Below are 49558 nucleotides of genomic sequence, written 5' to 3'. Positions count from 1 at the left end.
GCTGTTGTTATCCGTGATGGTCACGGTCACACTGTTGCCCGCTTCGGCACCGGAACCGGCGATCAGCACATCGTTGTCTTCCGCCGCATTGACCAGACCGTCGGTCTCAATCGGCGTGGTGATGGTCACCGCAGACGGCGCGGCATTGTCCAGCGTAATGGTTTGCGTGGCTGCGGTGGAGGTATTGCCCGCCGTATCCGCCTGGGTCGCCGACACGGTGAGCGTGCCATTGTTCAGGCCGCTGACATCCAGCTCACTGCCGCTCAGCGTCCAGTTACCGGAGTTATCGGCGGTTACGGTGCGGCTCACGGGGGTGTTATTTGTGTCGGTGATTGTCACAGTCACACTATTGCCCGCTTCAGCGCCTGAACCGGCAATGAGTACATCATTGTCTTCGGCCGCGTTGACGAGCCCATCAACTTCGATAGGCGTTGTAATGCTGACCGCTGCCACGCTGGTGTCCACTGTGACAGAAAGGCCTGAGCCATCGGCAGTATTGCCTGCGGTATCAGTCGTTCGAGCTGTCATCGTGTGTGTGCCTGCTGATAAAGCAGACGTTGTGATAGTCCAGGTGCCTAAGGTTGCAGTGCCGGTGCCCACAGTACCATCAATGCTTGAAATCAACGTAATGGCACCGCCATTAGGGCCTGAGCCAGTAAACGTCGCGGTAGTATCGTTAGTGATATTGTCCGTATTAGATGTACCAGTATCGCTGCTTGCATCCAGATCAGGTGTGCCTGGCGCTGAAGGCGCGGTTGTATCTATCGTGACACTTAAGCTACTGGATGCCGCACTCTCGTTACTGCTGGCATCTGTTGCTTTTGCTGTGATGGCATGTGTTACACCAGCAGTCAGAGCACTGGTGGTAATCTGCCAGTTGCCTCCAGTTGCAGTACCGGTGCCTATAACGGTTGTGCCGCCACCTTCTTGATCACTATAAAGCCTTACAGTTGAACCACTTTCTGCTGTACCACTGAAGGTTGGGGTCGTGTCGTTGGTGTTGTTATCACTATTCGATGAACCGGTATCAGACCCAGCATCAAGGTCTGGTGTCGATGGTGCATTTGGTGCCACATCGTCATTTACGGTGATCGTAAATGCTTTTTGGAATGTCGTTGTAGAATCGCTTGTTTGTATACAAACAACATAACTTCCAGCAGACAATGCCGCTTGAGTTTCAAGGTTCGAACCATTGATCTGGAAACTACCGTTGTTGGTGTCTGCACTACACGTGCCATTAGCACTGGCACCACTGCTAACGATAGTATAGGTATGGCTATCGCTGGTATCAGGATCTGTGGTACTCAAAGTACCTATATTTGCACCTGCGCCAGTCGCTGACTGATTGATTGATGTCGTATCCAGGCTAATATCGGTTGGATCATCATTCTGCGCAGTAATGGTAACAGATGCCTGATTAGTGCCCGTACTATTTGCAGTGCCGTCATTAAAAGTATAATCGAGCGTTACAGATGCCGGTGGTGCTTCTGAGCTGTTCTGATAAGTGATATTTTGCAATACAGAATCTACGATTGCAGAGGTTGCGCTGGTGTTAAACGTCAACACTAACGTGCCGGATGAATTAGTGGTAACTGTACCGACCGTCGTCGAGTTGTAAGTAAAGGTGCTGCTCTCAGTCAAGGTGCCAAGCAGGCCATTGTTACCAAACACATCCTGTGCATTGGCACCGCCGTTGCGAGCAATAGTCAAGGTTGCGTTATTGTAGTTACCCGCGCCGCTGTCGAGCGCGTCCAGTTCAGTATCGGCAATCAAAACATCTGAATCAATCACCACAGCCGAGCCGTTTTCAACAAACGTTTGTCCACCATTGAGGTTACTAAATACAGGTACATCATTCGGCGTAATGAAGGTGATATCGGTATTTGCGCCGTTGTCCGCTACCGTAAAATCAAGTGAGTTTGCTGGCGCATTTGACAAGCTAATTGCCACTTCAATGGAGCTAAAGTCAGTCCCATTGGTATCTATCTGAAGTGTGCTGGTACCGCTAAAACGCACGTTGCTGGTTGTCAGGCCAGTGACACTGTTGATAGTAATAATGTCACCCACACTCAAATCGGTAATGGTGTCGCCATTAAGATCAGACGCGTCGCCAACGAAATTATCGTTGCCTGCGTTACCTGTCATCGAGTCTGTACCACCGCCCGGACGAATGGTATCGGTGCCGCTACCACCTGTAATGGTGTCGTTACCGTCAAAGTCAGTGGCGGTCATATTAATGGTATCACCGCTAAGCGCACTGGCATTCAGCGTAATTCCACCAGCAAGCGCAAAGCCCGCAGCATTAGAGATAGTGACCGAATTACCATTGGAATCAAAGTTATCCGTCAGCGTAATGGTAAAGATGTTATTGGTACCAATTGCCAGGTTTTCGATTTCGGAAACGCTGGTATTAGTAAAATTAAACGTGCCCCCGTCCATCAGTTTGAGCGTTTCAGAGCCCGCTGCACCGGTAATCGCCGTAGTGAAGTTATTTGCTACATTGGCCGCGTCAATCGCCACCGTTGCGCCACTGGCCAGTGACAGAGTGCCGATATTGGTGAACCCACCACTACTCACATCCGCACCGTCTGATGCACTCACAGTATCACCGGTAGTTGGGTCGCCGACCAATGATCCATTAAATGCACTGCCAGCAATATCAAACGTAATAGCATCGTTAGACACGGTTGCGTCTATCGTGGCAGACGCATTGGTTACTGTGATGGTCCGAGTGTTGGTACTATCGTCATTTACTGAGTAGGTCTCAATGCCTGTCAGCGTTGTAAAGTCGCCATCACCACTGATTGTAATGGTCTCAGAGCCTGCTGCTGTCACTGTACCAGTAAACGCCGCATTTTGAGCTGGAGTCATGGTGACAGATGCACCACTGGCCAAGGTCAAATTAACTATGTTGGCAAGCGTACCGCCAGAGATATTCGCCCCTGAAGACATAGACACAGTGTCTGCTGTCGTGCCGTCGCCCGTAAGAGTGCCAGTGTAACTGAGTGTACCTACGTTGAATGTCACGGCATCAGTAGAAGACGATGCGGTCACAGAAGTGCCTGCAGCAGCAACGGTCACTGTACGGCTATTAGTCGAAGAGTCACCGACCGAGAAGTTTTCAATGTTAGCAAGCGTGGTAAAATCACCGTCGCCGGAGATATTAATCGTTTCAGTGCCTGCCGCTGTGATAGTACCACCAAATAGAGCAGGCTGAGAGGCCGTCATTGACACAGTTGCACCACTGGCCAATGTCAGGTTCTCAAAATTTGATACTGTTGCACCAGCAATGCTAGCCCCTGAACTCATTGAAAGCGTATCGGTGCCACCCGCAGCGTTAAGCGTGCCCGTTGCGGTTAATGTACCTATATTTATAGTGTCGTTACCGCTGCTACCTGTTACACTCTGACCCGCAGCACTCAGTGTGATGCTGTTCGCTGCACCTAAAACATAGGTCTCAATCGCGCTTGCTGCTGTTAAACCGTCGGTTGCAGCAGAGATAGTAATGCTTTCTGTCGCACTGCCGTTAACTGTGCTGAAGGCATCGTGTTGTGCCTCTGTCATGGTTACCGCAGCGTTCGCATCTAGTGTCAGGGTCTCAAAACCACTCACTGTGGCACCAGAAATACTGGCACCATTACTCAGTTGCAATACATCTGTTCCGCCGCTACCAGCTAAAGTACCTGTGGCAGTTACAGCCCCCGTTACAACAGTATCCGCCGAACTACTGCCCGTTACATTCTGAGCAGCTCCGCCCAGCGTAAAGGTAAACCCTGCGCCCAATACATAAGTTTCAATATCCGCATCACCGGTAATAGCTGCATTACCATCGGCACTGCTGAGCGTAAACTGGTTAGTCCCGGCGCCATTAATGGTCGTAAATGATTCATGCTGAGACTCGGTCAGTGTGATAGATGCGCCGCTATCTGGCGTAAGCGTCTCAAAGCCACTTAAAGACGTTAAGTTGGCCAGGTTGGTACTGGTAGGTACCGAGAGAACATCGGTGCCCGTTCCACCACTTGCTGTGGAGCCTGTCGCATGGCTGGCATTGGCAATGGTCAGGGTTTCATCACCGCCTGCAAAGGTAATGGCTGGCGAGAGGTTTGTGCCATTAGTTGTATCGAAACCTGCAGCACTGGAGCTGGCAGCAGTGACATCTGTCACACTGATAGTGGCAGTGCGCGTTGTACTGTTGGTCGACCCATCGTTAATCACAACGGTTACCGAACGCGCAGTTTCATTTGGCGTACTGGATGTGTTGTTGTATGTGACGGCCTGCAAGAAGGTAGCAACTTCAGCGGCCGTGGCGGTTGCCCCGGTGATAGTGATCGTGTCTTGAAGTGTAATGTCCGACGCTCCAGACACACCCGTAAGTGCGTTTTGCGCAGCTGCACTCACATTAAGGCCTTCTGATGCCCCATCCTGATCATTGGTCAGTGTAATTGTTATGGTTTTTAGTGTATCACTGTCCGCTTCGGTCACAGACGCGCTACTGGCGATATTAACCGCACCACTGCCCTCAGAAAAACTGGCAGTGTTATCATTACCACCGGTGCCCGAGTTCAAATCTACTACAGGCGCGGTATTAGGCGTACTAAAATTAAAGGTGGTGTCGTCACTGATCCCCAGGAATGCATTTCCTGCTGAATCCTGCACTGCTGTTGCATCAATGCGGATAGCGTAAGTGCGATTACCTGTCAGGTCACTGGTAGGATTTAAGTAGACTTTGTCGTTGGTAATACTGACGCGGCCTGCGCCTGGTGATGTGGTTGTGCCATCGCTTTCACTGGCAACATTAAATACCTCAAAATCAGTGCTGTCTGTGACATTACGAATGGTGATATTGCCACTATTGAGCGCTATATTTTCGTCAAAAGCGATCTCAATGTTGTTGCTCACAGAAACATTGGTTGCATTGTCAGTGGGGGTTGAGCTCGCACTGACAAAAGTAGGCGCGGTTGAGTCAGCCGCCGCGGCGTCATCAATCTTGATACTTCTGATAAGATATCGAGAGTCAGCTCCCGGACTACGGGTAAACGCCATCGTCACTGTATCAACATCCTGCCATGCAGCATCGGTAAAGTCTGTACCACGGGCCAGGGTAAAGAGGTCCTGTAACCCCGAGTTTGCTTCACCACCTTTTGGCAGAGTGATGGTTTCTGTCACTGTTTGAGTACTATTAGAAAAACCAGTTAGTATCAGTTGATACGTTTTATCTGAGTCTCGGGCCGACCCCTGCATAAAGGTAATTTCGTCGAAACTGAAGTTAGTGCTAGATTTTTCATAAAAACGGAAGCCACGATTGTTGAACTCATTAATCATGGTATTAGAGTAAACAACGCCAGCCACAAACCCGAGATCATTTAGGCCTGTATACGCAGGGCTATCCGAACTAGTGCCCGCATCTAATACCAAAGACACAGCACCGGCATTGGTCAAAGTGACCGAAGGCATGCTGCCTGTAACACCAGTCTCCACCTCACTAAAACTGGAGCCTGAACCATTGGAATAGTTGATCGTTTGCTGCGCGGCCCAAGCCTCACCGGAAAGCAATGCCGCCGACACCCCTGCTGAAGTAACTGCGATAGCAACCTGACTTAATCTCATTATTCTCTCCTGATGATGACTGTCTTTATCTGCAAAGCCTAATTATTGTAATCTTTTAAAACATGTAACCTGTTGGTACAAAAGGATTGGCGAGAAATTCAGCCAACCCTTTCTTGCTTGATTAATTGCGCGGCGGAAAAACACCTTCTGTCGCAATTAACCAGTTAACCGGCAAGACCGGATTCAAAATATTAAGTGGTGCTGAACCGCCTGTGTTAGTCACAGTCACTGTCCCACCTGCCGAGCCACCACCTGATACAGTTAACCCTTTAATATCGGTCAAATTAGGTTGCCCGAAAGTTGGCTTAAAGAAAGCCGCTGATGAACTTTGTGCAATATACGAGTCGCTGTCTGGTACGGGTGTATTTGCCGCATCAGTTGCCACTTGCATAGTGCCACTGACTGGATTTGTACCACCCAGCGGCGTGAAAATCGCGGTGTGAGAGTGTGCAGGCATATGAATGATTTCGATACCCACTAGCTCAGAGCCTTGTCTTTCACCTTGACGATAGTCCATACCACCCGGGCGTACGCCCGCGCCCACAGGGCTACGACCACGCAAGTCTGGCAACGCGTAAGTTGTACGTGCATCACCCCCATAAATAGTCCCTATCAGTGCATACAACGCCTGATTTTGTGAAATTGCCATTGTCTGGCCTAAACACATTGCAAAGTTTCTGATTGTAAAAGCACCGCCGAAGGTACCCATTGAGCCAATATACGGGTCAGTAGACATATGAATTCCTCTCTAATTCGTAAACATACCCTTTAACGATAAACGCTCAGTACCACTAAAATTCACTCAGTGGTTTATCGACTTGTTGCGAAAAGTTCGCACCTACTACTTCTATTACTGCATTGCCTGAACGGCATCTATGTGTTGTAGAGCTATCATTGCTCAGAGTTAGTCAGGATTTCCTTCTGGTAAATGGGGCGTAAAAACAGGTGGGATGAAAAACTCAGGTAACTGCACCCTGCGCGCTTCTCCGCTTAGTACTTTATCAAGACACACTGTACCAATATCATTGATGCTGACGTTCAGTTCTGCCGGATCATCGCTGTCTGAAAAACGCCAGTACAACTCGGTAGTTTTGTAACGTAACAGTGCCATTAATGGATACTCGTCAAACTCGCTAGGGCTGTCGCAAAACCGTTCATGACAGTCTGCTAGTTTGTCGTCACCCAAAAACTGGATCAGCAAACTCCCCATCCCTGGCACTTCCAAAATACTGCACTCCCCTTGTGCTACGGTTATCTCGCCAGTGCCTTCAGTTTTTGCAATACGCTGCCCTTCACCACTGGGCCTGACGCCTCCGTCATAAGGATAGAGTGCTAAATCATAGCCATAGCGGTTCGTCAGATTGATCTTTATGTTCATATCTATCTCGCTTCTGAGTTTAAGTTCAGAGCATAGTTAGAAACGCAGGATAATAAGTACATCGGCCAGGCCACTCACGAGTCCTTCTCAACTAAGCTACCATTGTAAAATTTAGTACAAAGGTATCGGTTTGCAATTGATTTAGCGCATTGAAACCATCACAAATTATGTTTTTACATACGCGTAGAGGAAGTAGGGACAATGGCCAGCCCAGGTTCCAATCCAAATAAAATTGCAAAACGATAGCCATCAAAAATCCCCTGCTCTGTTAACACCGTATCCAGGCGCACGGCGGCATCTTTCGTTTTAACCAATAACCCTTTCACTCTGTCGAGCTCCAAAACGGTCCCGGGTTTGATACCCTTCAACTGGCAATCCATACTGCTAGCCTGCATCAGCTGTAACAAACCTTCGCGGAATTTAAAACGGGCCCCACCGAGCTCAGCATTAGCAGCACGAGCCAGGTTAACTATTTCACTGCTTGTATGGCGCTGCCAGTCAATCAGCAAATCATCAACCTGAACATGCGCGGCATATCGTGGCTCGCACCGTTTACCATCAATTTCAATGTCCTCGCTTTGTGTTTGCCAGGTCAATGTGCCCGCCGCCTGCTGCTGAGTGAACTGCTCAAGCAATGCGGGTACCATTTGGGCAAGCTTCTGATGCAAACACTGAGAGGTATCAAAAGGGTGAACAGGCAAATCAATGTGGGTTGCAATTGCGCCGCTATCAAGCTGCTCAACTACTTTATGGAGTGTCAGTCGAATCGTTTCTACGCCCTCTTTAAGCTGCCAGAACACCGGCATTGGGCCTCGATAATCTGGCAATGCGCTTGGGTGGATATTCAGTAAACGTCCGGCAAAATAGTCGATAAGCTTAGAGCGGATCTTGTGTTTAAACAGGTAAGCCAAGCCACTGTTTACACCCAGCCTGTCGAGATCGGCAATCAACACATCGTCTGATTCGGTTTTATATTGCAGCATTGGGACTTGATGATGATGTAAAAAACGCTGCAGCTGAACTAGGTCCGGGTTTGGCTCGGCTTCAACCAAAACCACACAGCCCAGCTGACCCCGTTGCAACAAATACTGCACCGCAGTCAGGCACAAGCAGCTGCCACTGAATAAGGCATACTTAGATTCCATCATTGCCTCCTATACTTTCACAGGGACAAACCCAGGCATACCGCTGAGTTGGTAATAAAACTGGACCGTGTCACCGCTGTTGGCCACAAAGTGCATATGGTCAAGCTCTTTGGGCTTTGCATCAACATAAAAGCTCATATCTGGCTTGGGGTGCGTAATGCCGGAGTCGTATTGATCCAGCCCTTCTTCGTCAAACGTGGTGATCTGCGCATATACAGCCAGAATACGCTCAGGCATATCCTCTACCCCGGTTGGCAAAGTAATGGTATTAGCCGCAACCACCCGGACATCGTCTTCCAACTCCAACTCCTGCATCTGTAATAATGCAGATTTGTCGATTCGCATCAGCTCACCCAGCTCCACCCGCTCCTGCAAAGCAGTGTCTTGCAAGTGCGCGGAGTGACAATATTCCGCGTCTTTCCATTGCTGATTAAATTCAGTTTCGCCGTGGACCATCATGCCCTTGATGGACACAGAACGCGGGATCATCCAGCCATCTATCGCCAAAAATTTCACTAAATGCTTTGCAATCGCCAGCTGGCCTTCGCGGGTAAATCCATGCTGCATCGCCTCCAGCACAAGCAAGTCAATGCTCTCTTGTGGCTCATAGGTTGTCGCATCTTCTTCTATTATGTCGGCAACAAATTCACCTAACTGTAAATCAGCAATCAGCTGTCTCAGAGTGACAATCGCACCTGGGTGAGTATCAACAAACAACACCTTAATTTGTTCACCGTTAAACACATGCTGGTCTTTGTAATAGCTGAGCAGCGGTAACAGCAAGGGCGCGAACGGGCCGCAGGCAGGGTACAAGATAGTGATAGACTTTTTATGAGACAACATGCCACGAACGGCTTTATCTATACCTTTTACATAACCCTGAATACGATAGATATCTTTAATTGTATTGCGGCTGTTGAGTGGCGACATAATCAATCCAGTGGGAGAGATGTATTGCCGCGTTAGTTGTTCTTCGCTGAGCTGTGCCTGTGTCATTGACTGCACGGCATGTTCGTACATGGCCTCAAATGCAGCGCTCAGTTGAGCGTGAGTGGCCTGAGTGGTGCTAAAAATAAGTGCCATTGCCTCAACAAAACTTCGGGTAAGTGCTTGTTGCCGCTGTGCGGTAGTGAGTTTGGCCTTGAGCAAAGACTCAAGTTGGTTACGGACGGTATGTTTTAATAGTTGGTCGACTTTTGGGTCTGCATAATCTGCGGATGCCACAGTATGCGTCTGATGTTTTTCCATCGGCGCTACCTAAGTATAATAATTCCATAGTTACAAGGCACTAGGAGCAGCAAAACCGCCAGCTCATAGCACCTGTCAGCGTTCATGATTCAGTCTAGTTGAGTGCCGTTAATTTGCGAACTTCTTTTCTAAAAATCCATTTTCTGTCGCCCAGCTGCCCGCCACTGACGACAATATGCTGTGTACCATCGAGTGACTTATATACAGGTTGCTTAGTGAATCGCGTTTGGCCGTAGGAGTACAAGAACGCACCATTATTGTTAAACACTTTAATACTGTAAGTGCCCATTTCCAGAATGTGCAAATGGCCATCCGCATCAAGCGTAATGCTTTTGGGTCCATTTAACTGCTCAACCACATCAATACCGAACTCGCCAATCTGGCCGAGTTTTTCACCGTAAAAGCTCGCGACAGTGATGTGATGATGGCCATGCTCAATAAGATAAACCAACTGCTGTGAAGGTTCGATAGCAAAATCTCCAACCAGGCCAACCCCGTCTGGCAGAGTTATCGCACCTTGCTGGTTTCCATCAATATCAAATACCGCAATCTCTTTACCCATCTCAAAGTAGACATACAATAAATCGCCGTAGCGCCTGCTGACAGACGGCTTAAGTGTTAAGGTAATCTGCTCACCACTGGGCGCCTGTACAGACATTTTGGGTGCTGTAAGGCCCAGTTTATCTAACGTGCTGGCATCAACACGCTGAGTATCTTGTTCAGAAAATGTAAATGTACTGGCGTTAGCTGCGAATGCACTGACGGGCAGTACACCACTGGCACATAAGAGCGAGCCTGATTTAAGAAAAGTACGACGTTCCATCTATAAATACCTTTAGCGACCAAAAAGCTGGTTGATTATTACAAACTGCTGAATAATTGGACATTACACCACATTACACCACAAGCAAACCCTACCAATTAAGTACCAGTGAGCATGATAAATATAATAATTTAGAACTTTTAAACCATTATTTTTGCCAACCCTCAGCCAGAAGCATTTGACCCTCTATTGATAATCGGTAAAGATTACTAGCAGAGAACAACAGCATGCTTCAGACTGTTCAGTAACGCTTGATATTGTTGAATTTTACTCAAGTAATACGATTAGTTGCCGATAATCAATACGACCTTCATCTTTGTGAAATCTGTCTGATGTCAAATAAAGCCATGCTAATGGCAAGAATGTTGAAAAAACATTGTAATAATCGTAATTCTTAACAATAATTTAGAGCTTAGGTTCGAGCCCTGTTAACAAATTAGATAAAAATAAAAGACTATGCCACTAACTCAATTTTCTGATCCTTACATTCAGGATCGCTTTCAGTCGACGCAATACGAGCTCATCCACAAGATAGGCGAAGGCGGTTTTGGTAAGGTTTACAAAGCAAAAAACAAAAACACCGATCAGCTAGTGGCTATCAAGTTTCTGGCACTTGAGCCACATCTGGACGAAGCCAAAAAGCACCGCTACATTGAGCGATTCAAACGTGAAACCTCGCTCAGCAGCCAATTGCAACACCCGCACATTGTGCGACTGCTGGACAAAGGCCAGGTAGACGAAAACCTGCTGTACGGCGTGTTTGAATATGTGGAAGGCCAATCCCTGCGCGAACATCTTATTCAGGAAGGCGCGTTAGATGCAGTCGATGCCACCGACATTATGTTGCAGGTACTGGATGCCCTGATCCATGCACACCAAAAAGGCATAGTCCACCGGGATATTAAACCCGCCAACATCATGCTGACGCAGGCAGGCGCAAAAACCTACGCTAAGATCCTCGACTTTGGTATCGGCACGCTCAGCCAGGAAAGCCGCCATCAGGACTTCGCCACGCTGACACTCACCCAGGAAACCCTGGGTACGCCTTCTTACAGCGCGCCCGAGCAACTGCGTGGAGAACCCGCCTCAGCCAAAACTGATATCTATGTTTGGGGCCTGGTCTTTTTAGAATGTCTGACTGGTTTACCGGCCGTTACCGGCTCCAGTATTGCCTCGATTTATCACAAGCAATTGAGTGATGTACATATTCCACTGCCCAGTGCCTTGCTTGGCCACCCGTTATCGGGATTATTGCGTCGTGTGCTACAAAAGAATGCCACAGAGCGCGTGATCTCAGGGGAAGAGGCATTCAGTGAACTTAACTCTATGAATGTGTCGAACCTGGTGGGCGTATTGGCAGATGTGCAGGCGCAACATGGTTACGACGATGCCACTGTGGTGTTGCGCACCGACGACCCAAGCCATCCTGGCCAGCAGGATTACACCACGCTGACAGAGCGCAAACAAATCACCGTTATGGCACTGCGCCTCAGCGCTAAAATGCTCGATGAAAACACCAAAGATTTGGATGTCATCGACACTCTGTTTAAGTCGCAGCGCAATACCTGCATTGATATTGCCACCCGCTTTGGTGCCTATCATGTGGGCAATCTGGCCGATACTGCGCTGTTCTACTTTGGCTACCCCGTTGCCAGCGACAACGACACCCGACTGAGCGCACGTACCGCACTGGATGTGATCAGTGAACTCGGTAAGCGTAATGCGCTGATGCAAGAAGCCCACGGTGTGCAACTTAACGCCCACATTGGCCTGCACTCGGGTATTTTTGTCACCTACGCCAACGCGGTACCAGAAGGCCATGTAGCCAACACAGCCATGCAACTGGCTCGCCTAGCGGGTGAACGTCAGATTTTGTGTACCGCAGAATCCCGCGCCATCCTTGAGCCTTACAGTGAGTTCGATTATTTCGACAATATGCAGCTGGGTATGGCGTTTGAACAGCAAGCCATTTATAACCTCAAGGGCGAAAAACGTGTAGAAGCCTTTGGCTTTATGCGTGGTACACGCCATCACCACAAGCTGATTGGCCGCCAGAGCGAACTGGACAAAACCCTGTCTATCATTAATAACGAACAACAAACCACTCGGGTTGCCCATATTTACGGTGAAGCCGGCATTGGTAAGTCGCGGTTACTACAAGAAATTCGCGCCAACGCCGGCAAATACCAGCACCTGGTTGCCCAGTGTTTGCCCGAGCACCAGAACAACGCGCTCTACCCAATTCTAACGCTGGTGCGTTACCTGTTTAACACCAGCAATCTCAGCAATACCGAGGTCATAGACCTGTTCGTATCACTGCTTAATGAACAGGACGGCACACTCAACACAGAGACTATTTTGCCCATTCTGTTAGTGTGGCTGAATATTGAGTTGCCCGAAGACATGCAGCCATCGTCACTGGCGCCGGACGCACAAAAAGAGTTGCTGTTCAAAGGCCTGAGTGCCCTGCTGCTGTCGCACAAATTCAGCCTCAGCAATCATAAGCTGTACATCATAGAAGATATTCACTGGGCAGATTCCACCACTTTGGAGTTCATCCACCATTTTGCGGCCAATCTTGGCGATGGCAGCGTGCTGATCAGCACCTCGCGCCAGCCTAAGCCAGACAGTCTGCACGACCTGACATTGCTGGAGCTGGAGCTACACAAGCTCACCGCCAAAGCAACCGAAGACTTTATCGAGCAACTGTTCGAAGGCAAAGCCGTTTCGAAAAACGTACGCGACATACTGGTCAGCCGCACCGACGGTATCCCACTGTTTATCGAAGAGCTGGTCGATATGCTGAAACAAAAAGCACTCGTCAGCGAGCAAAGCGGCGAAGTCAACTTCGTCAGCCCGGATAAACTCGATCAGGTCCCCAGCAGCCTGCGCGAATCGCTACAGCAAAAGCTCGACAGCCTGGTACACGCCAAAGAAACCGCACAGCTCGCCGCCACCATAGGCCGCGAATTCGAATACGACCTGCTCGTCGCCGCATCTTCACTCAGCGAAGATCAGATCCAAAACGACCTGAATGAGCTGATTGAGAAAGACCTCATCATCCAACAGCGCCGGGTTGAAAATGACAGTTATATCTTTAAACACGCGCTGGTGAGGGATGTAACATACGAAAGTATATTGGACTCGACCAAAAGCAAAATACACCATAGAGTTGCTGAATCGTTAGAAGCCTCTTATGGCAAAAAGATGATTATAGAACCGAGCATTATCAGCTATCACTATGAGGAAGCAAATAACTATGAGGCTGCAGCAGAGTGGTCAAAAAGGTCTATTCTGGAACTAGTTTCAAAATATTCGTATAGATACGCAATTGAATCATCCAAACATACTGAACTCCTTGCCAATAAATTGGAAAATAAACAGCAAGCGATTCAACTAAAAGGAGAGCTTCTAGATGCAATATATCCGTGTTTCGTTAGTACGTATGGTACATCTTCTCCTCAAACATTTGAATTCAGAGATAAACTAGTAGATATATTCAACTCTCCTGAAATCAGTGAAGTCCCAAGCATAAAAAGCTCAATAAGAAATAAACTAGATTGGATTAAGTTTATGGAGCTATTTTATTGTGGAGGTGGCCCAGAAGCCATTTCTTTTGGCTTAAAGCTACTAGAGTCATATGAAAAGCATGACTATGATAAAAAAGCCGTTACTTTAGCACACTTAATATTATCGTACTTGTTCGAAGGAAAAATAGACAAGTCAATAAATTGCTTTAAGATAATACAGAACGAATTACTTGAAAAAACTGATAGAGACTATATTTTCAATCAATATGGCATTGATATTGAGCCCTTTTGCTATTCGTTGGTCTCTCTAAGTTACCTACATAAAAACAATATAAAAAAGGCTGAAATGTGTACTAGAAAGGCAATTGAAACATCTTCTGGACACTCAACATGCCATGCTACAGCTTTAGCATACTTATTCAGAGCTCTGCTTAGTGCTTATCTAAAAAAAGACAAAGAAGTTATTGAGGTTGGTAATTTATATTTCACAACGATTTATGAAGAAGGTAATTTTTCATATTACCAAGTCTATTTAAAGTTTTTAGTAGCATGTTTCAGTGGTGACATAGAGAAGTCTGAAGAAATCATAATGACTGTCTGTGAATCACCGCAAGACTTTGCTACAGGCTGGTATGTTGTCTTACTTTCATTGAAAATGATAGAGCAAGGGCAATATACTAAAGCGAAGGAAATCCTTATTTACTCACTCGATAAGTCTACCAAAAATAGAGAAATTTCGGCATTGCCAATAATCCTTAATTCACTTTCTTTGGTAGAGTATAAATTGGGAAACAAAAGCGAAGCCCAATCTCTAAGTAAAAAGTCTGTTAACTTGTGTATTGAACAGAGAAATCTGTTTTTTTTGAACGAAGCTAAAAAGCAACTTCAAACCACTATTACCAATTAAGGTGAAAAAATGTCAAATAAAACTGTTGAAATTAACGAAGATAATTCTCATGGAGACGAAAATCCACTTTGGGGTTTCGAGAAAGATGCTGAGTGGAGAAATGCATTTAGAAGATTGATTAGCTACTCATGGATTTCTGATGATAAACTTAAAGAGGTAGTTAATGAGCCACTGGAAATGATGCGAAAGCTATCTGATTATACTCCCCCATCAGGCCTATATATAAGGTTTAGAGGCTTAACTAGTGACAATCAAGTGATCGAGACACCTTTATATAATGAGTTTAATAAAGAAAGCCTTATTGGTTACAGCTATAACGACAGCTTTTTAGAAAAAAAACACCCAGTCAATGGGTGGTTAGAAGCTTCAAGTCATCTTCCTACAGAGGTTATTTTTACACTGCCCCCTGCTCCATCGGGAGAAGACATAAAGGCATACGCTTTAGCTGACTATGAAGCTAAAGGCAAAGAAATGCCATTTACCTGCTGCTGATTGTACAGGAGGGGTTTCCCCTCCTTTGAGAATTAAATATGCAAAATAAAATATTTGATGGAGACAGGCACGTTATAGAGCCAGTTTCGCTTTGGAAAGAGTATACTAGTGAAAGAACATTTTCTAAATATCCCATATATTTAAAAAATATCCCGCATAAAGAGCTCAGCATTCCACCTGTTCTGATGATTGGAGAACACTCAGTCCTAAGTAACTGGGGACCCGATATTCAAGTTGCTGCCGCAATCGAAAATGAAAACAGTATTGCAGAAAGGCTCTCTGCAACCTGTTCGAAAGATCAGCTTCTATCAATGAATGACTCTGGTATTGAGCAAGCTTTGCTCTTTCCAAGTTTCGCCATGTACATAGTCAATCATAGTGAAATTGACGCTCAAGCGTCGCTTGATTTTGCTGCAGCATATAACCGCTGGTTATTTGACTATATAGGTTCAGAGACCGATAGGTTGCACGGCGTAGGCGTGATCAGTCGCCATGACCCTAAAACAATGGTGGCACAGTTAGAGACAATCGCTCAGTTTGGATGGCGTATGATCAAACTGCGTCCTGAGATAATCAAGGGCAGATCTCTTGGCCACCCTGATTATGAAACGTTTTGGAAGCGTTGCGAGCAGTTAGGCATCACAGTAGCACTGCATGGTGGTACGCATTTAGCGGGCAGTACAGTTGGAACAGACAGATTTACTAGCCGATTTGGATTACATGCCTGCTCACACCCTATTGAAATCCAAATGGCCTTCTTATCTCTAGTCGAGTCAGGTGTGACAGAGAGATACCCAAGCTTAAAGTTTTTACTACTGGAAGCTGGCTGCTCATGGGTCCCCTACTGGCTCTGGCGGCTTGACAATATATGCTATACCGAGTTCCCGAGTCTGATTCAAGACAACATAAAAATGTTGCCCTCTGAATACTTTAAAAGACAATTTTGGCTAACAATTGAGCTTGGGGAACCCAGTATCGAAGATTGCATCAAAACAGTAGGGGTTGACAACCTAATATATGGTAGTGACTTTCCGCACCCTGACCACATGCATTTGAATGATATCAACATAAGAAATGAGCTTGATTATCTTACTCCCTCTGAAATAGACAAGATACTGTATAGCAACTATAAAGCCTTAATTTAATATGTATTATTCAAATTACAAATGGAAAAACAAAGCTATAGTTTATTCCGGAGAAAACAAGAATTCTTTCGTTATTTACGAAGAAATCCTATATCAGTTTCCTGCTGAGCAGTTCCCCAACTTAGAACTCATTGGAAAACCAAATGCATATGAGCTTGATATCGACGGCGAAATTGCTTTCATGCGAACTTTGGAGTTAATGAAGCGTTTTTCTCTCGTTGAGATAGACGAGGAAATCAATGATTCAATACCAATGCAGGATATTAAGACTGCTTTAGAAAAGTCAGAAGTTGAAACCTTCAATTCAAAAGACAACCTATACTACCAAGCTCTGGAAGTTGGATATCAAAAGTATAAATCTCGACTTATTTATATTTTTGGACAGGTGTTCATAGCAAAGAATAACATTGAATTTGTCGATGCACTTGAACAACTCCTGCTCTCAAACAACCCAATTCGGAATATCGTAAATAACCTTAACGTTGAGAAAGAAAAACCACCTTTCATTAAGAAATCAGAATTGGATGCGGTGATCCTCAGTAAACTCATTGAGAAATCAATTGAAGAGGTTAATAGATCTTCCAAACAAATTATTGTTGAAATTTCGCTTCATGACTGCTCTTCGAAGAGTCATAATGCAGAGCACTTAACAGTAGACCCTTTCTGTCTCGTAAATGAGCAAGAGCCTGAACTAAAATTAAATCCTATAGCATGCATATTTGACCAGGATGGCGGCTCAAGATCTAAATCCCCGAGCGCAACCTTGAATGAGCTTCTGCCATTCGTATCAAACAAGCTTGGCCTTGTAACTCATATAGAAGAGCTTTCGGACTCTCATGGCAACCCTATTAAAATTTATAGAACAGGGTTTTACAAGGGACCATATACCTCTCTTGGACGTCATAACTCCTCACTCGTACAAATATGTTTGGGTAAAGGAGTTGATCCAGTTCAATCGAAAGTAAGTGGTATTTGTGAAGCGATTGAGCGAAAGAATGCCCAATATTGTGGAAACGAACCTAGCACTTTATCACTTCCAGAAAACTTGCCTCACCGCTATATAAGCTTTTCTGATCTTTTGCCATATAGCCAGACTCAAATCGAGAGCTTTGCTGATCCAAACTCTCAGGATTTCAACCGTAAGCAAGCTGTTGTGAGCTATGACAACAGCCCAGTCAATTGGTACAAAGCTTGGTCCCTCACAAATAGTGAATACGTATATGTCCCCCTTGTTTGCTGCTTTGCAAACACACCCTTTAATGATGTGAAATACGGTTTTTGGCATTCAAATGGGTGTGCTGCTGGCAACAACAAAGAGGAAGCTATACTACAAGCACTGCTTGAATTAATAGAAAGGGACTCGACCTCTATCTGGTGGTATAACAAATTGGTACGGCCTGAGTTTGATATTTCTCGAATCGAGTCGAGCAGTCTTGCTTTAATAAAACAGAGCATTGGTAGTACACACGATTTTTGGGTGCTGGATATTACCAATGACTCAGGTATCCCCGCCATGGCAGCAATTGGCAAAAATAAAAAAGACAATGGCTTTATTTTTGGATTTGGTTGCCACCTAAAACCAGAAATGGCAGCACAAAGAGCACTAACAGAATTATGTCAATTGATACCAATTCGCGACCAAAACGGCGCTCCCTTTGATTTTAACTCAGTTGAAGATGAAGACTTTTTATACCCTAGCAAGCACTTAGCGTCGACAACAGCTTACACCGACTGCGAAAATATGAGTATAAATGATTGTGTATCTCATATAGTAAGCTCACTACATGAGCTTAATATGGAAGTAATAGCCTTTGAATACACGCGAAAGTTCTCACCGGTAAGCACCGTAAAAGTCTTTGTCCCAGGTCTTTGCCACATATGGCCTCAACTAGGTAACCCCCGGCTTTACCAGACACCAGTAAAACTCGGGTGGTTAGAACAGCCACTCACAGAGCAAACAATAAACCAACAAGGGTTATACATTTAACAAGGAGAAAAAATGGAACTAACGAAACAATTGCTTGACTTTCGTGCAACATACTTAAAAGCCATTGCAAAAGCATGGAATGACGAAGAATTTAGAAAAGAGCTATGCTTGCCCGGAAATGCACTATCTGTCCTAGACAAATACTTCGGTTATAAATGCCCATGGAATATTCAATTTTCTATCAAAGATCTCGGCGAAGGGCCTTTTTATAATGAGGCAAGAGGCGTATATATGACCGACTCTTTATCTTTCGATAAGTTTGTCGTCTCTGTGCCGGAAAAACCCACTATTCCAAACCCAGCAGAAGCACTTTCGCATTATTATTTCGATAACTCTTGGATATTAGAGAGCATCACTGACGATGTAAATCATCCCAACCTTTCACTGCAACAAGTCTTTGACACATTGTGTGCTTCAGGGCACAAAGACCACCCTGAAAGTGCTTTCATATTTCCCTCTATGAAAGATGGGTTGATCCCAGAAGCAAGTTACGACCTAGGTAACAGCAACACACACTTCGTTGAGTTTGGTGGAGTAATGGCCGCAGCTGTTGCTCTCGCATGGTCAAACACTAAATTTAGCAATAGCCTCATTGAAGAAACTATCTCTCATAGTTCTACAAACACTATTGGTCGTGCCACTAAATTGCTAAAGGATTGGCTAGACTATGACTACCCTTGGGATGTAGACCTAATAGTAAAGAAAGATAAGCTTGCTAAATATGCAAGAACTTTTGATGCTGCACTGACACTGCGTTCCGGTGAACAGCTTCGGGGAACAGTTGCATACTTGCTTGATGAATCAACCTTTAAACTAAGTGCGAGAGATCTCTCTGCGTCTCGTGACAAACTTCTGTTTGTACTCGATGAGCAGATTTCACCCAAAGATATTGAATCCATTTCAGTATCAGAGTCAACCATTGCAATTGATAAATGGGTTTGGTGCGTTGAAAGTAAAGGAAGTTACCAGCAGGTTCAAAAAACGCCTCTTGGTATTATTTTATCTTTCCCTGAAGCTCCAGATGATAAAGCGAGTCAACCTGTTGCTCTAACTCGTTATAATAACGATGGTCCAGGTTTTCCATTTACTTGTTAATAAATTAATCTAAATCCATGAGAACTTACTTTAAAATAGGACTTTTACAGTGGAAATAAACAACTCAAAATTCGGAGATACCGCATTTGGCTCTTTCACAGGGTCTCTTCAAGTACTTTTCGATGAATCTATTTTGAATGGAACAGCTTCACACGAGAGCTGGAACCACGCATGGGGACGAGCAGTAGCCTATGCATGGGAAAAAGAAGAAAACAAAGCCGCGCTGTTAAACGATCCGGCGTTAGTATTATCGATGTTTAATTATAAGCTTCCTGCTGGCGTCAACCTAAAAGTAGTTGATGCAAATCGTGCCGAAGATCAATCCGTTGTAATTGAAGCAACCAGTAGCAACCTTCAATATCAGCGAGACAACTTGAAACCTGGCTACTTCAAAGCCTACCTTGTTGACCCAGGATCAATTGTTCCAAGTCAAGAGCAAGGCTATGTAACGTTCAGCCTTGTTTCTGCTGACAATGCTAGTTACTTCAATGTGACTAAGAAATGGAGTGATATTCCAGTAAACGGATGGGTTGATATGCCAGCTACTGGAGTGATTGTAAAGCACCCCTCAGGCCGTCTTTGGTATATTACTACTGAAGAGATTCCAGAGAATAGCCCTCAGTGGAGTGCTTCACAGTTTAGTCAAATGATGGATGATTTCATTCACAGCAATCCTTCATTCTTGAATTTAGGTTCAACTGTAATTATGAAGTTGCCACCTAAGCCTGAAGAACAGCAAGACGTAGCAATGTCTTTAATGGACTACGATGCGCTTGGTAAAATCTACCCTTTCACCACTTGATTCTGGAGGGAGCGAAAGCTCCCAACTTTTTAATGAAATTTGCACTATTACCCGACTTGTTCGACCTAAATTCCGCAGAATTAAACGTTCTGTATGAGTATTATTTTACAAAACAGTTCCTGAAACACGGTGAACCACTGAGAAAGTGGTGGCTAGATGAAATGGATACAAAAGTGGCTAAGGTAGACCAGGTTCATCAGATATGCCCAGAAACACAAAAACTCATAACTAAACTAAACAAAAATTGCTTCCCTGAACACTTTAGCAGTGAGGTGCTGCAGTTATGGGCTAGTTCAGTTATTTTTATCCCGCCGGATAACGGACAAAACACTTGCTCTGTAAACTTTCATCGCGATAGTGATATTGTTGACTTCATAACAGGGGAACACTTTTCTTTTTCTCTAGCACTTACCCCCATTGAAGCCTACCTCTCAGATACTCTAATGAGTGGGTTTAATGCATTTGATAATATTTGCCCAGACTCTGTTATGCTTGACCAAACTGAGCGGGTTGAAATCAAGCAAGGTCAATCTCTTGTAGTAAACAAAGAAATATTTAAGGGCTTCGGTAGAAATACGACTAACCAGCATCAGATTTTGCTTAACTTCTATGTCCGAGGTATAGACAGTGAAGTTTTGGTGCAAAAAAACAGCTATGGCCTAACAAATAGAATAACAAACTTTTCAATTTCCCCCATTTTATGAAGCATTACTCTATAAACCCAGAAGCTTTTCTTTTTAAAGAAGATAAAAATCTATACATAATACACAAAGATAGGGAGTACTTGGTCCCACTAAAAATGCATTCTGATTTGCAAATAGCTGAAAATGGGATCTGGGTTGAATGCGAGGATATTGAGAAAATGCTACTTGATAGCAACTTAATTTCTGAGCAAGATACAAGACAAAGCACGTCTGAGACCTTCCTTACAGGAGTCAATCTAACATCTTTATCAACAAGCTCACTCACAAGTCAAAGATGCATAGATACATATGACATCATAGCTCACGAAATAACAGACCCCAGAATTGATGAGTTAGTGATGAGCCATGAGATAGTTCGCATCATAATTCCTACAACTCAATTGCCACAGGTAATTATAGGGAGGAACAAAACAGAAACGCTTAGCTTGATAAACACATCCCGAGAGACTTACCTTAACACTAGACCCTTAAGAAGAAGGCTATTTAAAAAAGGGGTAGATTTTACAAGAAACCTGAATGTTTCCAATGAATCATTAAATAAGCTCATCTGTATATCTAGCTATGGTTGGTCATATGTTTCTGAGAGTGATGAATTGAAGATATGGAGCCCAGTAAAAAAGATCAAACCGGCTCAGGATAAAGTGGTTAACAAGCACTCCGGCTTTAGAGTAGTCAGTCAGGAAGAGACATTAAAAAATATTGAAGTAATAACGGACCCGATATTCGGGTGCCTTTGCTTCCATGGAAAAATAAACAACAGTATAAACAAAGAGGAGAGTAAAACCTACTTTTCTACTTTTTGTGAACACCCTGTAGAATCAGACTGTATCAGCAATGAATCTTTATACTACACAGCAATGGGAAAAGGTATAGAAGACAAGCAATCAAAAGTAAGCTCTCTTTGCGAAGCAATTGAACGCATTTCATCAAATTTTGACGACTCTATCGATGCTATCGAAGCAAAGCAAAGTGAATTAGAAAGCTGCTTAAATATAGGTGAACTAACTCCATTCAGCCAAGCTCAATACAGGAAATTTGCACAACGAATTGCTCACGGCACTCAGTCAATATATGAGGTGGAGGAGTACCTAGATCAACCAACTCATTGGACAAAATGTAGAGATCTGCTCGACCAAGAGTACTGGGTTCCAATAAACTTTGTATACAAGAATACGCCATATCCGTCACGCTTTGTGAAGTTTTATCATAATGGAGGCGCCACGGGAAATAGTGTAGAAGAGGCTATATTGCAGGGTACTTTGGAATTAATAGAAAGAGATGCTGTTGCTATATGGTGGTATAATAAAACAATTGTACCCAGGCTAAGCTTAGATGATATTGGTGATGAATTGATAAACCAGATTGAGCTGTTTTTTGGTGTAAAATACAAACTCTGGTTGCTTGATCTAACATCTGATATCGGTATACCTGTTGTAACTGCTGTTTCATTAAATACCGAAAACAGTGAAGTAACACTCTCATTTGGGTGCCATTTAGACTTAACAATAGCAAAACAAAGAGCAATAACGGAGCTTTTTCAAGTTCATGAAATTAAAGATATAAATACATCTCCTTTTAGTTTTTCTGATATTAAATTAGAGAATTATATCCTCGGAAGCTCCCAGATGAAGGGCTCCAAAATATCGCCTCAATACAACTTCAAAAGCATTTCAGACTCTTTGAACTTTATTGTAAGTGAGCTTAAGCGTATTGGTGTAAACTTGTACTATGTAGACCAATCCAAAGACAATCTACCACTGTATGCAGTGAAAGTTATCGCCCCCAACTTATGCCACTTTTTTCCTTACTTAGGTTCAGAAAGGCTCTATACTGTACCAGTGAAAATGGGGCTTTTAGAAAAAGCAAGAAATGAAAGTGAACTAAACAAATTAGAGCTTCTAATATAAAGTGGTATGTAATAACTAATGTGTGGAATATTAGCCTCCATAAGCAATCGAAATAACGCAAATGACCTCATAAAATCTTTAGAGCGATTGAATCACCGGGGTCCAGATCAACAGCACTTTTATTATGACGAAATTACAGGAGTTTTTATCGGTCATAAACGACTGGCGATAAATGGAGGTTCAAGCGCTCATCAGCCTATGCTTTCTGAGTACAGCGCATGGGTTTGCGCTGTAAATGGAGAAATATACAATGATGCCGCGCATCTCAAAAAGGCAGGAGCATCGTTTACATCAAAGTCGGATAGTGAAATAGCGTTAAGAGGCGTTGAACTATTTGGTGTTAATTATCTCGATGAACTAGAGGGTGAGTTCGCAATATGTTTATACAATCGGAAAACTGAAGAGCTCTACCTTGCCCGAGACAGAAATGGCAGCAAGCCACTCTATTACTATCATAATGGCGATTGTTTTATAGCCGCTTCAGAAATCAAAGCTTTATTGTCTGCAGGTGTACCAGCAGTATGGAATAAGCACTATTTAGTTGCAAAAGAGCGGTTTTTAGTAGGTGCCAAAGAAACATTTGTAAAAGGAGTCTTTTCTGTCCCCCCTGGTCATATAGTTGAGTACACAAATAATGAGCTGAAAAGCTACCCATTTTGCGAGCAATCCCCTTTTAACCCCGATTTATTTGAACAGTGTGATATTTCTTACGAACAGGCAACGCAAGAGTTTAGCCAGCAGTTTGAGCAAGCCGTGAACAAGAGAATACCTCAAGAGCGTTTCGCTTGTTACTTAAGCTCGGGCATAGACTCATCATACATCTGCGCTTTATCAGCTAGACTGAGTGACAAAGCTGAATCATTCAGCATCGGATTTCCTAATAGCCCTTTGGATGAAAGCTTGGCAGCTGAAAAGTTTGCTAAGCAGATTGGAATTAAACACCATACACTTCAACTAGAGCACAACGATCTCATTGGTTCATTTGAAAAATCTATCTATCACGCAGAATCGATAGTGCCAAATTTAAATGTTGCCGCCAAATACCTGTTGAGCCGTAAAGTAAAAGAAAGCGGAATTAGAATTGCGCTAACAGGAGAAGGGGCAGATGAATCATTGCTTGGCTATCAGTTTTTTCAATATGATTTGAGCTCTCCTTTAACACAACAAAGTGGACATGATCCGCTTTTTGAAGGTCAAACCACACTTGAGACTGCATTGAATTTTACGCCCAGCGCAGCTATAAGTGCTAAGTCAAACGCTCAGTTATTTAAATCACTGCGCTCTGCAGACTTCTCTGAGGCTTGTTACACAACGCACTTAGTCGCGCCGCACAGCGACATAGTCACGTCCTCCATTGGATACAGCCAATGGCTCCACTACAACACTGTATATCAGGACTATAACTTGCTTGCTCTGGGAGATAAAACTGAACTGGCAAACTCAATTGAAGGTCGTCAGCCTTTTCTGGATAACTCACTAGTAGCTTTCATTCATTCACTCCCAACTGCCTTCAAATATTGCAACGGTAAAAATAAGAGAATTTTAAGGGATGCATTTACTGTGAATTTCCCTCATTTGCATGTAGAGCAAATCAAAAAACCTTTTTTAGCTCCAACTAACTTAACCAAAAACATTACACTTTATCTGCTAGATGAATTACATGAATTGTCTAACAGAGAATCGCAATTAGGTATTTACGATATAGATAAAGTCATTGCTTTTTTTGAGTCTGTTGTAGAAAATCGGACTCAGTTAGACTTTTCAGAAGACATTGTTGTTTGCCACTTCCTAAGTATTCTGTTTTTGCAAAAACACTTTAATTTAGAAGCATAACTATATTATGAAACTCAAGTTTAATAGCAAATTCAGCATCTTTACGGATAAGCATGATAACGTCCTGCTTAACAGCCAAACTAATGAATTTGTATTGGATGCTAAAAATTTCCCATGGTTCTCACACTTTAAAAATCTAACAGATATTGATGAGCTGGCGAAAAGTGTTCCTGCTGAACTTTTGGCACACTTTTATTATCAAGTAGAAAATGCGACTAAAAGAGGCTGGCTAGTTGAAGAGGTTGATGTACAAGATACGAAACTGGAACTTATCGATGAGATTTATGGCTCAAGTTATTTCATAGAATATTTCGCAGAAAACTGGCATCGCATATCGTCACACTTGCAAAACTCTTGTGTACTAATCGAAGATATTAGGAAAGCAACAAATCTACAGGAGCATTTCCCCCTAAGGTTTTGTGAAGTATATAAAAATTGCATTTATATTTCACCAGTCATAACATGTATTGACAAATTAGAGAGTTACTTGGCATGGATTTTTGCCAGCCGTCCACTCGACCTCTTTATGGATAAGTTTGGTGAAGGTAAAGGTCGCTTGTTGTCTTTCCCGAAAATACCAAAACAGCTATGCTCGCTAGTTAAATCCCTTGACTGCGCTGAAGCGTTGGTTTTTGATATTCAGCATGGCTCATCTGCCAAGTATAATTTTGATAATTTGGAGCGCATATCGCACTCTGATAACACATCTGAATTATCTCTTAAAAGCACTCCAATCGCCTATGACACAGATGGTGGTTCAAGAGCGTATAAAGCAGAAGACACACTCAAAAAACTTGCACCATTTATTGGCCGCCAACTGGGTTATATTTTTCCTGAAACTAAACTGTCCGCTCCTTTGGACTCAATTAAGATATTCACTTCAGGATTTTACAAATGCCCGATGAAAGCTCCGAAGCTAATTAGTGGTGCCGATTTTGCCCAACAAACGCTTGGCAAAGGCGTCACGCACGAACAGTCCAAAGCCAGTGCTCTGTGTGAAGCAATAGAACGCAAGAACGCTCAGTATATTGGCGATGAGCCAAGTCAGGTTGCGCATGCTCAACAACTTGATGCGCGTAATTATGGCTTTTCTCAGTTGTTACCCTACAGCGAGCAGCAATATACACGTTTCTCAGACCCCGCTGATTCTGAATCTCAGCGTAAACAAGCTGCGTTGCCTTATACTGGAGAAGCCGTCAATTGGACTGCACTTTGGTCACTCACTCGCGATGAAAAGGTTTACGTGCCTACCGTTTGCTGCTTTGCCAATACGCCGTTTGAGGAAGACCGCTTTGGAAAATGGCATTCCAATGGCTGTGCCGCTGGCAATAATCTGGAAGAAGCCATTTTACAGGCCTTATTTGAGTTGCTTGAGCGTGATGCAACCGCTATCTGGTGGTACAACCGCTTACCGCGCCCGCAATTTGAGTTAAGTGGTCTGGACCCGGATTATCTGGCACCGCTGCACGAAACAATCACCATTGAACACGACTATTGGGTGCTGGACCTCACCATGGATACCGGCGTGCCTGTAATGGCAGCGATTGGCCGCAACAAAGCAACCCTGGGTTATGTATTTGGATTTGGCTGTCACCTAAAACCAGAAATGGCTGCGCAGCGCGCGCTCACTGAATTATGTCAGCTTATTCCTATACGGGACCAAAATGGTGCACCGTTTGATTTTGATGCCATTACAGATGACAGCTTTCTTTTACCAGACGCGCAGGCACCAAGGGGAAGTTATAAACTGACTCAGAGCGGCGATCTGAAAGATGACATTTTGGCCATTGTTGAACAATTACACAGCCTGAATATGGAAACACTGGCACTGGATTATTCCCGCTCGCCTATTCCACTGAGTACAGCTAAAGTCTTTGTACCTGGCCTTTGCCACATCTGGCCACAATTGGGGAATCCAAGGCTTTACCAGACGCCGGTAAAACTTGGGTGGCTGGATAAACCATTAGCAGAGAAGACGATTAATCAGCAGGGGTTATATATTTAATTGCGTTGGCCTTGGTGGATAGGAATAACCCAAACTGAAACACCCACTCACCACTGAAAAGATACTGGCTCAAGGCCGGTATGACTTTAGAGAGGGAGCACATTTGAGGCGAAAAAGGAGCCTGTTTGTTGCAGAAAACTCTGTTTATATAACCCCAGAGTCTCGGTTCGGCGTTGCCCACCGACCCCAGACTCTGTACTCCACACACATTGCACAATTAAAGCCCGCAGGCAGTCAACCCTGCGGGCTTTAATTACAACTTAGCTAATTACCCCTTGGCAAACTTAGCGCGTGCGGCGTGGAGCTTTTTGTAGCTGTCGATTAAGCGCAGGTGCTTGTCCAGACCTTCCAGTTGCATATTGGTTGGTGTCAGGCCATAGAATTTCACATCCCCGTTGATTGAGCCGATCACTGCGTCCATCACTTCTTTGCCGAACATGCGGGTAAAGCTGTGGATGTAGTCTTCAATTTCCAGCTCTTCGTCTAGCGCTACTTCCAGCGTCGCGTGCATTGCCTGGTAGAACAGGCCACGCTCAACGGTGTTGTCATTGTATTGCAGGAAGGTTTCGACCAGCTCAATAGCGGCTTCAATGTCACCCAGCGCCAGATAGATGAGGATCTTCAGCTCTAAGATGGTCAGCTGACCCCAAACCGTGTTTTCATCGAATTCCACGCCGATCAAAGTAATGATGTCGATGTAGTTATCAAGCTGGCTTTCTTCCAGACGGTTAACCAAATCGGCCAGCGCTTCGTCTTCCAGCGAGTGAATGTTCAGAATGTCTTCACGGTATTGCAGGGCTTTGTTGGTGTTATCCCAGATTAAGTCTTCTGCCGGGTAAACCTCTGAGTAACCAGGTACCAGAATACGGCAGGCGGTGCCCATATCGGTAAACTCAGCTATATAAGCTTCTTTACCTAAGTCTTTCAAAATGGCGAACAGTTTGTCGCACTCTTCTTCGTTGGTGCCTGTGAAGTCCCACTCCACAAACTCATAATCGTGCTTGGCGCTGAAGAAACGCCAGGAGATCACACCGGTTGAATCAATAAAGTGCTCTACAAAGTTCTCCGGCTCAGACACTGCCATGCTGTTAAAGGTCGGCTTGGGTACGTCGTTCAAACCTTCAAAGCTGCGGCCCTGCAACAGCTCGGTCAGGCTGCGCTCCAGCGCCACTTCCAGACTTGGGTGCGCACCAAAAGAGGCAAATACGCCGCCGGTTTTCGGGTTCATCAGAGTCACACACATCACCGGGAACTGACCGCCCAGAGAGGCGTCTTTTACCACAACCGGGAAGCCCTGCTCTTCAAGCCCTTTAATGCCCGCCACTATACCCGGAAACTTGGCCAGTACCTCTTCAGGTACGTCCGGCAGTACAATTTCCTGTTCAATGATCTGCTTTTTCACCGCACGCTCAAAGATCTCAGACAAACACTGTACTTTGGCTTCAAACAGGTTGTTACCCGCGCTCATGCCGTTACTCAGGAACAGGTTTTCAATCAGGTTGGACGGGAAATAAACCGTTTCACCGTCGCTGTGACGGGTGTAAGGAATAGAGCAAATACCACGCTCGACATTGCCCGAGTTGGTGTCTATCAGGTTTGAGCCGCGCAGCTCGCCTTCCGGATCGTAGATTTCGCGCGTGTAGCCGTCGAGAATTTCGCTTGGCAGTTCATCGTTGTCACCCGGTTTAAACCACTTTTCATTGGGGTAATGAACAAACTCAGCGTTGGCAATTTCTTCACCAAAGAACTGATCGTTATAGAAAAAGTTACAGTTCAGGCGCTCAATAAACTCGCCCAGTGCCGAGCACAGCGCGCTTTCTTTCGTTGCCCCTTTACCATTGGTAAAACACATCGGTGATGCGGCATCACGAATGTGTAAAGACCAGACGTTAGGCACAATGTTACGCCACGACGCCACTTCGATTTTCATGCCCAGATCAGACAAAATACCGGTCATATTGGCGATAGTCTGCTCAAGTGGCAGATCTTTACCGAGGATGAAGGTGCTGGCATCCGACTCTGTATTTACCATCAGCATAGCCTGTGCGTCGTCATCCAGGCTCTCTACTGCTTCAACCTGAAACTCAGGGCCGGTCTGGATCACTTTTTTCACGGTACAGCGGTCAATGGAGCGCAAAATGCCCTGACGATCTTTTTCAGAAATACTCTCTGGCAGCTCTACCTGAATTTTAAAGATCTGGTTGTAGCGGTTTTCCGGGTCAACAATGTTGTTTTGCGCCACGCGAATGTCGTCGGTCGGGATGTCGCGCGCGTTACAATACACTTTCACAAAGTAAGCCGCACACAGCGCAGACGAGGCCAGAAAATAGTCGAACGGGCTGGGCGCCGAGCCATCGCCTTTGTAGCGTATAGGCTGATCGGCAATGACAGAAAAATCATCGAATCTGGCGTCAATTCGAAGATTATCGAGATAATTTACTTTGATTTCCATGGGGAAGGTTCCGGTGTATTGCAATCGAAAACCCCTATTGTACTTGAGGTTGCAAGGCGGTGCCAATGCTGATGGCACAAATCTACAAACCAGCGCAAATTAAGTCACTAAATGCCTGTTATTGGCCGCAAAGGCATGTTACTTTCTTGGCAATTAAACTCATCCGACAACACACGAGATAACAAGGATTTATTATGCGCAGCTATGTGTGGTTAGCACTTGGTTTAGGGCTGTTTTCAGGCTCTGCTCTGGCCGATAACGGCTTTGGTGTCACTTTATATGGTGGTAAAAGCAGCAATCAGGAATTGCATACCAGTCAAAAAGCAGTGGTTGACCTGGCCGACGAAAACCACTTTGGGGTCAGCTTTGATCGCTATTTAGATAATAAACGCTATGGCTTGTTTTACAGCATGCTCGAAACTGAATTTGAAGATGCGCCAATCCAGAAAGTGGATATGGAATATCTGATGTTTCAAAGCGCCATAGATGTAGAAATCACCGACAATCTCTATAGCTACATCGGTGCCCAAATCGGTGTGAATAAAGTAACCCCTAACTTTGAAGAGCCGGATCACTTTTTTGCTGCGGGCTTTTATGGCGGCCTGAAATATGATTTGGGCGCCGGATTTAGCGCGCAAACTGAGATACGCTGGATTGCGTCTTCTATCAAAAACTCGTCTAAAGTACGTTGTGATGGTAGTGACGAGGATGTCTGTGCCTGGCATTTCGACGGCGATGTACTTAATCAGTTCCAGCTGAATGCGGGCCTGACTTACCGGTTTTAACTCGCTCGGCCGGCGTTATGTCGCCGGTCATCGCGTACCCGGTGAAACTGCCACACCAATACCACCACAGCCAATTGCGCTGAATGTAAGTAGTTCCCGGCTCGTTGGCCGGGATGACGCAGCAGGGGCTTTTTAAAGCCAGAAAATCTCCCTGCTACAACGTCGTTTTTAGGTGCTCGATAAACAACCGGGTTTTGCGGGGGGTGTAGCTCGCCTTGGGGTAATAAGCCCAGAGCTGTTTAACCTCGGAGCGAATATCCGGCAAAATCGGCACCAGTGCGCCTGAGCTTAATTCCCGTTCAATATAACTGGGCGCGATAAACAACAGGCCAATCCCCTGCACCGCCGCTTTTAAAATGGCATCCAGATGATCGGTCACAAAATTATAGTTGGTAAACTCAAAAAGCCGACCATCTTCGAGCACCACGCCACCAACTTTGTGATAATAGCTGCTCAGCAACATTTTATGCGCAGCCAGGTCCTCAACGCAGGTTATCTCATCGCAACGGGCCAGGTATTCGGGCGCGCCAAATAATTGCATTTGATAATCAAACAACCGGGTGCCTTTGTGCGAGACCGAATCGAACGACTCGTTATAACGGGTGATCACCACATCGTGTTGCAGATCCGGTGGCTCGCCCGGTGCCAGTACGTTCAGATGAATGGTGATCTGCGGGTGGTGCGCTAAAAACTGCTCTATTTTTGGCATCAGCACACTGCTGCCCACCGCTTGCGTGGCAGCAATTTTCAGGCTCCCCTGTAACTCAGACTGCTCAGATTGTGCGGTTTCGACCAGGGCTTCAAACTGTGCCAGCCAGTCTCTTGCGCGAGGGAAAAAGTGCAGCCCTTGCTCGGTCAGATTGACCTGCCGGGTGGTGCGAATAAATAAGCTTTGTCCAAGATGCCGCTCCAGCCAGTCAATTCGTTTGCTCATGGCAGATGCCGAAATCCCCTGATGCTCTGCCGCCTTGGTGAAGCTGCCCAGCTCCGCCAGAACACAAAAACTGCGTGTTGCCGTTAACCAATCCATTTAATTAATTCCTATAAGGAAATAGTATTTTAATTATTACCTTATTTTTAGGACAAGGAAAGCGGCGTATAGTGCCCGGGTCAAATCCTCTGCGCCCGGAGTGCCTGTGTACTTGTTTACTATGCTTGCTGTTTTACTGATGTCCTGCTCTCAGCTGGTCAGCCAGGTATATATGCCTGTTTTGCCTGATATCGCAGACAGCCTGATGCTGTCCAATGGCCAGAGTCAGGCAATGATCATCAGCTATTTCATTACCCTGGGCGCGGCGCAACTGATTGTCGGCCCGCTGCGCGACAAATATGGTGATCGGCCTTTGTTTATTGCCGGGCAAATCATCCTGCTGATCGGCACCTTGTTATGCGCGGTGGCACCAGACAGCGGCACCTTTTTAATTGGTCGAATATTACAAGGCGCAGGCTCTGCGTCACCGGTGTTAATTAGTCGCACCTTACTGGCTCAACGACTGTCTGGCGCCAAACTAAAAAGTGCCATGGCAACGGTGGCTATCTCAGCCAGTGTCACTGCCATTATTGCGCCGCTGCTCGGTGGCATGCTTAGCAGCTGGTTTGGCTGGCAGGGATTATCACTGGTGCTCATCACTTACTATTTGTTTATCACATTATTTGGGCTGAGCCTGCTCAAGACCCGCGCACCTCAGCCCATTGCGATTAACCCAATGAGCCTCATCAGGCACTATCAGAATATGGCCAGATGCCAGGTTTTTCTATCTCTGGCCAGCTTCAAATGGGTGCCAACCTTTTTGTATTTAACGCTTCAACTGCACTTGCCGTTTTTACTGCAAGAGCGTTTTGGCTTCACCACCAGCCAGACCGGGCAGGCGATGATGCTGCCCATGCTGGGCCTGTTGCTGGGCGCGGTGTTTGCTAAGGTTTTGCAGCGTCATGTCAGCTACATGAAAATTGTCCTGTGGCTGTGGCCGGTATTACTTATAAGCGCACTGACTTTTCTGCTGGCCAGCGACCACGCCCAGGCTTTGTTGCTGGCGTATGCCGCCATCATGCTGGTATTTGGCGGCTATTTTCCAAGCTATATGCACCTGATTGGCCTGCTTCATCCCACTCAGGCGGGCATCGCAAACGCCCTGGTTGGTGCGATCGAACTACTGATTTTTTCTGTGATTGCCTGGCTGGTTAATCTGTGGCTGCCAGACAACACACAAACTCTCTCACTGTTGATAGCCGTATGCGCCGCGCTGTTGTTATTAAGCTGGCGTACTATCCGCATTCAGCGGCCACACTTTGAACACACTTAACGTAGACTTTTTGGGATCATTCATGTTCGAAAAACTCCATTTTAACACCGCCCGCCTTACCATTCGGCCATTGCAGCAAGGTGATCTGCACGCCATTTACGAAAGCAGACGCAACCCCAAGACATCCAAATATATTGGCGAACCGGCTACATTAGAAGATGCCCAGGCCCGCATTGATCAGGCAAGGGCCCCCTGGCAGGCCGAGGAGCATGAACGACTGCTGCTGGCTGTAATCAGACGAGAAGACAATGTGCTGATCGGTGAACTCATGTATAAGTTTTTGAGCCACAATACCAAAACGGCAGAGATCGGTTATCGCCTGAATGAAAAATATATCGGCCAGGGCTATGCGTTTGAGGCTGCAAACGGCCTGATAGAGGCTGCCTTTGCGCAGTTTGGACTCAATAAGATCTGTGCATTTTGCGCGGTTGAAAATCAGGCTTCGTGGCGACTGATGCAAAAGCTGGGGATGCAGCAAGAGGCGCATTTACGCCAGCACTTCAAATTCAGCCATGGCTATTATGATGGCTATATGTACGGCCTGTTGCGTAGTGAACATAGTATGGCTGCAACGGCTTAAGAATCGAAAAAGGCACCCTTATCAGGTGCCTTGGTTCATGGAAGGACCCATGAAGACTGTTGCGTAAAAATACAAAATTGGGAGAGTGTGCCTGAGTTATATCAGCCAGTTACAGGCGAAATTCCTGCTTAGATAGCTTGCCGTCGCCATTGCTGTCCAGTTTATCGAAATCTGAGCTCAGTTCAGTCGATACTGCCGCTTCTGATTTGCTGATAAAACCATCGTCATTTTTATCGAACGATGAAAACGTGCTTGCTGCGTGTGCGCCCAGGCTGACCATCATAACTACTGCTGTGATCATTAACTTATTCATACTTAGCTCCTTAGCGTAAGATTTTAATTACTTCGAGTTTTAAACTGAGAGAGTAAGCGCGAAAGTCGCGCTCAAGTGACTGACTTACTTATCAATTACTGACCGAATTCTTGCTCCGATAACTTACCGTCGCCATTGCTGTCCAGCTTACCGAAGTCTTTACTTAGCTGACTTGAAACCGCCGCTTCTGATTTGCTGATAAAACCATCGTCATTTTTATCGAACGATGAAAACGTGCTTGCTGCGTGTGCACCCAGGCTGACCATCATAACTACTGCTGTCATAATTAGTTTGTTCATACTTAGCTCCTTAGCGTAAGATTTTAATTACTTCGAGTTTTAAACTGAGAGAGTAAGCGCAAAGACCGCGCTCAAGTGTCTGATTTACTTTCCAGTTACTGTCCGAATTCTTGCTCCGATAACTTACCGTCGCCATTGCTGTCCAGCTTGCCGAAGTCTTTGCTTAGCTGACTTGAAACCGCCGCTTCTGATTTGCTGATAAAACCATCGTCATTTTTATCGAACGATGAAAACGTGCTAGCTGCGTGTGCACCCAGGCTGGCCATCATTAGAACTGCTGTGATCATTAACTTATTCATACTTAGCTCCTTAGCGTAAGATTTTAATCTGTTTTATCTAACCTTGAGGTAAGTGGCGCGACAATGGCGCCACTTGGTTTATCTCGTTCATTCAGCTACTGGCGAAATTCCTGCTCGGACAGCTTGCCGTCACCATTGCTGTCTAGCTTGTCGAAAATAACCGTCAGGGTTTCTGAGCCTGCAGCTTCAGACTTTGAAATAAACCCGTCACCGTCGGTATCGAAGGAAGAGAATGAGCTGCTCGCGGCATGTGCGCCCAGGCTGGCCACCATCAATACTGTGCTTAACATGAGTTTGTTCATCATTATTTCCTCACTAAATTGGCTTAAAAGTGACTAAATTCTTTGGCGCTCAGCGCACCGTCGCGATTTCTGTCCAGGCGTCTGAATGCTTCTGCTACCGCAGGGACCTGTTTCGCTTCTGACATACTGACCAGGCCATCATTGTTGGCATCCAGTAGTGCAAAATCCACCTCAGAGGCAAGTACCAGTGCACTGGTAAACATTCCGATTGTTAGTATAAATACATGTTTTAGTTGCATAATAAATCCTCCTGTCGGGGCGGTGTTTAGCTATTGAAGCCAGAAAATTCGCTTTTGCTCAGCAGACCATCGCCATTGCTATCCAGGTCTTTGAACTGGCCCATCAATCTGGGATTTGCTTTTGATTCACTCAGACTGATAGTGCCATCACCATCTGTGTCATACTTCTCGAAGTCACCGCCTGCAATCGCACTGGTTGCCAGCATAGTCAGACCCAAAGCCGCAATCATTGTCATAGATGTTTTCATGTTACTTTCCTTCTGTTTTTCGTATTTGCTGTTAATGCTGCTGCCGCGAAACCGTCTGGGGTTTGTTGGCTGCGTTTGACAAGACTATTCCAACTTTGATGCCAGCTTTATTTAGTTATTTATTTTCAATGAGTTAATAAAAAGCGGGTAAAAAAGTTCAGGTGGGATTAAGGTGATTTGTTGCTAAATGGCAACACTGTTTAACCTGCGTTTTTGGCTCAGCTTTAAAAATCAATAACTTACACCTGTTGCTATTTAGCAACAGCGGACCGAAAACGCACTAAAAAGCCCGATACTTTATGCAGCATGCCAGCTCAGAACAGCGCGCCCGTGAGCCGCTCAAACAATTTTTTTCTCAGGCGTTGTGGAAACAGGCACTGATGGCGCTGCTACTGGCCCTGGTGCCCCTGTTACTGCTCACCCTGTGGTTTATTCAATCGGTTGCCTATCAGCAGCGAGTAGTACAGGATATTTATTCTAATAATCAGATGGTTACATCAGAGTTTAATGAGCTGAGAAACGCGCTACAGGCGCTCGAAAAGGCCCAGCTGAACAATCAGCTGCTACAAAGCGAAAAATTACAAAAAAGTATCAACGAAAACTGGCAAAAGCGTAAAAAATCGCTCAAAACACTACTGATAAAGCTCGAAAAAAGCGCAGCCGTTGCAAATTGGCAACAGCCCCTGTCACAGTCTCAGGCACCGGACAGTAAAACCTTATCAGCCATGGTCAATGTTCTTGCCCAAGAGTCACAATCGCTCCAGCAGGCCCTCGATAACACGCTCAACGAAGCGCTGGCGCAACAAAGTAAGATCCGGCAACGCTTTTTAATCGGGCTGAGCCTGTTGTTACCCATCTTAATTGGACTCAGTATCTGGCTGATTAAACGGATCTCCCGCCAGTTGTTTCAGCTGGAGCAGGCCATTGAGGTCGTGGGTGCCGGTCAGTTTGCCACGCCCATTCGACTGTCCGGCAGTCATGAGTTTACTCAGCTGGGTGAGCGACTCGAGCAGTTACGCAATGAGCTGGCCGCCAGTAAACAGCAAAAAGAAACCTTTTTGCGCCATGTTTCGCACGAACTAAAAACCCCGCTGGCCTCTATCAAAGAAGGCACCGAGTTACTGAAAACACCGCATTTGGGCCAGCTGAACGACAAGCAGCAGCGCGTAACCGGCATTCTGAGCACCTCAGTGACCAAACTCACTAAGCTGATTGAAGATCTACTCACATTTAGCGCTGCCAGCCATCCGCATAATCAACAGGCGCGCTGTAGCGCCCAGGCAATCAAAGAGCAGCTTGAGGAGCACTTTGCACAACGACTGCATAGCGCAGGTATTCGGATTGACTGGCGCTTTGACTCCGCGCTCAGCCACTTACCCGAAATGCCAGTCAAACTGGCGCTAACACACCTGCTTGGCAATGCCATTCAATATACCCAGAGCCACATCAGCATAGACATCACAGACACACCTGCCCACTGGCAAGTCAGTGTCCGGGACGATGGTCCCGGGCTCGACCCACAAGAAGCCAAACACCTGTTTAAACCCTTTGTGCGAGGTAAACAGCGTAACCAGATTGCAGGCAGCGGACTGGGACTGGCCATAGTTGAGGAGTGTGTGACGCAGTTTGGCGGCCAGTTAGGGTGGCAAAATACCCACCCGGGCTGCGAATTTAGTATAACTTTGCCAAAACAAGGAAAAAGCAAATGAGGATCCCGTTTTTGAGCTTAGTGCTCGTTATCGCTCTGAGTGGCTGTCAGCTCAGTTCCAATACACACAACACCAGCTTTATCGGACCAAGCAAAACTGTGAGCCCGGACTATGCGTCACTGAATGTTCTGCTTGAACGTTATTTACAGGTTTGCCAGCAGGGTTTGCCGCCACAGCATAACCAATCGGCGCGCTATATCGGTCAGGCTGCCATTGAAACCTTTATGCACGACTACTGCAATACAGTGTCGACCACCAGACAATTACAGCTGATCACCGCGCTTGAGCAAAGTCAGCCCTGGCCGGAGCACTATCAGCTGTGGTTTAACACCCTGAAGCAACACACTCAGGTGCTACGGGGGCAAAAAATCCGCCTGCATCGCAGCAATGCCAAACTGAGCCAGATCCAATCACAGCTGAGCCAAACCAATCAGGCCCTGATGACCCTCAAGCAGGAGCTTGCCGACATAGAGCAACAAAGGCTTCAGGATGTGCCCCTGAATGAGCCCCCTCAGACACCCAAGGAGCAGCAATAATGTCTTACACAGAAATCGAGACCACAGATCCTCAGTCTGCAACGCACGGCACTTCTGTTTTGCTGGTAGACGACGACCCCGCCCTGAGCGAGTTGCTGGCAATGCGGCTGGAAAGTCATGGCTTTCGGGTAACGCTGGCCAGCAGTGGGCATGCAGCATTGCGACAACTGGCAAACACCGCTATCGATTTGGTGCTGACCGATTTACGCATGGATAACATGGACGGCCTGGCCCTGAATCAAAAGTTACAGGCCAGCTATCCGGGTCTGCCGGTGATCATGATGACCGCGCACGGCTCAATCCCCGATGCGGTAGATGCCATTCAGCAGGGGATCACGGCATTTATCACTAAGCCTATCGACAGTGACGAGCTGCTGGCCGCAATTAACAAGGCGCTCCCGGAGCAAAGTACGTCACACGCCCCTGAGCCGGATAATTTTCATGGTTTGTATCACCAGAGCGCGAGCATGCGCCAGCTGGTGCAACAAATTAAAGCCATCGCCCCCAGTCAGGCCAATATTTTGATCCAGGGCGAAAGCGGCACCGGTAAAGAAGTTACCGCGCGGGCTATTCACCGGGCAAGTAGCCATGCCCAGGGGCCATTTATCGCCATAAACTGTGGTGCCCTGCCCGCACACTTGCTGGAATCCGAATTATTTGGTCATAAAAAAGGCGCGTTTACCGGCGCCATTGCAGATAAACAGGGACTCATTCAGAGCGCCGATCAGGGCACACTGCTGCTGGATGAAATCGGTGATATGCCGCTCGATTTACAGGTCAAACTGTTGCGTGTCTTGCAGGAAAAAACCGTCCGCCCGATTGGCGGGCATCAGGAGCAAACCGTGAACGTGCGTATTCTCTCGGCCAGCCACAAAAACATTGCGCAGGCGGTCAGCGAAGGTAAATTCAGAGAAGACCTTTATTATCGGCTTAACGTTGTGCAGTTATCTTTGCCCTCACTCAAAGAGCGTGTTGAAGACATTCCTTTGCTGGCGAGCCTGTTTTTAAATCAGTTAAGTAAAACACCCAAACGGCTCTCCCCGGATGCCATGACCGCCCTGCTAAGCTATGCCTGGCCCGGCAATATCCGCCAGTTACACAATGTGATTGAGTACTGCGTGGCAATGACGCCAGGCAGCCATATTTCTGAGGACAGTGTACTCAATGCCTTGCCGGCGCAGGACGACCGTCAGGCGTTTATCGGGCTTAATGATGCCAAGCGCCAGTTTGAGCGAGATTACATACTGAAAGTACTGGCGTTATGTCAGAACAATGTGCCGCAAGCCGCTAAGCTGGCACAACGAAACCGCTCCGACTTTTATAAGCTGATGAAAAAACACGATATACAATAGCCACCCGCCGAGCCAACTCATCATGCAGGCCCCGCTTTTTAGGGTCCTGCATCACCCAACTACAGTCTGCCCCTGTCACTTTTATTGCAGCACGCCTTGTTCAACCCACAGAAGTTTGTAATATTAATTCAAAGCCCATAAATTGGGCTAATTCGGGGCAAATTGCTCCGTTCACAACTACACTATTATTACAATAAAAACCGAGGTGGTTGCCCATGAGAATGCGTAAAAAGCTGATTTTAAGCTTTGTAATGACCGTTATCATTCCAATTCTTGCCATATCCATCATGAGTATCTCGCGCACCAAACAAGAGTCACTGGACCGATTCTTAGAAACATCGGTCAACGAGATCCGACAAATAGAAAACGCCTTTATCATCTTTTTTGACCAGATGAAAAGCAATACCCGCTTCTTAGCACAAAGTAAAACCGTGCAATCCGTGGGCAAAGACACCACCACTTATTTTGGCGCCGAGAAAATGATGACGCCAGAAGCCTCCGGGGCAGCAGAGGCCGCCATTTTTGATCTGTACACTACCTTTGGCAAAACCCATCCGGAGCTGTTGTTTGTGTATCTAGGCACCCGCGACGGCGGCTTTATCCAGTATCCGGCCGAGCCGCTTGGCAACTACGACCCCCGCAAGCGACCCTGGTATCAGCAGGTGAGCGCCAATCCATCTGAAGTAGTGGTCACCGAGCCTTATCAGGGCGTTACCGGGCAAGCCATGGTCTCTGTGGCCACCGGGATCCTGAAAAACGGCGATATGCTCGGGGTCCAATCGTTAGATGTGACCTTATCGACCCTCACCGACATTGTCAGCAACATCAAACTGGGCAACACCGGCTATTTATTGCTGCTCGACAATCAGGGCACCGTACTGGCCGATCCCAAAAATGCCGAAAACAACTTTAAAAATATCCGCGACCTGAGCGACGCCCGATATAAAGCAATCCGCAACGCGGGGAATGCGCCTTTTATTACGCTGGAGCACCAGGACAAAATGTTCAACGCCAAGTTTTATCGCTCTGAAGAACTCGGCTGGACCTTTATTGCCATTATTGAAGAAGACGAGATCCTCACTTCGTCTTACAACATGACTTACAGCATCAGTATTATCGCAGTGATAATGCTGGCGCTGTTTGTGGTGATTGCTATTGTGCTGGCCAACAAAATTGTCTACCCCATTGAAATGGTCTCGGACGGCCTTAAAGAAATTGCCCAGGGTGAGGGCAACTTATCAAAGCGGCTACAGGTGATTGGCAATGACGAGATCAGTGAACTGGCCACCTGGTTTAATCAATTTTTAAATTCGATTAATGCGCTGGTCAAAGACATTCAGGGCAATGCACGCACACTCAACAGTGAAGCCCATAATTCGCAGTCACGGATCAATGATATCCGCAACCAATGCCGCCATCAGGAAAAAACCTCGCAAACCGCCACAGATACCACGCAGTCGATGGCCAGCATGGCCATAACAGTAAGTGACAACTGTGGCGATGCGCTCAATGAAATATCCACCACAGAGCAGCACACTGAGACCGGCAATAAGATGATCCAAAGCACGGTGACGCAGGTTGCCAAGCTCAACGACTCTTTGGGCGACTCAGCAACCGCTATGAGCAAGCTCGAAAACGAAAGTAATAACATCACCAATATTCTGGAAGTGATCCGCACCATTGCCGAGCAAACCAACCTGCTGGCGCTGAACGCTGCCATAGAGGCCGCCCGCGCCGGTGAACAAGGTCGCGGTTTCGCCGTGGTGGCAGACGAAGTGCGAACACTGGCACAGCGCTCTCATGATGCAACTCAGGACATTGAACAGGTACTGACAAAACTGATAGAGCAGACTCGCAGTGTGTCTGAGCGCATGACCGCCAGCGTCGATGAATCCAAACAGGCCATTGAGCAGTCGGAGCTGGCACATCAGGCATTCGACGACATCGCCAGCTCGGTCTCTCGTGTGAAAAACATCATTGCTGACATTTCCCGCCAGGCAAACGCTCAGGGCGAAGCCGCCGAAGAAACCCAGTCTCGTATTCAGGGCGTCAGCCAGTCGGTGCAGCAAGTAGGGGATTCTGCCGATGCGTTGCATGCCGGCGCAACCCAATTGGTTGAACTGGCCAATAACCTTGACCAACTGGTAGACAGGTTTGACGTTGACGACTGAGCTGGAGATTTTACAGTCACCACCCGCAGCCACTGAGTTCAGTGCGCTGCGCGAAAGTGTTGGCTGGCAAAACCCGGCCCTTGAGCAAGTCGCAGCCAGCATTGCGGCCTCACTGTACTGGGTGCAATGTCGTAAAGAGCAACAACTGGTGGCCTGCGGCCGGGTAATCGGCGATGGGCAAATGTACTTTTACATCCAGGACGTCATCGTGCATCGGGATCATCAGGGTTGTGGTCTTGGCCATGTGATCATGGATAGCATTGAACAATACTTATCGGCGCATTGCCACAGCGGTGCAACCGCAGCCTTGCTGGCAGCACAGGGCAAAGAGGCCTTCTACCAGCGCTACGGCTACGCATTGCGTGATGGCCATTCGCTGGGGCTGGGGATGTGTAAATTTTACTGATTTTCAAATCCATTTTCGTGTACCCTTCACGCAGCACATTTCCCCAACAGGGGTTTGTCGCACACTTAATTTTATGCACCTAGCGACGATTCTCTTTAGGGGTTTTCGTCTGCTAAACCGATCAGTTTTCAATGGAAATACTATGAACAAGTTACTACTTTTAGCCCTCACGCTAATGACGTCATTAAGTTTTGCCAACCCTTTGGCCGGAACTTATACCGTAAAGTCTCTTCGGGTTAGTGACGCAACAGGTTATACATACGTTTACACGACCACTCCAGTGCAGCACAAAAACACCAGTTGTACTGAAACTGACTCTTTTGCTATCAGCCGAAATGCCAAATCATATGACCATATTTACTCTTCGTTGTTAGCGGCGGGTGCTGCGGGAAAACAAGTCCAGATCTGGGTAGCTTACGGTAATGGGGAATGCTTGAACAATCGACAGAGAATTGCGTTAACCGAGATTAAATTCAACTAGAATATTTGTCACACAGCCCTTTTTTGCCGGGCTGTTGTCATTAAACCGAGCGGCACTACCTATTTCTGTCCCTGAACTCCCCCGGCGTCTGACCCGTTTCTTTCTTAAACGCTTTATAAAATGAGGAGCGAGCATTAAAGCCAACCTCAAGTGCGATATGCAGCACCGAGTCTTGACTGGCCAGCAGGCGCGCTTTCGAAGCCTCAATGCGCCAGTGATTGACAAAATCGAAAAAGTTCATTTGCAGTGTTTCGTTTAACACCTGAGAAAGGTAGTTAGGAGAAACACCGCTTTTTTGCGAAAGCTTTTGCAGTGTCAGATCAGCATCCAGATAGAGCTGTTCCTCTTGCATGGCGTGCGTGATTTTATTGACTATCCGGGCAGACTGAGACTCATCCAATGCTGATTTGTGATATTTACCGCCACTACCTTCAGTGCCCGGCGCATCCTGTTTGTTCGCCGCACAACCCGCTTCAGGCGCAAGTAATGGCGAGGTTTGCTGCATGGCAAAAAAAGTAAGGCTCCAGATCAGTATCAGTGCGATGAGCATATCGGTGCCCAGCGTTAGTATGGTGTGCTCCAGCAGGCTGAACAGGAAAGCGGAGCTAAGTGCCAACGCCCAGATACATATGGCGATAAAAGCGAGCCTTTTTGCGGCAAATATTCTGGGGTCGTCAAGGTTGGAGTAACGTGCTTTTAGTGCCGCTCTGAAAGCCAACAGACGCTTCGCTATCACCAGCAGGGTTAACCCACACTCGAACAACCACAAACACATCAGCACCAGCATAGCACCGGCCAGTACTACAGCGTATAGCCCGCCTGGCACTTCATCTGTGACAAATAGCGCCCGGTGCTGTTGCATCGGTAATAAAGCCATCAAGCAAGACACAGCCAGCGCAGGCCATATTAAAACGAATTGCTTTAATGTGGCTTTGTTCAGGGTCCAGTGTGTCTGTGCTGTCAGCCCCTCAATGTACAAGCGCAACGCAGGACACAGTACAAACAGCATGGGAAACCCAATCACAGTATAAACCTGATACCAGTCGGGGAATGCAACGGGCACGATTGCATTGAGTGCCAGTACACCACTGGCAATGAGAAACAATGCCAGCGGCAATCGATATGCACGCGTTGCGCGATTTATCAGCAACACCGGAACACTCATTACCACTTGCCCAAGCAACATTGCTGTGAGCACCATCACAATAGGTTCAGCCACTTCTCTCCCCTGACACGCAATATAAAGCCATTCCTAGTTATTTGTTTTATTTACTTTTAATTTTTTCTTTGTCACAAAACTGTCCGGGCCTTTACGCCAGGACGACACCTTCATTCAGCACAGCTAGTCTGAGTGCAGCCCAGAAAAGTCAGGGCAAACACCGTTACATGGACCCCCAATATGACTTAAGGAACCACGTATGACAAACCCAATTACAACCGCTGACACACCACAGGATGCTCATATTCGCCGCAAACTTGCCACACTGTGGCTGCTGGTCATGCTGAATATGATTTATGCCGATATTCTGGCCTTTGTCTCGGCTTTTATTACACCCGGCGTGATCGACACGCTGATGAGTGGATATTCCGGCTCTGTTAAGTTATCTCAGCCACTGCTGCTGATCTCGGCTTTGCTGATCGAAGTGCCGATTATGATGATCTTATTGTCTCGATTTCTCGGCTACCGGCCAAACCGCATCTGTAATCTTGTCGCTGCCCCATTGACGTTTCTGTTTGTACTGAGTGGTGTGGAAACCGATCCGTTTTACCTGTTTCTGGCCGCCATTCAGCTGAGCTTACTGTTGACCATTGCCTGGACCGCCATGCGATGGCGCACGCCTGCCACTGTGCCTCAGGGAAGCCCCATAAGCTAGCTCAGAATACGCCCAACACACTCAGGAATAAAAGTTACACGCCGACTCTAAAATACTCAGAAGGAAACAGACACATGAAAAACGCCTCTTTAATAGCCCTCGCACTGCTTGTTCACAGCACCACAGCCTCTGCCAGCATGGAGCGCAGTCTAGCCGCGTTCGAAAAAGGGGAGCTGCGCCTGGCGCATACGCTGTTGAACCAACTACACACCACTGACTATCAGAAGCCGCTGCTTCTGGCCCGCATTGCGCTAAAAAAAGATCAGGACGAAGCCGCGCTGCAACACATAGAAAAGGCACTCACTGAGCACCCCAACAACCCCGAGCTCTATTTTGCCCATGTTGAAGTAGTCGCCAAAATCGCCGATCAGGCAAGTATTTTCAGCGTCTCTGGTTATATTAAAAAGCTCAAAGCTTCGTTTATCAAAGCCGTGGAACTGGCCCCGGATAATGCAGAGTATCGCACTGCGCTGATCAAATTCTACATTAATGCCCCAGCCCTGTTTGGTGGCGACAAGCTGGCTGCTCTTACGCATATAAAAGAGTTAGAAAAAACCGCCCCGTTTGAAGCCTTCCTGACACGCTTACACCTCGCTGGTATGTCAGATGAAAACGAAGAGTTCGCGCGCTTAATTACCATCGGCCAGCAAAGCTTTGCCACTGATCCGAGATTCTTTTATACCCTGGGACAGGTATATCGCGAACGCGACCAAAACGAACAAGCCTTGATTGAATTGCGCAAAGCCGCAACTCTGAACACAACCCACATGCAGCAAGAAAATGCCAGATACCAGGCTCTGGCCCTTATCGGACTGCTTTGCAAGGAATTAGGCAAGTATCACAACGAAGGTGAGGCGGCATTGCGCCAGTACCTGGAAGAGGCGACCTATCATTACGATTTACCCGACAAAAGCCAGGTCAAGTTCAGACTAGCCGAGTTAGCCATAGACAGCAGCAAAACCGCGATGGCAAAACAATTACTGGGCGAAGTAATTACCGAAACGCTAAGTAGCCAGCTACAAAAAAAAGCCCGCTCTGCGCTGAAAAAACTAGCCAGAACCTGATCTATGTTGCCACAGACAGTGTTGTCAGGCTCCCTATTTGTGGTTCATTGGCTGGCTAAGTAATCTATCTGTGGCCCCTCTTCCAACTCATTCATATCTCATGTCAGAGCAGCAAGTTTGTTATGCGCCAATATGAGCCGGTAAATTTTACACACCCTGTAAAACTCACCTACATTGAAATGAATATGCCCCGTTTTCATGGCCCTCAAAGCGGAATGAAAATTGAATAGTGTCTATAAGTCTCTCAATTAAGGAGTATTCATGAGCACTGCGCACTACTATCTTGCTCTATGGCTGTTTACCTTGTTACTAACCATGCTTAGCCTGGACAGCATGTTTCTGTTGCCCGCCATCTGGCTCAGCGCTTCTGTTGGCTGTGTTTATGTGGCTTACGCCCTGGACAGACCGGGGCTGTTTCGAAAACGGACCACGGGACAAGTGCCGTTTTACATCAAGGTATTACTCATGCCCTATTTTATGGGAGCTCAGCTTTATAACGCCTGGCAAAGATATCAGGACAGTGTGCCACCCGTTCAGGAAGTGAAGGAGAATCTGTTTCTGGCCTGCCGGTTATTCCCCAGCGACATTCCCATGCTGCAATCCAGACAGGTTGAAGCCATTTTAGATGTGACTGCCGAATTTGACGGACTAAACTGGTCTGCCGAAGAGCAGGGCCTGTATTATCAGAATATCCCCATTTTAGATCATCAAACGCCCAGCGAAGCTCAGCTAAGGCAGGCATTAAGCTGGCTCAGTGTGATGCACCAACTCAACAAAAAAGTGGTGGTCCACTGTGCGCTTGGACGCGGCCGCTCGGTGTTTGTGGTTGCAGCGTACCTGATGGCAAAAGACCCGTCTTTGTCTGTGGATGATGCCATGCAGTTTATCAACAACAAACGTCAAACGGCGCGCTTAAACCGTTATCAGCACCGCCGTCTCAATGCCCTCATGCAGCATGTGCACGAGACCCCAAGTCCAGACCTGCCGATGATCATTAATCCCGTTTCGGGCTCGGGAAAGTGGCATCAATACGATAATCAGGTGATTGGCTTGCTATGCCGCCAGTACACTCCTCAGCTGCACTTTACAGAAAAAGACACCGACGTTGCGGCACTGGCAAGCGAACTGAGCCAAAACACCGAACGTCTGGTTGCTTGTGGTGGTGATGGCACACTGACTGCCGTTGCCCATGCACTGGTTAACAGCGAGTGTAAATTGGGGTTTATTCCACTGGGCACTGCCAATGCACTGGCGCACGTGCTGCTGGGCGTACGCAGTAAGGTCGACCCCATTAATTGTGCTTGTGACACTCTGTTGCGCGAGCACCACATCCGTATAGATACCATGCGCTGCAACGGCGAAACCGGCCTGCTGGTTGCCGCCTTTGGCTTTGAAGCCCAAATGATTGAGCATGCCAGCCGCAGTGAAAAAAATCGCAGTGGTCAGCTGGCTTACATCAGCGGTTTTATTAATGCCGTCTCTGATGGTCAAAAGCAACGCGTAACACTCAGTGTCGATAACGAACCACAGCAAAGCTTAGATATTGCCAGCCTGGTAGTAGCCAACGCCGCACCTGTCACCACAGTGCTGGCCCAGGGCGCGGGTGAGCCGGATTATCAGGATGGCTTGCTGGACCTGACGCTGATCCGTCATGAGCCGGAGTCGACATCGCGTGCATTGAGTGTGGCACAGCTTATTGCGCATGGTATTTCTGGTTCAACTGCTCAGGAAAGCGCCGTTTCACACACCCGCTGCCAGCAAGTCGCTTTACACTCAGACGCAGAACAAATACAGTATAGTATTGATGGTGAAGTAAAAAGTGCCGAAAACCTGAACATAGAGGTAAACCCAAATTCACTGTGGATAATGGCACCAAAGCCAGCACAAAATTAATAACAAGGAACCTGAATGAAAACCGTTTTACTGGTTGATGATGACCAGGAATTTACCACAATCGCCGCACGGATCATTGAGTTTATTGGCTGTGACGTTTACACCGCAGGCAGTATTGAAGAAGCAAAACAATGGCTTGCGGATATGCGTTTTGATCATCTGTTTCTTGATTTTATGTTGCCCGATGGCAGTGGCCTGCACCTGATAGACCATATTCGCAATCAAAAGCTGTCAGCGCATATTACACTTATCACCGGCCATCCGTCTGTTAAAGCCGCGCTGGCCAACATGTGCGACGACCAAATTAACTACCTGACCAAACCCATTGAAGCCGATGACGTTAAGCGCGTATTAAACAGAAAAACCACAGCAAAACCGAGCCAGGCCGACCCCTTTGAACGTCATTTTGGCTGCCTTATTGGCCACTCTCCGGCCATGAAAAAGCTGGTCACTATGATAGAGCGGGTTGCCAAAACCAATGCCAACGTGATGTTGATGGGAGAAAGCGGCGTGGGTAAAGAAGTGGTTGCACAGGCCATTCATAACGCCAGCCAGTGCAGCGGTGAGCAAGTTGCGATTAACTGTGGTGCCATTGCCAAAGATCTGATCGGCAGCGAATTATTCGGCCATGAAAAAGGCGCTTTTACCGGCGCAATTAGCCAAAAACAAGGCGTCTTTGAACTGGCCCAGGATGGTACTTTATTTTTGGATGAAGTCACCGAAATGCCCATAGAAGTGCAGCCCAACCTGCTGCGGGCATTGGAAACAAAAACCGTTACCCGGGTAGGTGGCGCAAAACCCATCGACGTCAACTGCAGAGTGGTATCCGCCACCAACCGAACTCTGGCTGAAATCGCGCATAAAAACGTACTGCGAGAAGACATTTATTTTCGCCTGGCGGTGTTCCCCATTGAAATTCCGCCACTGCGCGCACGTCCTGAGGATATTCCACTACTCAGTGAGTTCTTTGTGCATCAGCTAAATGAGGAATACAAGACCCACTATCAGCTGAGCGAGCAGGCCCACTCAGTACTGGCCGCACACAGCTGGCCGGGCAACATACGTGAGCTTAAGCATTGCATCCATCGGGCCTTTATTATGGCAGACCCCGATACGACAACACTCACGATAGACGAGATTGTCAGCTCACCATTTACAACCCCACAGGAGAGCCAAGGACAAGTCCAGCCAGCTGAGTCAGCTGCAAAAACCGCCAGCGTGGCAGCCCCGTCCGCCCCCGTTAAAGTCGGAGAAACCATCGAAGAAGTCGAGAAAAAGCTGATTTATCAAACCCTGAACTCGGTTGATGGTAACAAAACCCTGGCGGCCAAAATGCTCGGGATCAGCACCAAAACACTCTACAACCGCTTGAATGCTTATGAGCAATCAACTTCTGAAGACACCCAGTGAAGCGAGGGCAAAAATGACAGACAAACCCGATTTAGCAACCCTGATCCATGATGCCAGAAAGCCACTTAACCATATTTCCATGCATGCGGAGCTTATCAAGATCCTGAGCCAACAACCGGGCTCAGAAGCCGAAATTCAGAAATCAGCCGACGACATAATTAAAGCCAGCAAGGCCTGTAGCGAACTGTTGCAGACCCTGATGGCACAAGACTAGTGGGAGTTGACTTGCACTCACTCACTCAACCAAACCGCATGCAAAAACTGATCTGGCTGGTCCCACTCTTGATCCTTATCGGGATCGTGTTAGTGGCCACGCTGGGATTAAAAAATACCGATGAAATCGCCCGGATCCAGCGTAGTTTGCAAAATACCGGCGAGGTCATGCTCAGGGTCGATCAGCTGCACATTGATATTCTGAATGCCGAATCCGGTCAACGCGGCTATCTTATCTCTCAACGCGAGAGTGACCTTGAGCCATACAAAATAGCGCTACAAAAGTTTGAACACAGTCTGCAACAGGCGCAAACCATTCAGTCGGAAAGCCCGCCGCAGCAAAAACGCCTTGAACGTTACATTCAGCATGCCCAGATAAAGTTTGAGTCACTATCGGCTAGCGTTGCGCTTGCCCGTAACAATGAACAGCTTGAGCCACACAGAATGCTGGACGACGTGCGAAGTACAGGACTAGATTTGCGTGCTATGTATGCCACTATCATGAGTGAAGAAATGGAGATCCGAAACCTGCTGATGGCGCGGCTGACACAAGCGCGAGAAACCGCCCAGGACAACCTGGTGTGGTTTACGGTATTGAGCATTGCGGTCAGCGCCTTGTTTTTATTATTTTTACTCAAGCACCTGCACAGTATTCGTCGTGCAAAAGAGCAGCTCGAGCGCTACAACGAACAACTTGAAGACAAGGTCAAAGAGCGCACTCAGGCACTGGAGCTTTACGCCGATGAGCTGACCCGCAGTAACCGGGAGCTCGAAGACTTTGCCTTTATCGCCTCACACGATTTACAAGAGCCACTACGCAAAATTCGCGCCTTCTCCGATCGCATCAAAGCCAATTACGAATCACTACTGGATGACAGAGGTAAAGACTATCTGTCGAGAATGGACAACGCCGCAACCCGCATGTCGGTGTTAATTACTGACCTGCTTGCGCTTTCCCGCGTGACCACCAAAGGCAAGGAATTTGAAGACGTGGCACTAAACCCGCTGATTAATACGGTACTGGATGACCTTGAAATCGCAATCAGTGACGCGCAGGCCTGCATTCAGGTCGACCCCTTACCGACCATTGAAGGCGACCCAAGTCAGCTCCATCAGCTGTTTTTGAATTTGTTATCCAACGCCATGAAATTCCGCCGCGAGGGCGTACCGCCACAGATCACCATTACCATGAGCCAGACCACCGCACCGAATAAGTTGCTTGAAGACATTGAATGCGACTGGCTGGAAATTGATGTGACCGATAATGGCATTGGCTTTGCCGCCGAATACAGCGAAAAAATATTTACTCCATTTCAGCGCCTGCACAATCGCACAACCTATGCGGGCACTGGAATTGGTCTGGCCGTATGCCGACGCATTGTCGAGCGTCATGGCGGACAGATCAGCGCACACAGTATTGAAGGCCAGGGCACCACTTTTCGGATCCTGCTGCCCGACCTTGCTTCCACTCTCACCTTAAAGGATACCGCCAATGAGCAGTTTACCGACCAGACGCATTAATATTTTGATGGCAGATGATGATGAAGACGATCGTTTGCTGACTCAGGACGCCCTGCAGGAAAGCCGGGTGCTGAACAACCTGAACTTTGTGCAAGATGGCGTTGAGCTGCTGGCATATCTTAACAATGAACCGCCGTTCGAAGACAAAACCAAACACCCTCGGCCCAGTATCATACTGCTCGATTTGAACATGCCGCGCATGGATGGCCGTGAGGCGCTGCAAAAAATCAAGAGCGACCCCACACTGCGTTCAATCCCCGTGGTGATCCTCACCACCTCAAAAGAAGAAGAAGACAAACTCAGAGGGTACGACCTTGGCGCGGCTTCGTACATCTCCAAACCCGTGAACTTTGATGGCCTGGTGGAGCTGATGCGTCAGCTGGGCAAATACTGGATCGAAATCGTCGAATTACCTTAGGAGGCACAGATGCAACATGCGCAGGTGGTCAAGCTACTACTGGTAGAGGACGACGAAGACGACTATATATTGGCACTGGATT

At 46.8% G+C, this 49558-nt stretch carries 42 protein-coding genes (1 of these 42 running past the window's edge); 27 read left to right on the top strand and 15 right to left on the bottom strand.

What is annotated here, in order from left to right:
- The 6 genes from C3B51_RS00635 to C3B51_RS00610 form a co-directional block, all read right to left on the bottom strand.
- Positions 1-5607 (bottom strand): beta strand repeat-containing protein (locus C3B51_RS00635; RefSeq protein ID WP_206076584.1); only part of this gene is annotated, 5607 nt, incomplete at its 3' end.
- 121 nt (positions 5608-5728) lie between these two features.
- On the bottom strand, positions 5729-6343 hold the full coding sequence (locus tag C3B51_RS00630) for a phage tail protein (protein ID WP_130243832.1): 615 nt from the start codon (positions 6341-6343) through the stop codon (positions 5729-5731).
- Between the two features lie 168 nt (positions 6344-6511).
- Positions 6512-6985, bottom strand: coding sequence for a hypothetical protein (locus C3B51_RS00625; protein WP_125720338.1), 474 nt, complete (start codon positions 6983-6985; stop codon positions 6512-6514).
- 173 nt (positions 6986-7158) lie between these two features.
- Positions 7159-8133 carry a methionyl-tRNA formyltransferase gene (locus C3B51_RS00620; RefSeq protein ID WP_125720341.1) on the bottom strand — a complete coding sequence of 325 codons (975 nt, stop codon included), beginning with the start codon at positions 8131-8133 and terminating at the stop codon, positions 7159-7161.
- 6 nt (positions 8134-8139) lie between these two features.
- On the bottom strand, positions 8140-9378 hold the full coding sequence (locus C3B51_RS00615; protein WP_125720343.1) for a hypothetical protein: 1239 nt from the start codon (positions 9376-9378) through the stop codon (positions 8140-8142).
- Between the two features lie 94 nt (positions 9379-9472).
- A complete protein-coding gene (locus C3B51_RS00610; RefSeq protein WP_130243831.1) occupies positions 9473-10201 on the bottom strand; it encodes a hypothetical protein in 729 nt (242 codons plus the stop codon).
- Positions 10202-10657: 456 nt separating this feature from the next.
- Between C3B51_RS00610 and C3B51_RS00605 the strand changes: the two genes are divergently transcribed.
- From C3B51_RS00605 to C3B51_RS00560, 10 genes are read left to right on the top strand one after another with little or no spacing between them, the layout of a single operon-like run.
- A complete protein-coding gene (locus tag C3B51_RS00605; RefSeq protein WP_130243830.1) occupies positions 10658-14638 on the top strand; it encodes a TOMM system kinase/cyclase fusion protein in 3981 nt (1326 codons plus the stop codon).
- A gap of 9 nt (positions 14639-14647) precedes the next feature.
- Positions 14648-15130 carry a hypothetical protein gene (locus C3B51_RS00600; RefSeq protein WP_130243829.1) on the top strand — a complete coding sequence of 161 codons (483 nt, stop codon included), beginning with the start codon at positions 14648-14650 and terminating at the stop codon, positions 15128-15130.
- Positions 15131-15168: 38 nt separating this feature from the next.
- Positions 15169-16275: an amidohydrolase family protein gene (locus tag C3B51_RS00595; protein WP_130243828.1), complete on the top strand. Its 1107-nt coding sequence runs from the start codon at positions 15169-15171 to the stop codon at positions 16273-16275.
- A 1-nt stretch (position 16276) separates the two neighbouring features.
- On the top strand, positions 16277-18262 hold the full coding sequence (locus C3B51_RS00590) for a YcaO-like family protein (RefSeq protein WP_130243827.1): 1986 nt from the start codon (positions 16277-16279) through the stop codon (positions 18260-18262).
- Positions 18263-18274: 12 nt separating this feature from the next.
- Entirely contained in the window at positions 18275-19357 is a 1083-nt protein-coding gene (locus tag C3B51_RS00585; protein ID WP_130243826.1) for a BMA_0021/BMA_0022 family TOMM bacteriocin, read from the top strand.
- Between the two features lie 49 nt (positions 19358-19406).
- Positions 19407-20159: a hypothetical protein gene (locus tag C3B51_RS00580; protein ID WP_130243825.1), complete on the top strand. Its 753-nt coding sequence runs from the start codon at positions 19407-19409 to the stop codon at positions 20157-20159.
- 32 nt (positions 20160-20191) lie between these two features.
- Positions 20192-20863: a hypothetical protein gene (locus C3B51_RS00575; protein WP_130243824.1), complete on the top strand. Its 672-nt coding sequence runs from the start codon at positions 20192-20194 to the stop codon at positions 20861-20863.
- A complete protein-coding gene (locus C3B51_RS00570) occupies positions 20860-22770 on the top strand; it encodes a YcaO-like family protein (RefSeq protein ID WP_130243823.1) in 1911 nt (636 codons plus the stop codon). Before C3B51_RS00575 ends, C3B51_RS00570 begins: the two co-directional genes overlap by 4 nt.
- Positions 22771-22788: 18 nt before the next feature.
- Complete coding sequence (gene asnB / locus C3B51_RS00565) at positions 22789-24603, top strand: asparagine synthase (glutamine-hydrolyzing) (protein ID WP_130243822.1); 1815 nt, start codon at positions 22789-22791, stop codon at positions 24601-24603.
- A 7-nt stretch (positions 24604-24610) separates the two neighbouring features.
- Positions 24611-26608, top strand: a complete 1998-nt coding sequence (locus C3B51_RS00560; protein ID WP_130243821.1) for a YcaO-like family protein — start codon at positions 24611-24613, stop codon at positions 26606-26608.
- A gap of 268 nt (positions 26609-26876) precedes the next feature.
- Here C3B51_RS00560 and C3B51_RS00555 read toward each other — a convergent pair whose 3' ends face one another.
- Complete coding sequence (locus tag C3B51_RS00555; protein ID WP_130243820.1) at positions 26877-29060, bottom strand: OsmC domain/YcaO domain-containing protein; 2184 nt, start codon at positions 29058-29060, stop codon at positions 26877-26879.
- Between the two features lie 194 nt (positions 29061-29254).
- Between C3B51_RS00555 and C3B51_RS00550 the strand changes: the two genes are divergently transcribed.
- A complete protein-coding gene (locus C3B51_RS00550) occupies positions 29255-29845 on the top strand; it encodes a hypothetical protein (RefSeq protein ID WP_130243819.1) in 591 nt (196 codons plus the stop codon).
- A gap of 154 nt (positions 29846-29999) precedes the next feature.
- On the opposite strand, the gene C3B51_RS00545 is transcribed toward C3B51_RS00550, so the two are convergent.
- A complete protein-coding gene (locus C3B51_RS00545; protein WP_130243818.1) occupies positions 30000-30875 on the bottom strand; it encodes a LysR family transcriptional regulator in 876 nt (291 codons plus the stop codon).
- Positions 30876-30981: 106 nt separating this feature from the next.
- Between C3B51_RS00545 and C3B51_RS00540 the strand changes: the two genes are divergently transcribed.
- Both C3B51_RS00540 and C3B51_RS00535 read left to right on the top strand, forming a co-directional pair.
- Entirely contained in the window at positions 30982-32148 is a 1167-nt protein-coding gene (locus C3B51_RS00540; protein ID WP_240701827.1) for an MFS transporter, read from the top strand.
- A gap of 22 nt (positions 32149-32170) precedes the next feature.
- On the top strand, positions 32171-32728 hold the full coding sequence (locus tag C3B51_RS00535; protein WP_130243817.1) for a GNAT family N-acetyltransferase: 558 nt from the start codon (positions 32171-32173) through the stop codon (positions 32726-32728).
- A 109-nt stretch (positions 32729-32837) separates the two neighbouring features.
- Here the strand turns inward: C3B51_RS00535 and C3B51_RS00530 are convergent, their stop codons facing one another.
- The 6 genes from C3B51_RS00530 to C3B51_RS00505 all read right to left on the bottom strand — a co-directional run bounded on the left by C3B51_RS00530 (position 32838) and on the right by C3B51_RS00505 (position 34428).
- Positions 32838-33041, bottom strand: a complete 204-nt coding sequence (locus tag C3B51_RS00530) for an EF-hand domain-containing protein (RefSeq protein ID WP_130243816.1) — start codon at positions 33039-33041, stop codon at positions 32838-32840.
- 95 nt (positions 33042-33136) lie between these two features.
- Positions 33137-33340: an EF-hand domain-containing protein gene (locus tag C3B51_RS00525; protein WP_130243815.1), complete on the bottom strand. Its 204-nt coding sequence runs from the start codon at positions 33338-33340 to the stop codon at positions 33137-33139.
- A gap of 95 nt (positions 33341-33435) precedes the next feature.
- On the bottom strand, positions 33436-33639 hold the full coding sequence (locus C3B51_RS00520) for an EF-hand domain-containing protein (protein ID WP_125720366.1): 204 nt from the start codon (positions 33637-33639) through the stop codon (positions 33436-33438).
- Positions 33640-33734: 95 nt separating this feature from the next.
- On the bottom strand, positions 33735-33944 hold the full coding sequence (locus tag C3B51_RS00515; RefSeq protein ID WP_240479519.1) for an EF-hand domain-containing protein: 210 nt from the start codon (positions 33942-33944) through the stop codon (positions 33735-33737).
- Positions 33945-33964: 20 nt separating this feature from the next.
- Positions 33965-34180 (bottom strand): EF-hand domain-containing protein, encoded by a 216-nt coding sequence (locus tag C3B51_RS00510; RefSeq protein WP_130243814.1) that lies wholly within the window; start codon positions 34178-34180, stop codon positions 33965-33967.
- A gap of 26 nt (positions 34181-34206) precedes the next feature.
- The gene (locus C3B51_RS00505; protein WP_125720370.1) at positions 34207-34428 is read right to left on the bottom strand and encodes an EF-hand domain-containing protein; all 222 of its coding nucleotides are present in this window, start codon (positions 34426-34428) and stop codon (positions 34207-34209) included.
- Between the two features lie 299 nt (positions 34429-34727).
- Between C3B51_RS00505 and C3B51_RS00500 the strand changes: the two genes are divergently transcribed.
- The 6 genes from C3B51_RS00500 (at position 34728) to C3B51_RS00475 (ending at position 41083) form a co-directional block, all read left to right on the top strand.
- Complete coding sequence (locus C3B51_RS00500) at positions 34728-36137, top strand: sensor histidine kinase (protein ID WP_130243813.1); 1410 nt, start codon at positions 34728-34730, stop codon at positions 36135-36137.
- Positions 36134-36673 (top strand): hypothetical protein, encoded by a 540-nt coding sequence (locus C3B51_RS00495; protein ID WP_125720374.1) that lies wholly within the window; start codon positions 36134-36136, stop codon positions 36671-36673. The genes C3B51_RS00500 and C3B51_RS00495 overlap by 4 nt, the downstream gene beginning before the upstream one ends.
- Positions 36673-38025, top strand: a complete 1353-nt coding sequence (locus C3B51_RS00490) for a sigma-54-dependent transcriptional regulator (protein WP_130243812.1) — start codon at positions 36673-36675, stop codon at positions 38023-38025. The genes C3B51_RS00495 and C3B51_RS00490 overlap by 1 nt, the downstream gene beginning before the upstream one ends.
- A gap of 215 nt (positions 38026-38240) precedes the next feature.
- Positions 38241-40196 (top strand): methyl-accepting chemotaxis protein, encoded by a 1956-nt coding sequence (locus tag C3B51_RS00485; RefSeq protein ID WP_130243811.1) that lies wholly within the window; start codon positions 38241-38243, stop codon positions 40194-40196.
- Positions 40180-40602 (top strand): GNAT family N-acetyltransferase, encoded by a 423-nt coding sequence (locus C3B51_RS00480; protein ID WP_240701826.1) that lies wholly within the window; start codon positions 40180-40182, stop codon positions 40600-40602. Before C3B51_RS00485 ends, C3B51_RS00480 begins: the two co-directional genes overlap by 17 nt.
- Before the next feature lie 142 nt (positions 40603-40744).
- Positions 40745-41083 (top strand): hypothetical protein, encoded by a 339-nt coding sequence (locus C3B51_RS00475; RefSeq protein WP_130243810.1) that lies wholly within the window; start codon positions 40745-40747, stop codon positions 41081-41083.
- Between the two features lie 55 nt (positions 41084-41138).
- Here the strand turns inward: C3B51_RS00475 and C3B51_RS00470 are convergent, their stop codons facing one another.
- Positions 41139-42302: a helix-turn-helix transcriptional regulator gene (locus tag C3B51_RS00470; RefSeq protein ID WP_130243809.1), complete on the bottom strand. Its 1164-nt coding sequence runs from the start codon at positions 42300-42302 to the stop codon at positions 41139-41141.
- Positions 42303-42501: 199 nt separating this feature from the next.
- Between C3B51_RS00470 and C3B51_RS00465 the strand changes: the two genes are divergently transcribed.
- The 8 genes from C3B51_RS00465 to C3B51_RS00430 all read left to right on the top strand — a co-directional run.
- Entirely contained in the window at positions 42502-42957 is a 456-nt protein-coding gene (locus C3B51_RS00465) for a DUF6326 family protein (RefSeq protein WP_130243808.1), read from the top strand.
- Positions 42958-43031: 74 nt separating this feature from the next.
- Entirely contained in the window at positions 43032-44021 is a 990-nt protein-coding gene (locus tag C3B51_RS00460) for a tetratricopeptide repeat protein (RefSeq protein WP_165389093.1), read from the top strand.
- A 261-nt stretch (positions 44022-44282) separates the two neighbouring features.
- Entirely contained in the window at positions 44283-45914 is a 1632-nt protein-coding gene (locus C3B51_RS00455) for a diacylglycerol kinase family protein (RefSeq protein WP_130243806.1), read from the top strand.
- Positions 45915-45929: 15 nt separating this feature from the next.
- Entirely contained in the window at positions 45930-47324 is a 1395-nt protein-coding gene (locus tag C3B51_RS00450) for a sigma-54-dependent transcriptional regulator (RefSeq protein ID WP_130243805.1), read from the top strand.
- A complete protein-coding gene (locus tag C3B51_RS00445) occupies positions 47293-47538 on the top strand; it encodes a histidine kinase (RefSeq protein ID WP_240701825.1) in 246 nt (81 codons plus the stop codon). The genes C3B51_RS00450 and C3B51_RS00445 overlap by 32 nt, the downstream gene beginning before the upstream one ends.
- A gap of 11 nt (positions 47539-47549) precedes the next feature.
- Positions 47550-49058: a sensor histidine kinase gene (locus tag C3B51_RS00440; protein WP_130243804.1), complete on the top strand. Its 1509-nt coding sequence runs from the start codon at positions 47550-47552 to the stop codon at positions 49056-49058.
- Positions 49030-49476 (top strand): response regulator, encoded by a 447-nt coding sequence (locus C3B51_RS00435; RefSeq protein WP_125720398.1) that lies wholly within the window; start codon positions 49030-49032, stop codon positions 49474-49476. Before C3B51_RS00440 ends, C3B51_RS00435 begins: the two co-directional genes overlap by 29 nt.
- A gap of 9 nt (positions 49477-49485) precedes the next feature.
- A protein-coding gene (locus tag C3B51_RS00430) for a response regulator (RefSeq protein ID WP_130243803.1) crosses the window boundary here: on the top strand, positions 49486-49558 show its 5' portion. Its footprint extends 1877 nt past the window's final position; the window shows 73 of its 1950 coding nt (coding positions 1-73); it begins with the start codon at positions 49486-49488; its stop codon lies beyond the right edge, outside the window.

The organism is Pseudoalteromonas rubra, from assembly GCF_004212645.1.
Classification (GTDB): Bacteria; Pseudomonadota; Gammaproteobacteria; order Enterobacterales; family Alteromonadaceae; genus Pseudoalteromonas; species Pseudoalteromonas rubra_G.
This window is presented reverse-complemented; position numbering and strand designations above follow the sequence as displayed.

Excerpts from the sequence above, each read along its gene's own strand:
- C3B51_RS00600 (WP_130243829.1), top strand. The coding sequence starts at position 14,648 with ATGTCAAATAAAACTGTTGAAATTAACGAAGATAATTCTCATGGAGAC.
- C3B51_RS00575 (WP_130243824.1), top strand. The coding sequence starts at position 20,192 with ATGAAATTTGCACTATTACCCGACTTGTTCGACCTAAATTCCGCAGAA.
- C3B51_RS00550 (WP_130243819.1), top strand. The coding sequence starts at position 29,255 with ATGCGCAGCTATGTGTGGTTAGCACTTGGTTTAGGGCTGTTTTCAGGC.
- C3B51_RS00445 (WP_240701825.1), top strand. The coding sequence starts at position 47,293 with ATGAGCAATCAACTTCTGAAGACACCCAGTGAAGCGAGGGCAAAAATG.
- C3B51_RS00535 (WP_130243817.1), top strand. The coding sequence starts at position 32,171 with ATGTTCGAAAAACTCCATTTTAACACCGCCCGCCTTACCATTCGGCCA.
- C3B51_RS00510 (WP_130243814.1), bottom strand. The coding sequence starts at position 34,180 with ATGCAACTAAAACATGTATTTATACTAACAATCGGAATGTTTACCAGT.
- C3B51_RS00605 (WP_130243830.1), top strand. The coding sequence starts at position 10,658 with ATGCCACTAACTCAATTTTCTGATCCTTACATTCAGGATCGCTTTCAG.
- C3B51_RS00620 (WP_125720341.1), bottom strand. The coding sequence starts at position 8,133 with ATGATGGAATCTAAGTATGCCTTATTCAGTGGCAGCTGCTTGTGCCTG.
- C3B51_RS00595 (WP_130243828.1), top strand. The coding sequence starts at position 15,169 with ATGCAAAATAAAATATTTGATGGAGACAGGCACGTTATAGAGCCAGTT.
- C3B51_RS00615 (WP_125720343.1), bottom strand. The coding sequence starts at position 9,378 with ATGGAAAAACATCAGACGCATACTGTGGCATCCGCAGATTATGCAGAC.
- asnB (WP_130243822.1), top strand. The coding sequence starts at position 22,789 with ATGTGTGGAATATTAGCCTCCATAAGCAATCGAAATAACGCAAATGAC.
- C3B51_RS00475 (WP_130243810.1), top strand. The coding sequence starts at position 40,745 with ATGAACAAGTTACTACTTTTAGCCCTCACGCTAATGACGTCATTAAGT.
- C3B51_RS00525 (WP_130243815.1), bottom strand. The coding sequence starts at position 33,340 with ATGAACAAACTAATTATGACAGCAGTAGTTATGATGGTCAGCCTGGGT.
- C3B51_RS00485 (WP_130243811.1), top strand. The coding sequence starts at position 38,241 with ATGAGAATGCGTAAAAAGCTGATTTTAAGCTTTGTAATGACCGTTATC.
- C3B51_RS00500 (WP_130243813.1), top strand. The coding sequence starts at position 34,728 with ATGCAGCATGCCAGCTCAGAACAGCGCGCCCGTGAGCCGCTCAAACAA.
- C3B51_RS00435 (WP_125720398.1), top strand. The coding sequence starts at position 49,030 with ATGAGCAGTTTACCGACCAGACGCATTAATATTTTGATGGCAGATGAT.
- C3B51_RS00460 (WP_165389093.1), top strand. The coding sequence starts at position 43,032 with ATGAAAAACGCCTCTTTAATAGCCCTCGCACTGCTTGTTCACAGCACC.
- C3B51_RS00560 (WP_130243821.1), top strand. The coding sequence starts at position 24,611 with ATGAAACTCAAGTTTAATAGCAAATTCAGCATCTTTACGGATAAGCAT.
- C3B51_RS00585 (WP_130243826.1), top strand. The coding sequence starts at position 18,275 with ATGGAACTAACGAAACAATTGCTTGACTTTCGTGCAACATACTTAAAA.
- C3B51_RS00545 (WP_130243818.1), bottom strand. The coding sequence starts at position 30,875 with ATGGATTGGTTAACGGCAACACGCAGTTTTTGTGTTCTGGCGGAGCTG.
- C3B51_RS00630 (WP_130243832.1), bottom strand. The coding sequence starts at position 6,343 with ATGTCTACTGACCCGTATATTGGCTCAATGGGTACCTTCGGCGGTGCT.
- C3B51_RS00530 (WP_130243816.1), bottom strand. The coding sequence starts at position 33,041 with ATGAATAAGTTAATGATCACAGCAGTAGTTATGATGGTCAGCCTGGGC.
- C3B51_RS00555 (WP_130243820.1), bottom strand. The coding sequence starts at position 29,060 with ATGGAAATCAAAGTAAATTATCTCGATAATCTTCGAATTGACGCCAGA.
- C3B51_RS00625 (WP_125720338.1), bottom strand. The coding sequence starts at position 6,985 with ATGAACATAAAGATCAATCTGACGAACCGCTATGGCTATGATTTAGCA.
- C3B51_RS00590 (WP_130243827.1), top strand. The coding sequence starts at position 16,277 with ATGTATTATTCAAATTACAAATGGAAAAACAAAGCTATAGTTTATTCC.
- C3B51_RS00455 (WP_130243806.1), top strand. The coding sequence starts at position 44,283 with ATGAGCACTGCGCACTACTATCTTGCTCTATGGCTGTTTACCTTGTTA.
- C3B51_RS00570 (WP_130243823.1), top strand. The coding sequence starts at position 20,860 with ATGAAGCATTACTCTATAAACCCAGAAGCTTTTCTTTTTAAAGAAGAT.
- C3B51_RS00495 (WP_125720374.1), top strand. The coding sequence starts at position 36,134 with ATGAGGATCCCGTTTTTGAGCTTAGTGCTCGTTATCGCTCTGAGTGGC.
- C3B51_RS00520 (WP_125720366.1), bottom strand. The coding sequence starts at position 33,639 with ATGAATAAGTTAATGATCACAGCAGTTCTAATGATGGCCAGCCTGGGT.
- C3B51_RS00465 (WP_130243808.1), top strand. The coding sequence starts at position 42,502 with ATGACAAACCCAATTACAACCGCTGACACACCACAGGATGCTCATATT.
- C3B51_RS00505 (WP_125720370.1), bottom strand. The coding sequence starts at position 34,428 with ATGAAAACATCTATGACAATGATTGCGGCTTTGGGTCTGACTATGCTG.
- C3B51_RS00610 (WP_130243831.1), bottom strand. The coding sequence starts at position 10,201 with ATGGAACGTCGTACTTTTCTTAAATCAGGCTCGCTCTTATGTGCCAGT.
- C3B51_RS00490 (WP_130243812.1), top strand. The coding sequence starts at position 36,673 with ATGTCTTACACAGAAATCGAGACCACAGATCCTCAGTCTGCAACGCAC.
- C3B51_RS00450 (WP_130243805.1), top strand. The coding sequence starts at position 45,930 with ATGAAAACCGTTTTACTGGTTGATGATGACCAGGAATTTACCACAATC.
- C3B51_RS00515 (WP_240479519.1), bottom strand. The coding sequence starts at position 33,944 with ATGATGAACAAACTCATGTTAAGCACAGTATTGATGGTGGCCAGCCTG.